This is a genomic window from Micromonospora sp. CPCC 205539, from assembly GCF_036906815.1.
GTDB lineage: Bacteria > Actinomycetota > Actinomycetes > Mycobacteriales > Micromonosporaceae > Micromonospora.
Window position 1 is genome coordinate 1 of the sequence record NZ_JBAKHW010000045.1, and the last position, 44278, is coordinate 44278.

36 protein-coding genes are annotated in these 44278 nt (G+C 70.4%); 16 read left to right on the forward strand and 20 right to left on the reverse strand.

Translation table 11 applies throughout. From position 1 onward, the window contains the following. Positions 1 to 218: 218 nt before the first annotated feature. Together V6V47_RS28025 and V6V47_RS28030 are read left to right on the forward strand one after the other, a co-directional pair. A complete protein-coding gene (locus tag V6V47_RS28025; protein ID WP_334631374.1) occupies positions 219 to 1001 on the forward strand; it encodes a 3-hydroxybutyrate dehydrogenase in 783 nt (260 codons plus the stop codon). A gap of 14 nt (positions 1002 to 1015) precedes the next feature. Further along, complete coding sequence (locus V6V47_RS28030) at positions 1016 to 2938, forward strand: helix-turn-helix domain-containing protein (protein WP_334631375.1); 1923 nt, start codon at positions 1016 to 1018, stop codon at positions 2936 to 2938. A 138-nt stretch (positions 2939 to 3076) separates the two neighbouring features. Here V6V47_RS28030 and V6V47_RS28035 read toward each other — a convergent pair whose 3' ends face one another. From V6V47_RS28035 to V6V47_RS28070, 8 genes are all read right to left on the reverse strand, one after another. Beyond that, positions 3077 to 3685 carry a TetR/AcrR family transcriptional regulator gene (locus V6V47_RS28035; RefSeq protein ID WP_334631376.1) on the reverse strand — a complete coding sequence of 203 codons (609 nt, stop codon included), beginning with the start codon at positions 3683 to 3685 and terminating at the stop codon, positions 3077 to 3079. A gap of 11 nt (positions 3686 to 3696) precedes the next feature. After that, complete coding sequence (locus V6V47_RS28040) at positions 3697 to 5265, reverse strand: MFS transporter (RefSeq protein ID WP_334631377.1); 1569 nt, start codon at positions 5263 to 5265, stop codon at positions 3697 to 3699. Positions 5266 to 5628: 363 nt separating this feature from the next. After that, a complete protein-coding gene (locus tag V6V47_RS28045) occupies positions 5629 to 6261 on the reverse strand; it encodes a transcriptional regulator (protein WP_334631378.1) in 633 nt (210 codons plus the stop codon). Positions 6262 to 6338: 77 nt separating this feature from the next. Next, positions 6339 to 7352, reverse strand: coding sequence for a branched-chain amino acid ABC transporter permease (locus tag V6V47_RS28050; RefSeq protein WP_334631379.1), 1014 nt, complete (start codon positions 7350 to 7352; stop codon positions 6339 to 6341). Further along, the gene (locus tag V6V47_RS28055) at positions 7349 to 8230 is read right to left on the reverse strand and encodes a branched-chain amino acid ABC transporter permease (RefSeq protein WP_334631380.1); all 882 of its coding nucleotides are present in this window, start codon (positions 8228 to 8230) and stop codon (positions 7349 to 7351) included. The genes V6V47_RS28050 and V6V47_RS28055 overlap by 4 nt, the downstream gene beginning before the upstream one ends. Further along, positions 8227 to 9477, reverse strand: a complete 1251-nt coding sequence (locus V6V47_RS28060) for an ABC transporter substrate-binding protein (protein ID WP_334631381.1) — start codon at positions 9475 to 9477, stop codon at positions 8227 to 8229. Before V6V47_RS28060 ends, V6V47_RS28055 begins: the two co-directional genes overlap by 4 nt. A gap of 51 nt (positions 9478 to 9528) precedes the next feature. Beyond that, positions 9529 to 10221, reverse strand: coding sequence for an ABC transporter ATP-binding protein (locus V6V47_RS28065; RefSeq protein ID WP_334631382.1), 693 nt, complete (start codon positions 10219 to 10221; stop codon positions 9529 to 9531). Further along, positions 10208 to 10969, reverse strand: coding sequence for an ABC transporter ATP-binding protein (locus tag V6V47_RS28070; protein WP_334631383.1), 762 nt, complete (start codon positions 10967 to 10969; stop codon positions 10208 to 10210). Before V6V47_RS28070 ends, V6V47_RS28065 begins: the two co-directional genes overlap by 14 nt. Positions 10970 to 11192: 223 nt before the next feature. Here V6V47_RS28070 and V6V47_RS28075 point away from each other — a divergent pair, with 223 nt between their 5' ends. After that, positions 11193 to 12050: an SPFH domain-containing protein gene (locus V6V47_RS28075; RefSeq protein WP_334631384.1), complete on the forward strand. Its 858-nt coding sequence runs from the start codon at positions 11193 to 11195 to the stop codon at positions 12048 to 12050. Between the two features lie 42 nt (positions 12051 to 12092). On the opposite strand, the gene V6V47_RS28080 is transcribed toward V6V47_RS28075, so the two are convergent. The 3 genes from V6V47_RS28080 to V6V47_RS28090 are packed head-to-tail and all read right to left on the reverse strand — an operon-like array spanning position 12093 to position 15362. Continuing rightward, the gene (locus V6V47_RS28080) at positions 12093 to 13187 is read right to left on the reverse strand and encodes an alcohol dehydrogenase catalytic domain-containing protein (RefSeq protein ID WP_334631385.1); all 1095 of its coding nucleotides are present in this window, start codon (positions 13185 to 13187) and stop codon (positions 12093 to 12095) included. Continuing rightward, positions 13184 to 14644, reverse strand: a complete 1461-nt coding sequence (locus V6V47_RS28085) for an aldehyde dehydrogenase family protein (RefSeq protein ID WP_334631386.1) — start codon at positions 14642 to 14644, stop codon at positions 13184 to 13186. Before V6V47_RS28085 ends, V6V47_RS28080 begins: the two co-directional genes overlap by 4 nt. 52 nt (positions 14645 to 14696) lie before the next feature. Further along, a complete protein-coding gene (locus tag V6V47_RS28090; protein ID WP_334631387.1) occupies positions 14697 to 15362 on the reverse strand; it encodes a TetR/AcrR family transcriptional regulator C-terminal domain-containing protein in 666 nt (221 codons plus the stop codon). A gap of 97 nt (positions 15363 to 15459) precedes the next feature. Here V6V47_RS28090 and V6V47_RS28095 point away from each other — a divergent pair, with 97 nt between their 5' ends. From V6V47_RS28095 to V6V47_RS28105, 3 genes are all read left to right on the forward strand, one after another. Beyond that, positions 15460 to 16632 carry an acyl-CoA dehydrogenase family protein gene (locus V6V47_RS28095; RefSeq protein WP_334631388.1) on the forward strand — a complete coding sequence of 391 codons (1173 nt, stop codon included), beginning with the start codon at positions 15460 to 15462 and terminating at the stop codon, positions 16630 to 16632. Between the two features lie 87 nt (positions 16633 to 16719). Continuing rightward, the gene (locus V6V47_RS28100; protein WP_334631389.1) at positions 16720 to 17235 is read left to right on the forward strand and encodes a peptidoglycan-binding domain-containing protein; all 516 of its coding nucleotides are present in this window, start codon (positions 16720 to 16722) and stop codon (positions 17233 to 17235) included. A 315-nt stretch (positions 17236 to 17550) separates the two neighbouring features. Continuing rightward, positions 17551 to 18948: an FAD-dependent oxidoreductase gene (locus tag V6V47_RS28105; RefSeq protein WP_334631390.1), complete on the forward strand. Its 1398-nt coding sequence runs from the start codon at positions 17551 to 17553 to the stop codon at positions 18946 to 18948. Positions 18949 to 18954: 6 nt separating this feature from the next. Here V6V47_RS28105 and V6V47_RS28110 read toward each other — a convergent pair whose 3' ends face one another. Further along, a complete protein-coding gene (locus V6V47_RS28110) occupies positions 18955 to 19992 on the reverse strand; it encodes an aminotransferase class V-fold PLP-dependent enzyme (RefSeq protein WP_334631391.1) in 1038 nt (345 codons plus the stop codon). Positions 19993 to 20193: 201 nt separating this feature from the next. On the opposite strand from V6V47_RS28110, the gene V6V47_RS28115 reads away from it, so the two are divergent. From V6V47_RS28115 to V6V47_RS28125, 3 genes are read left to right on the forward strand one after another with little or no spacing between them, the layout of a single operon-like run. Further along, positions 20194 to 24012: a COR domain-containing protein gene (locus V6V47_RS28115; RefSeq protein ID WP_334631392.1), complete on the forward strand. Its 3819-nt coding sequence runs from the start codon at positions 20194 to 20196 to the stop codon at positions 24010 to 24012. Positions 24013 to 24066: 54 nt separating this feature from the next. Next, complete coding sequence (locus tag V6V47_RS28120) at positions 24067 to 26727, forward strand: P-loop NTPase fold protein (protein ID WP_334631393.1); 2661 nt, start codon at positions 24067 to 24069, stop codon at positions 26725 to 26727. A gap of 20 nt (positions 26728 to 26747) precedes the next feature. Beyond that, entirely contained in the window at positions 26748 to 27053 is a 306-nt protein-coding gene (locus tag V6V47_RS28125; RefSeq protein ID WP_334631394.1) for a cold-shock protein, read from the forward strand. Between the two features lie 57 nt (positions 27054 to 27110). Here the strand turns inward: V6V47_RS28125 and V6V47_RS28130 are convergent, their stop codons facing one another. Then, positions 27111 to 27662, reverse strand: coding sequence for a TetR/AcrR family transcriptional regulator (locus V6V47_RS28130; RefSeq protein WP_334631395.1), 552 nt, complete (start codon positions 27660 to 27662; stop codon positions 27111 to 27113). 103 nt (positions 27663 to 27765) lie between these two features. Here V6V47_RS28130 and V6V47_RS28135 point away from each other — a divergent pair, with 103 nt between their 5' ends. Further along, positions 27766 to 28503: an SDR family oxidoreductase gene (locus V6V47_RS28135; RefSeq protein ID WP_334631396.1), complete on the forward strand. Its 738-nt coding sequence runs from the start codon at positions 27766 to 27768 to the stop codon at positions 28501 to 28503. Between the two features lie 20 nt (positions 28504 to 28523). Here V6V47_RS28135 and V6V47_RS28140 read toward each other — a convergent pair whose 3' ends face one another. Continuing rightward, a complete protein-coding gene (locus V6V47_RS28140) occupies positions 28524 to 30695 on the reverse strand; it encodes an FUSC family protein (RefSeq protein ID WP_334631397.1) in 2172 nt (723 codons plus the stop codon). Between the two features lie 304 nt (positions 30696 to 30999). Between V6V47_RS28140 and V6V47_RS28150 the strand changes: the two genes are divergently transcribed. From V6V47_RS28150 to V6V47_RS28160, 3 genes are all read left to right on the forward strand, one after another. Beyond that, entirely contained in the window at positions 31000 to 31353 is a 354-nt protein-coding gene (locus tag V6V47_RS28150) for a hypothetical protein (RefSeq protein ID WP_334631409.1), read from the forward strand. Positions 31354 to 31424: 71 nt separating this feature from the next. Beyond that, entirely contained in the window at positions 31425 to 35051 is a 3627-nt protein-coding gene (locus V6V47_RS28155; RefSeq protein ID WP_334631398.1) for a tetratricopeptide repeat protein, read from the forward strand. Positions 35052 to 35124: 73 nt separating this feature from the next. Further along, complete coding sequence (locus tag V6V47_RS28160) at positions 35125 to 36135, forward strand: helix-turn-helix domain-containing protein (protein WP_334631399.1); 1011 nt, start codon at positions 35125 to 35127, stop codon at positions 36133 to 36135. On the opposite strand, the gene V6V47_RS28165 is transcribed toward V6V47_RS28160, so the two are convergent. Together V6V47_RS28165 and V6V47_RS28170 are read right to left on the reverse strand one after the other, a co-directional pair. Further along, on the reverse strand, positions 36119 to 36577 hold the full coding sequence (locus V6V47_RS28165) for a hypothetical protein (protein WP_334631400.1): 459 nt from the start codon (positions 36575 to 36577) through the stop codon (positions 36119 to 36121). The genes V6V47_RS28160 and V6V47_RS28165 overlap by 17 nt on opposite strands. A 297-nt stretch (positions 36578 to 36874) precedes the next feature. Further along, positions 36875 to 37675, reverse strand: coding sequence for an SDR family NAD(P)-dependent oxidoreductase (locus tag V6V47_RS28170; RefSeq protein ID WP_334631401.1), 801 nt, complete (start codon positions 37673 to 37675; stop codon positions 36875 to 36877). Between the two features lie 83 nt (positions 37676 to 37758). On the opposite strand from V6V47_RS28170, the gene V6V47_RS28175 reads away from it, so the two are divergent. Then, positions 37759 to 38397, forward strand: a complete 639-nt coding sequence (locus tag V6V47_RS28175; protein ID WP_334631402.1) for a TetR/AcrR family transcriptional regulator — start codon at positions 37759 to 37761, stop codon at positions 38395 to 38397. On the opposite strand, the gene V6V47_RS28180 is transcribed toward V6V47_RS28175, so the two are convergent. The 4 genes from V6V47_RS28180 to V6V47_RS28195 form a co-directional block, all read right to left on the reverse strand. Next, positions 38374 to 39231, reverse strand: coding sequence for an SDR family NAD(P)-dependent oxidoreductase (locus V6V47_RS28180; protein WP_334631403.1), 858 nt, complete (start codon positions 39229 to 39231; stop codon positions 38374 to 38376). The two genes, V6V47_RS28175 and V6V47_RS28180, sit on opposite strands and share 24 nt — an antisense overlap. Before the next feature lie 43 nt (positions 39232 to 39274). Then, complete coding sequence (locus V6V47_RS28185; RefSeq protein ID WP_334631404.1) at positions 39275 to 39469, reverse strand: hypothetical protein; 195 nt, start codon at positions 39467 to 39469, stop codon at positions 39275 to 39277. A 96-nt stretch (positions 39470 to 39565) separates the two neighbouring features. After that, the gene (locus V6V47_RS28190) at positions 39566 to 40033 is read right to left on the reverse strand and encodes an NUDIX hydrolase (RefSeq protein ID WP_334631405.1); all 468 of its coding nucleotides are present in this window, start codon (positions 40031 to 40033) and stop codon (positions 39566 to 39568) included. Positions 40034 to 40273: 240 nt separating this feature from the next. Beyond that, complete coding sequence (locus tag V6V47_RS28195) at positions 40274 to 41656, reverse strand: cation:dicarboxylate symporter family transporter (protein WP_334631406.1); 1383 nt, start codon at positions 41654 to 41656, stop codon at positions 40274 to 40276. Between the two features lie 99 nt (positions 41657 to 41755). On the opposite strand from V6V47_RS28195, the gene V6V47_RS28200 reads away from it, so the two are divergent. Together V6V47_RS28200 and V6V47_RS28205 are read left to right on the forward strand one after the other, a co-directional pair. Beyond that, positions 41756 to 43342 (forward strand): sensor histidine kinase, encoded by a 1587-nt coding sequence (locus V6V47_RS28200; RefSeq protein ID WP_334631407.1) that lies wholly within the window; start codon positions 41756 to 41758, stop codon positions 43340 to 43342. Beyond that, entirely contained in the window at positions 43339 to 44034 is a 696-nt protein-coding gene (locus V6V47_RS28205) for a response regulator (protein ID WP_334631408.1), read from the forward strand. Before V6V47_RS28200 ends, V6V47_RS28205 begins: the two co-directional genes overlap by 4 nt. Positions 44035 to 44278 lie beyond the last annotated feature (244 nt).

Here is a 44278-nt window from a genome sequence, read left to right on the forward strand (position 1 = left end):
GGCGCGCGGCGCGACGCGGAGGCGCGCGACGCGGAGGCGCGCGACGCGGAGGCGCGCGACGCGGAGGCGCGCGGCGCGGCGCGGCGCGGCGCGGGGTGGGGTGGGGTGGAAGGGCGCGGAAGCGGCCGGCAGGGGCGGGTGGGCCACACAGCTTTGGTACGGAGTATGTGTCGCTGGCCCATGTGCCGGGGAGCACACAGCTCGTAACTTCTTGCGCCATGACGGCAGAACCCGTGGCGGTCCCCCACGTCGTACAGGTCGACCTCGCCGGTCGGACCGCCCTGGTCACCGGGGGCGGCAGCGGCATCGGCCGGGCCTGCGCCCTGCGGCTGGGTGCGGCCGGCGCCAAGGTGCTCGTGGTGGACCGCAACCTGGAGGCGGCCACGGAGGTGGCCGCCGAGGCCGGGGGTCAGGCCGAGGGGGTGGACCTGGCCGACCCGGCGGCGGTCGACCGGCTCGACGTGGACGTCGACATCGTGGTGAACAACGCCGGGCTCCAGCACGTGGCGCCGCTACAGGACTTCCCCGTCGAGCGCTTCGAGTACATCCAGCGGGTGATGGTCGAGGCGCCGTTTTTGATCATCCGCCGCGCGCTGCCGCACATGTACGCACGGGGCTGGGGCCGGATCGTCAACATCTCCTCGGTGCACGGGCTACGCGCCTCGCCGTACAAGGCGGCCTACGTCTCGGCGAAGCACGCCCTCGAGGGGCTGTCGAAGGTGGTGGCGCTGGAGGGCGCCGCGCACGGGGTGACCGCCAACTGCATCAATCCGGCGTACGTGCGCACCGCGTTGGTGGAGAGCCAGATTGCCGACCAGGCGGCCAGTCACGGCATCGGTGAGACCGAGGTGGTCGAGAAGATCATGCTGGCCCGGGCCGCGATCAAGCGGCTCATCGAGCCGGAGGAGGTGGCCGAGCTTCTGGCGTACCTCTGCTCGCCGCCGGCGGCGTTCATCACCGGCGCGTCGATCGCGCTCGACGGGGGCTGGACGGCCAACTAGTGGGCCCGCGCACAATGTCGACCATGTCGTCGCCGGTGGAGTTCCTGGAGCTGCTCGCCCGCGAGGCCGCCACGGTGGAGTTCGAGGGCCCGTTGGTGGCCGCGCGCGCCGCCGGGCTGCCCGCCGACCGGCTGGCCGAGCTGGAACAGGCCAAGACGGTGGCGCTGCGGGTACGCGCGCTGCTGGAGCGTCGGCGCCGTCGGGAGACCGAGCTGTCCGGCCTGTACGACACGGTCAGTGACCTGGCCGGGTTGCGCGACCTGGACGACGTGCTGCGGGCGATCGTGCACCGGGCCCGCAACCTGCTCGGCGCCGACGTGGCCTACATGACGCTCAACGACGACGAGCGCGGCGACACCTACATGCGGGTGACCGACGGGTCGGTGTCGGCCCGCTTCCAGCGGCTGCGGCTGCCGATGGGTGCCGGCCTCGGTGGCCTGGTCGCCCAGTCCGGCGCACCGTACGTGACCGCCAACTACGACGAGGACGAGCGCTTCCACCACACCGGGGAGATCGACGCCGGCGTTGGCGAGGAGGGCCTGGTGGCGATCCTCGGGGTGCCGCTGCGGCTCGGCTCCACCTCGATCGGCGTGCTCTACGCGGCCAACCGCTCGGCCCGGCCGTTCGCCCGCGAGGAGGTGGCGCTGCTGGTCTCCCTCGCCGCGCACGCCGCGGTGGCGATCGACACCGCCCGGCTGCTGGCCGAGACCCGCTCGGCGCTGGCGGAGCTCTCGGCGGCGAACACCACCATCCGGGCCCACAGCAGCTCGGTGGAGCGTGCCGCGGCGGCACACGACCGGATGACCGCGCTGGTGCTGCGCGGCGGCGGGGTGGAGGACGTGGCCGCCGCCGTGACCGAGGTGCTGGGCGGGGCGCTGTTGGCCCTGGACGCGCAGGGGCGGCTGCTGGCCCGGGTCGGCGAGATCGACGAGCCGGAGCGGACCGACATCGTCGAGGCGGTGGCCGCGTCCCGGACCGAGGGACGCAGCGTGCGCCGAGGCCCGCTCTGGTACGCGGCGGTCGTGGCGGGCGCGGAGAACCTGGGCGCCCTGGTACTGCGCCCGGACGACGAGCTGGTCGACGCCGACCAGCGGATTCTGGAGCGGGCCGCCCTGGTCACGGCGCTGCTGCTGCTGTTCCGGCGAACCGTCGCCGAGGCCGAGGGGCGCGTCCGCGGCGAACTGCTGGACGACCTGATCGCCCGGCCGCTGCGCGACACCGACGCGTTGCGCAGTCGGGCCCGTCGGCTCGGGGTGGACCTGGACGCGCCACACGTGCTGGTGGCGGTGGGCGACGACGCGATCGCCGCCACCGGCTCGGCCCGGCAGCGCGTGCTCTCCTGGGCTACCACGTACGCCTCGAGCCGGGGCGGGCTGGCTGCGGCGCGCGACGGCCGGGTGGTGCTGATGCTGCCGGGGCGGGACGCCGGTGGCAGTGCCCGCGCGGTGGCCCGGGACCTGTCCCGGGTGACCGGTCGGCCGGTGACCGCGGGGGCGAGCGGCCCGGCGGACGGGCCATCGGCGTTGGCCGGCACGTTCCTGGAGGCGGACCGCTGCCTCACCGCGCTCGGCGCGCTGGGCCGCGCCGGTCAGGGGGCGAGCACGGCCGAGCTGGGCTTCGTCGGGCTGCTGCTGGGCACGGTCGGCGACCGGGGCGACAAGGACGTGGCCCAGTTCCTCACCGCCACGGTCGGGCCGGTGGTCGACTACGACGCCCGTCGGGGTACGGCGTTGGTGCGGACGTTGGAGGCGTACTTCGGGGTGGGCGGCAGCCTGGCCCGGGCCGCCGAGCAGCTGCACGTGCACGTCAACACGGTGACTCAGCGGCTGGAGCGGGTCGGGCAGTTGCTCGGCGCCGACTGGCAGAAGCCCGAGCGCGCCCTGGAGGTGCAGCTCGCGCTGCGGCTGCACCGGCTGCGTACCCCCGCCGCCGGCTGACCACCGCGCCCTCGCGCGTCGATCTAGGGCAAATGGCTGCTTGTCGATCTCAATCAGCGACGATATGCCCTAGATCGACGCGGCGACGCGTCGACGCGGCGACGCGGCCACGCGGCCACGCGGCCGCGCGGCCGCGGGTCAGTGGACGCTGATGCCGGCCAGCACGGTGTCGACGACCTGCGCGGGCAGGGTCTGCTCGTCCAGGTCGGGGTTCCACTGCAGCACCCGCTGGATCAGCATGGGCCCGGTGAGGAGGGCCATGGTGACCTCCAGGTCGATGTCGGGCCGCAGCAGACCCTCGTCGATGCCCCGCCGCAGCACCTCACGCATGAGCTGCCGGCGGGGGGCGATGATGTTCTGGTAGAGCTGGAACTGATCCGGGCTGCGGTTCACCTCGGGCACCAGGCAGGGCATGATCTTCTTGGCACGAGGGTCGGGGTTGTGCCCGATCGCGCCGACCAGCAGCAGCAGGTCGTCCCGGACGGAGCGACCCTCCAGTTGCGGCATGACGCCCTTGAGCCGGCGCAGCGCGTCCAGCAGCAATGCGTCCTTGCCGGCCCAGCGGCGGTAGATGGTGGCCTTGCCGACGCCGGCGCGAGCGGCGATCGCCTCGATCGAGAGCGCCTCGATGGTGCTGCCGTCGGCGAGCAGATCGAGGGTGGCCTCGATGATCGCCTCATCGGCGCGGATGCTCCGCGGTCGCCCGGGCGACCGCGGAGCATCGGCAGTGGACGTCATGTCGGACATTGTCCCCGAACCTATGCCGTCCCGGCCAACTCGGGCTCGGCCACCGGCGCCGCCGGGGCGGTGGGCGTGGCCTCCCGGCCCGGCATCCAGCGCAGCACCACCAGGATGCCGAGCGCGGCGATCACCGCGGAGAGCGCGGCCGCCCAGTGCATGGCGGTGACGAAGGCGTCGTTGGCCGCCGAGATGAGCGCCGGCCCCGCCGGACCGAGCTGGCCGGCAGCCGCGTACGCCCCGGAGATCGACTCGTTGGCCGCGTCGTGGGCCTGCGCGGGCAGGCCGGTGAGCGCGCCGCCGACGTCGCTGCGGTAGACCGCGGAGAGCACCGAGCCGATGACCGCCACGCCGAGCGCGCCGGCCACCTGGCGGATCGTGTTGCTGACCGCGGAGCCCACGCCGGCCTTCTCCCGGGGCAGCGCCGACATGATCGATTCGGTGGCCGGCGCCATGATGTTGGCCATTCCGGCGCCCTGGATGAAGAAGACGACCAGCACGACCCAGATCGGGGTGGTCGCGCCGATGAAGATGAACGCGCCCAGCGACACCGTGGTCAGCAGCAGCCCGGTGGCGGCGACGGCCTTGCCGCCGAAGCGACGGACCATCGCGGCGCTACGTGGCGCGAAGATCAGCTGAGCGCCGGCGAAGGGCAGGAAGAGCAGGCCGGTCTGCAGCGGGCTGAAGTCGCGCACCAGTTGCAGGTAGAACGAGCCGAAGAACATCGAGCCCATCGCGGCGAAGAAGACTAGGCCGACGATGGCCACCGGCGCGGCGAAGTGCGGCAGGCGGAACAGCCGGACGTCGAGCGACGGGTGGTCGCTGCGCCGTTCGTGCTGCACGAACCAGGTCAGCACCGCCAGGCCGACCAGGATCGAGCCCCAGGCCAGCGGCTGGTCGAAGCCGTGCTCGCCACCGTCGATGATGCCGTAGGAGAGAGCGACCAGGCCGACCACGGAGAGCAGGACGCCGAGCACGTCGACGCGGCCCGGGCGCGGGTCACGCGACTCGGGGACCAGCAGGGCGACCAGGACCACGCCGGCGACCACCACCGGCACGTTGATCAGGAAGACCGAACCCCACCAGAAGTGCTCGAGCAGCGCGCCGCCGAGGATCGGGCCGATCGCCACCGCGAGGCCGACCGCACCGGCCCAGACGCCGATCGCCCGACCGCGCTCGCGCGGGTCGAAGACGTTGGAGATGATCGACAGCGTCACCGGCATGATGGCCGCACCGCCGACACCCATCAGGGCGCGGGCCGCGATCAGCTGGCCGGGGTCCTGCGAGTACGCCGACAGCAGCGACGCCAGCCCGAACAGCGCGAGCCCGACCATCAGGAAGCGCTTGCGGCCGACGCGGTCGCCGAGCACCCCGAAGGTGAACAGCAGGCCGGCGAAGACCAGCGTGTAGGAGTTGATGGCCCACTCCAACTGGCCCTGGCTCGCGCCGAGGCCGTGCACCGGGTCGGCCAGGGTGCGCAGTGCCACGTTGAGGATGGTGTTGTCGAGGACGACCACCAGGAGGCTGATCACCAGCACCCCCAGGATCGCCCACCTCCTCGGGTGGCCTGTGTTGTCGTGCAGCTCCATGCCCGGTTCTCCCCCCGGTTGCACCCGCCACGCAATACGAGACGGGCCAGACTCGTAACGGGGACAGCCTACGGGCGGCATTAACGATACGACACCGATCCGTATCGTATGTGGCAGGCGTCACGCCCGTTCGAGTGCCCGCTCCCGGGGACGCAGCAGTGCACTCTCCGCCGCCTTTGCTCTGCTTCAACCCGCGCAACGGTTTCGGGCCGTGGCTGTTGCGTCGGTTGAAGCAGAGCAAAGGACGCCCCGGCATCGGCCGGCCCGGCGGCGGTGACCGCCGCACCCGACTGGCCGCCGCACCCCGCCGACCGTCACACCCGGCTCCCCCGCACCGCGCGACCGCGACACCGGTCGCCGAGATCAGCGTGCTCGCGTGGCTGTCAGGCAGGCGGTGAGGGCGGCCGGCAACGTGCCCAGCTGGCTCGCCGGGGCGGTGAGCGGCTCGATCCAGCCCGGCCCGGCGCCGTACACCCGCACCGCCGGGACGTCCCGGGCCAGGCGCACCAGGCGGTACGCGCGGCCGGTGACCGGCGTCTGCGCCCAGAGCACCACGACGCGCGGCCGGGCCCGGGACACCGCGGCGGCCAGCGCGGACCAGGGCAGCGCGGGGCCGAGATGCACGCAACCCCGACCCTGCTCACGCAGTGCGGCGGAGAGCGCGTGCAGGCCGAGGCAGTGCGTCTCCTGCTCGGCGCCGGCCAGCAGCACCCCGGCGGTGGGCAGGGACCGGCCGGGGTTTCGGCGGTACGCGTCCAAGCCGACCCGGATGCCCTCGCAGAGGGCGTGCTCGGTCGCCATCTCCGCGGGGGTACGCCCCGGCAACCGGGCGAGCAGCGGCCGGCAGACCTGCTCCCAGAACGCCGGCAGCCCCCACGCACCGGCCATGTCGAGCAGCACCCTGGCGACACGGTTGCCGTCCAGGTCCTCGGCCGCCAGCGAGAACCGCTTGTGCGCGCTCTCCACGGCCTCTGCCGGCATCAGATCGGTCAACACCAGACGTACCCCCAGGTAGGCGTTCGCTACCCGGGGGTTCGCTGCGACGGCGCGTGGTGGATGCGCCGGCGGGAAACTTACCGGCGGCGGGCCGCCAGCCGGCGGGCCAGCGCGGCGACGCTGCCCCACACGCCGCGGCGGAACAACACCACGACGAGGACGAAGATGCCGCCGGTGACCAGGCCGATCGCCTCGAAGCCGGAGAACGACAGCCAGTCCTCCAGCCGGACCACGATGCCGGCGCCGAGCACCCCGCCCCAGAGCGTGCCGATCCCGCCGAGCACCACCACGATGACGGCCTTGCCGGAGGTGGTCCAGTGCAGCACGTCCAGCGAGACGAACCGGTGGCCGACCGCGAACAGCCCCCCGCCCAGGCCGGCGATGAACCCGGACAGCACGAACGCGGTCAGCTTGTAGCGGTGCACCGGGTAGCCCAGCGCCCGGGCCCGCGCCGGGTTGTCGCGGATGCCGACCAGCACCCGCCCGAACGGGGAGTGCACGATCCGCCAGGCGGCGGCCAGCCCGAGCAGCACGATCGGCAGGATCGCGTAATAGAAGTAGTAGTCGTCGGTGAGATCCCAGCCGAACAGCTCCCGGGGCACCCCCTGCAGGCCGTTCTCGCCCTGGGTCACCGACCGCCAGTCGTTCGCGATGTAGTAGATCATCTGCGCGAAGGCCAGGGTCACCATGGCGAAGTAGATGCCGGTCCGCTTGACCGCCAGGTAACCGATCGGCACCGCCAGCACGGCCGCGGCGACCGCCCCGGTCAGCACGGCGAGCGGGAACGGCAGGCCGGCGTGGATGGCCACCAACCCGGTGACGTACGCCGACGTGCCCCAGAACGCGGCGTGCCCGAAGGACATCAGCCCGGTGAAGCCGAGCAGCAGGTCCACCGCGACGGCGAACAACGCCCAGCAGAGGATGTCCACCGCGACCGCCGGGTACAGCCCGTTGGGCAGCCAGGCGGCGACGACCAGCCCGACGGCGAGCAGCGCGTACCGGACCCAGCCGGGGGCGCGGGCCACGGTGAGCAGGCCGGACGGCGGCGTCGGCCGGGCCGCTTCGGCCGGGGTGTCCACGGTGCTGGTCATGCCGGTGCCTCCTCACGACCGAACAGGCCGGCCGGGCGCCAGAGCAGCACGACGGCCATCACCACGAAGACGATCGTCTGCGACACGATCGGGAAGTTGGACAGGTACGCCTCGCCCCAGGCCTGGATCAGGCCGATGCCGAAGCCGGCGGCGACCGAGCCGAAGATCGAGCCCAGCCCACCGATCACCACCACCGCGAAGACCACGATGATCAGGTCGGCGCCCATCAGCGGGTTGACCGCCCGCATCGGCGCAGCCAGCACACCGGCCAGGCCGGCCAGCCCGATCCCGAAGCCGAAGACCGGGGTCACCCACCGCCCGACGTCGATCCCGAACGCCCGGGTCAGCTCGGGCCGCTCGGTGGCCGCCCGGACCACCATGCCGATCCGGGTCCGGCTGAGCACCCACCAGACCACGACGCAGAGCAGCACCGCGAAGCCGAGGATGAACACGCGGTACGTCGGGAAGTCGAAGAGCCCGAAGTCCACCGTCCCGCTCAGCAGCGACGGGGTGGCGTACGGGCTGGACTGCACCCCGTAGCGCAGCTTCACCAGGTCCTGCAGGATCAGCGTCAGCCCGAAGGTGAGCAGGAAGTTGTAGAGCGGGTCGAGCTTGGTCAGCCGGTGGATCACGGCCCGCTCCAACGCCATGCCGAGCAGCCCCAGCCCCACCGGCATGATCACCAGAGCCGCCCAGAACGGCACGCCCGCCTCGGTGAGCAGCACGTACGCGCCGAACGCGCCGAGCATGTAGAACGCGCCGTGGGCGAAGTTGACCACCCGCAGCATGCCGAAGATGACCGCGAGCCCGAGGGCGAGCAGGGCGTAGAACGCCCCGCTCACCAACCCGTTGAACGTGTTCTGCGCGAATGCGCTCATAGCTTGCAGTCCGCGGACGGCGTGCGGAACGCCTCCGCGGCCGGGATCGTCTTGAGCACCTTGACGTAGTCCCACGGCTCGGCCACCTCGGACTGCGGCTTCACCTGGGCCAGGTACGCGTCGTGCACTACCCGGTGGTCCTCGGCGCGGATCTTGCCGTTGCGCAGGAAGACATCCTCGACCGTCTTGCCCTCCAGGCCCTTGACCACGGTGTCCGCGTCGTCGGTGCCGGCGGCCTGCACCGCCTCCAGGTACTGGGTCGCGGCGGAGTAGTTGGCCGCGTGCGCGAAGGTGGGCCGGGTGCCGGTCTTCTGCTGGAACCGGTCGGCGAACTCCCGGTTCTTCGCGTCGAAGTTCCAGTACCAGGCGTCGGTGTAGGTGGTGCCGGCCAGCGCCGCCGGGGTGAGCGAGTGGATGTCGGTGAGGAACATCAGCCCCACCGCGAGGCCGACGCCCTTCTCCCGCAACTTGAACTCGTTGTACTGCTTGACCACGTTGACCAGCTCCGCACCGGCCTGCATGGTGCCCAGCACGTCCGGCTTCGGGGTCAGGTTCGGCGCCTTGAGCAGGAAGGTGGAGAAGTCACCGCTGGTGTTCGGGAACGGCGCACCGTCCTTGCCGACCACCTTTCCGCCGGCCGCCGTGATCGCCGTGGAGAAGCTCTTCTCCATGTCCTGACCGAAGGCGTAGTTCGGGTACAGGATGTACCAGTTCTTGCCGATCTGCTCGGTGGTGGTCTTGCCGGTGCCGTTGGCCAGCATGTACGTGTCGTACGCGTAGTGGAAGGTGTACTTGTTGCAGCTCTTGCCGGTCAGGTCGGTGGTCGCCGCGCCGATGTTGAAATAGAGCTTCTTCTTCTCCTTGGCCACGTCGGCGACCTTCAACGCCGCCGACGAGGTGGGCACGTCCAGGATCAGGTCGACGCCCTTGCGGTCGTACATCTCCTGGGCCTTGGAGTTGGCCACGTCCGGCTTGTTCTGGTGGTCGGCGGTCTCCACGGTGATGTCCTTGGTCACCGCCTTGTCTCCGTGTTTCGCGGTGAAGTCGGCGATGGCCAGCTCCACTGCGGCGACCGAGTTCTTGCCGGACAGCTCCGAGTACGCCCCGGACTGGTCGTTGAGCACGCCCAGCACGATCTTGCCGCCGCTCAGCTTCTGGTCGCCGCCCGACTGGGGTCCACCGCCACCACAGCCGGCGATCAGCACCACCGCGGCCGACGCCGCGGCCACACCCACCGTCCTGCGCATGCCCACTCCATCCATTCCGCGCGTCGTCGCACGGGTCATCGTCGGAAAAATTCAGATCCCCAGGTACGCCAGCAGCTCGCGTTCCCGTGAGCGCACCTCGGAGTTGTCCATCGCCTCCGCGACGCGTCCCTCGGCCAGCAGGTAGTGCCGGTCGGCGACGCCGGTGGCGAAGTGCAGGTTCTGCTCGACCAGCAGCACGGTCACGCCGTGCTGCTTGGCCTCCCGCAGCAGGTCACCGACCTGCTGCACCAGCAGCGGGGAGAGCCCTTCGGTGGGCTCGTCGCAGAGCAGCAGCCGGGCGCCCATCCGCAGCACCCGGGCCAGGGCGAGCATCTGCTGCTCGCCGCCGGAGAGCATCGTGGCGGCCGAGTCGCGCCGGGTGTAGAGAGCCGGGAACGCCTCGTACACCCGCTCCAGCGACCACGGGTCGGGGCCGACCGTGGGCGGCAGGGTGAGGTTCTCGGTGACGGTCAGGGTGGCGTAGCTGCCCCGGTCGTCGGGCACCCAGCCCAGCCCGAGTCGGGCCCGGCGGTGCGCCGGCAGCCGGCCGATGTCCCGCCCGTTCAGCTCCACCGTGCCGCGCTGGCCGGGGTGCAGCCCCATGACGCAGCGCAGCAGGGTGGACTTGCCGGCGCCGTTGCGCCCGACCAGGGTCACCACCTCGCCAGCGGCCACCTCCAGGCTGACGTCGCGCAGCACCTGCGCCTCGCCGTACCAGGCGGACAGGTTCTCAATGCGCAGCATCAGCGGCTCCCAGGTAGGCGGTGATCACGCGCTCGTCCGCGCGGACCTGCTCGTACGGGCCCTCGACGAGGACCTTGCCGGCCTGGAGCACGGTGACGGTGTCGGCGAGCCGGCCGACCACGCTCATGTTGTGCTCGACCATGACCACGGTCCGGCCCTGGCGGACCTGGCCGATCAGCTCGACGGTGCGGTCGACGTCCTCCAGCCCCATGCCGGCGGTCGGCTCGTCGAGCAGCAGCACCTTCGGATCCAGGGCCAGGGCGATGGCCAACTCCAGGGCCCGCTTGCGGCCGTACGCCAACGCCTCGGAGGGGGCGTCCGCCAGCTCGGCCAGCCCCACCATGGCCAACAGCTCGTCGGCCCGGTCGGTGTAGCGGCCCATCAGCTTCGCCGAGCGCCAGAACCGCCAGCCCAACCCGCTCGACGACTGCAGGGCGAGCGCGACGTGCTCCCGGGCGGACAGCTGCGGAAAGAGGCTGGTGATCTGGAAGGAGCGGGCCACGCCGAGTCGGGCGACCCGCTCCGGGGGCAGCCCCGTGACGTCCCGCCCGGCCAGCTCGATCCGACCGCCGCTGGGCCGCAGAAAGCCGGTGAGCAGGTTGAACAGGGTGGTCTTACCGGCGCCGTTCGGGCCGACCAGCGCGTGCACACTCTCCGGCGCGACGTCGAGGTCGACCTGGTCGACCGCTCGGAAGCCTCGGAAGTCGCGGGTCAGCCCGCGGGCCGACAAAAGCGCTTGCCCGGCCATCGCTCATCCTCCGCAGGGTCGCGGCGACGGTCGATGAGGTGACCGTGGTCACAGGCCCGTCGCGTGGAGGAAACCTACGGCGGGGCGCACGAGTCGAGCCATGTCGATGCTCTCCATATTCAGGCATGCAGGAACGTGCGCTGCCTCCACATGCCGGCACCGTCGACTTGACCCGGCCACCTAGATTGATGATCCACACAGCCCAGCGAAAGGCCCGGAACCCATGCCCGTCGGCTTCACCATGGCGATCGTCCTCGCCGTCGCCCTGGCGGTCTGCGCCGTCGTGGCGCTCGTCGCCCCCAGCAGGCCGGTGAAGCGGACGGCCGCCCTCGCGGCACTCGGCTGCCTCGCCGGCACACTCGTGGTCGGGATCGCCTCCAGCGCCCACTCCGTGCCGATCCGCTCGGTCGGCATCGTCACCAGCTTCGGCAAGCCCACCGGCGAGGTGACCGGCTCGGGCCTGAAGTGGGTGGCCCCCTGGCAGAAGGTCGGCGAATGGGACGCGGGCCGACAGAAGTACGACCACATCGGCGGCAACAACTGCGTCCGGGTGCGCACCGGAACGCTCGCCGACGCGTGCGTGGAGGTGCTCGTCGAGTGGCAGGTCAAGCCGGAGAACGCCCCGAAGCAGTTCATGGACTACAAGGGTGACTTCGTCAGCTTCCGGGGCCAGCGGGTGGGCGTGCAGCTCGACAGCGCGGTCAACGACGCCTTCGCCTCGTACAACCCATTGGAGAAGATCGACGCCCAGACCGGTGACCTCAACGTCGACCTGAAGCCGTTCGCGGCGAACATCAAGGCCAGCGCCGACACCCGCCTCGCCGCCGACGTCGACATCTTGTCGGTGACGATCACCCGGGTCAACCACGACGACAAGACCGAGGCCAACATCCGGGCCTTCCAGGACAAGCTGGCGCAGACGCGCAACCTGGAGCAGGACCGCAAGAACGCCGAGATCTCCAAGCAGATCACCGAGACCAACGCGAAGGTCGACAAGGTGACCCGCTGCCTGGAGATCGCCGAGAAGAACGGCGCCAACCCGGGGCTCTGCATCAACCCGGGCATCGTCACCGGCAAGTGACCCGGACCGGCCCCACCCGTACGCCGGGTGGGGCCGGATCGGTCAGTCCTCGAAGGTGACCACCCAGCGGGCGCCCTCGCCCCGGGCCAGCCGGTCGAACGCGGCCGGGGCCTCGTCCAGGCTGACCACGCCGCTGACCAGCGGAGCCAGGTCCAATGTGCCGTCGAGCACGGCCCGGGCCAGCTCCGGCACCTCACGGTTTGGGTCGGACGAGCCGTACACCGAGGAGCGCAGGGTACGCGCGGAGTGGAAGATGTCGAGCGCCGCGAGGCTGACCATGTCCTCCCTGCCCCCCATGCCGACCACGGTCACCGCTCCCCCGCGCCGGGTGAGCCGCCACGCCGCCCGGATGGTGGCGGCGCGGCCGACGCACTCGAAGGCGTGGTCGAAGCCCCGGCCCTCGGTGCGCGTCCGCGCCTCCTTGGAGAGCCGATCGTCGGAGAGCAGGAAGTCGGTTGCCCCGGCGGCGAGCGCGAGGTCCCGCTTGGCCTCGGCGACGTCGATCGCGAGGATCGGCGTGGCGCCGGCCCGCCGGGCAGCGGTGAGCAGGGCGAGCCCGACCCCGCCGAGCCCGATCACCGCGACCGACTCGCCGGGCGCCACCCGGGCCGTGTTGTGGACCGCGCCGACTCCGGTGAGCACCGCGCAGCCGAGCAGGGCGGCCCGCTCCGGGGGCAGCCCCTCGGGGATCGGGATGACGGCGCTCTCGGGCACCACCACGGCCTCGGCGAGCGCGCCGAGCCCGAGCGTGAGGTGCAGCGGGGTGCCGTCGTCGGTCTCGCCCCGGGGCACGGTCGGGGCGGTGGTGTCGGCGCAGAGCCACGGCTCGCCGCGCTGGCACCACCAGCAGGCCCGGCATGCCGGCGCCCAGTTGAGCACCACCGGGGTGCCGACCGCCAGCCGGCTACCCGGCCCGGCCTCGGCCACCACCCCGGTCGCCTCGTGCCCGAGCGCCAGCGGGAACTTCGCCGCGAGGGTGCCGTTCATCATGGACAGGTCGGAGTGGCAGACGCCGGCGGCCCGGATCGTCACCCGCAGCTCGCCGGGGCCGGGCGCGGGCAGGCGAATCTGCTCGACCCGCGGGGCCGCGCCGGGCTCACGCGCGACCAGCGCGCGCACGACGACCGGCCCGCTCATCGCTGGATCGCCTTCAGCTCGCTGAACTCGGCGAGCCCGTGCACGCCCAGCTCCCGGCCGAGGCCGGACTGCTTGTACCCGCCGAACGGGGCGAGCGGGTTGAACGGTGCGCCGTTGATGTCGACCGCGCCCGTACGCAGCCGCCGGGCCACCGCGAGCGCGGCGTCCGGATCGGCGGACCACACCGCCCCGGCCAGCCCGTACGACGAGTTGTTGGCGATGGTCACCGCCTCGTCGGTGTCGGCGAACGGGATGACGGCGAGCACCGGACCGAAGACCTCCTCCTGGGCGAGCGCGCTGTCCGGGTGCACGTCGGCGAAGACGGTCGGGGCGACGAAGTGCCCCTGCGCCGGCACCGGGGCGTCCGGGCCGCCGACGACCAGCCGGGCGCCGTCGGCGAGGGCCCGGTCGACGTAGCCGCGGACCCGCTCGGCCTGCGCGGCGGAGACCAGCGGGCCGAGCCGGGTGGCCGGGTCGAACGGGTCGCCGAGCCGGTAACCGGCCACCGCCGTGGCGATCAGGTCGAGGGCCTCGTCGTACCGGTCGCGGTGCACCAGCATCCGGGTCCACGCCGTGCAGGTCTGCCCGGAGTTGAGCAGGGCGTTGCCGACCCCGACCTTGACCGCGGTGGCCAGGTCGGCGTCGGGGAGGATCACGTTGGCGGACTTGCCGCCCAGCTCCAGCGCGACGCGGGCGATCCGCTCGGCGGCGGCCTTCGCGATCTGCCGGCCGGTGGCGGTGGAGCCGGTGAACGAGACCAGGTCGACGTCGGGGTGCCCGGCCAACGCCGCGCCGACCACCGGGCCGGTGCCGGGGACGAGGTTGAGCACTCCCGGCGGCAACCCGGCCTCGGTGACCGCGTCGAAGAGCAGGTACGCCGTCAGCGAGGTCAGCTCGCTGGGCTTGAGCACCACCGTGCAGCCGGCGGCGAGCGCGGGCGCCAGCTTGGCCATCACCTGGTGCAGGGGGTAGTTCCACGGGGTGATCGCGCCGACCACGCCGACCGGCTCGCGGACCACCAGCGAGTTGCCGATGGTCTCCTCGACCGGCGGACGGGCCGCGAGGGCGACGTGGTCGCGCAGCACCGTCAGCGGCAGCCCGACCTGCACCCGGGTGGCGAGCTTGAGCGGGGCGCCCAGCTCGACCGCGATGGTGCGGGCGAGGTCGTCGGCGCGTGCGGCGAGCGCGGTGTGCAGCCGGTCGAGGTGGCCGGCCCGCTCAGCCGGGGCGGTGGACGCCCAGCCGGGGAAGGCGGCGCGGGCCGCGGCCACGGCCCGGTCCACGTCGGCCGGCGTGCCGGCCGGCACCTGCCCGATCAGCTCGGCGGTGCTCGGATTCTCCACGTCGATCACGTCGGCGCCGGTGGGCTCGGTCCACTCGCCGGCGATGTGCAGGTGACGGCGGAGGCGCAGGGCGTCGGGCAGCACCTGCGACGGCGGGGCGGCAGCGAGGTCCATATCGTCCCTTCGGGGGTGGTGGGCGATGAAACTAGCGCTGGGAGTTTCGAAGCTACCCGCTGGGCCGGGCGGACTCCACCGGGTCGAGCGGGCCAACCGTGCGGGCGTACTCGGCGGCCAGGCCGTGCAGCAGGGCGTCCAGGCCGAGGGCGAAGGCGCCCTCGTCCACGCTCTGCTGGTGTTCGGCGAGCCGGTGCGCCTGACGGAGGTGCGGGTAGTGCGCCGCGTACAGCTCAGGGTCCTCGACGAAGCCGCGGGCGAACGAGCCGAGGGCCGACCCGGCCACGAAGTACCGCAGGGCCGCACCGATGTGGGTGGCGCGGGCCGGTGGCCAGCCAGCGCGCACCAACCCGCCGTAGACCGCGTCCGCCATGGCCAGCGCGGCCGGACGACGCCCGGGCCCCTGGGCCAGGTACGGCACGATGTTCGGGTGCGCGGTGAGCGCCCGCCGGTACGACCAGGCCCAGTCGCGCAGCGCGACCACCCAGTCCCGGCCGGCGAAGCCGCTGATGTCGACGGCGGCGGTGACGGTGTCGGCGACCGCGTCCAGGATCTCGTCCTTGGTGGCGAAGTGGTTGTAGAGCGAGGGGCCCTGCACGCCCAGCTCGGCGGCGAGTCGGCGCGTGGACAGCGCTGGCAGGCCCTCGGCGTCGATCACCGCGGTGGCGGTCTCGACGATGAGCTGCCGGGTGAGCCGGGGCTGACGTGGTCGGGGCACTCGCGCTCCTCACGGGTCGGCCGCCGGGTCTGGACGCGGCAAAACTTACACCGCTAGTTTAAGGGTGACCGGCTGCACCGACGCCAGGAGGACCACCGTGGACTTTTCGCTGACCGACGAGGAGCGGGCGGTGCGGGACACCGTCCGGTCGTTCATCAGCCGCGAGGTGATGCCGCTGGAGCAGGAGGTGCTGCGCCGGGAACGGGCGCACCAGCCGGGTCTGGACCTCTCCGAGCTGCGCGAGCTGCAGACCAAGGCACGCAAGTTCGGCTTCTGGGGTCTGGCCACCCCGGAGGAGTACGGCGGGATGGACCTCCCGGCGGTGCTCCAGTCGCTGATCTGGACCGAGCTGGGCCGCACGTTCGTGCCGTTCCGCTTCGGCGGCGAGGCGGACAACATCCTGTTCCACGCCACCGAGGAGCAGAAGCGGGAGTTCCTGATCCCGACCATCGAAGGCGAGCGGCGCTCCTGTTTCGCGATCACCGAGCCGGGTGCCGGCTCGGACGCGGCCAACATCCGGCTGACCGCCCGCCGCGACGGCGACGACTGGGTCCTCGACGGGGAAAAGACCTTCATCACCGGCGGCCACGACGCCGACTTCGCCATCGTCGTCGCGGTGACCGACCGGGAGAAGGGCGCCCGCAACGGCGGGGCAACCGCGTTCCTGGTCGACCGGTCGATGGGCTGGCGCTCGGAGTTCATCCAGACGATGGGCGAGGGCGGCCCGGCGTCGCTGATCTTCGACGGGGTCCGCGTGCCGCACCGCAACATCCTCGGCGAGATCGGGCAGGGCTTCACGCTGGGCATGCAGTGGATCGGCAAGGGCCGCTACACGATCCCGTCACACGCCATCGGCATCGCCGAGCGGGTCCTGCAGATGGCGATCGACTACGCCAACACCCGGGAGACCTTCGGCACCACGATCGGCACCAACCAGGCCATCCAGTGGATGATCGCCGACTCGGAGACCGAGCTGGAGGCGGCCCGCTGGCTGGTGTTGAAGTCGGCGTGGACCGTCGACCAGGGCCTGGACCCACGGCACGCCTCCTCGATGGGCAAGCTGTACGGCGCCGGCATGGTCAACCGGGTGGTCGACCGGGTGCTGCAGATCCACGGCGGCATGGGCTACACCCGGGAGCTGCCGATCGAGCGCTGGTACCGGCAGGTCCGGCTGTACCGGATCTTCGAGGGCACCGACGAGATGCAGCGGCTGATCATCTCCCGCGACCTGCTGCGCGGGTACACGAAGATCGGCGGCCACCTGGCCTGAGACCGAATGTCCGGCCCGCGTGAACAAAGCGGTGCTGCCGACCATCTACCTCATGACACCTGCTTCAGGAGCCAGAGGGAGATGCTCATGCACCTACGAATCAAGGCCGTCGCGATGGCGATGGCGGTTGCCACGGTCGGCGCCGTCGCCATCCCGGCGGCATCCGCGTCGGCCAACGTCAGCCAGGGGTACGTGACGGGCTCGGGCACCTGGACGGACGACTGGGGCGACGAGGGCCCGATCTCCGCGTCGACCCGTTCGTACAACAACGTCGTCGCCATGTGGCAGAAGATCCTGCTGGCCGACGGCTACCTTGCCGCCTCCGGCGTCGACTGCAGGTTCGGGCCGGCGACGACGGCCGCCACCAAGCGGTGGCAGAGCGATCGCGGTCTCGTCAGCGACGGCGTCGTCGGCCCGAAGACCCTCGCCAAGGCGGCAACCCGTCTCAGCACGTACGAAAGCTGGTTCTACTACGACGGGCTGGGCAGCAACTTCGTCTACTTCGGTCGCCTCGCGGACGGCAAGTGGGACATGAGCCTCGGGCCCGACCTGGAGTGGAAGCCGCTCGCGTACACGTACGCGAGCTTCAGCATTTGCTCCTGACCACCCGGCGGCCGGCCGCGACCCCCTGCGGGCGCGGCCGGCCCGTCACGACTCGTCAATTTCCTGATAGGTCGAGGGCTGACGAATGGTGACCGGTACACGACTGAGATATCGGTCACCACACCAACCAATTGATCACGAGGGTAGGGCTTGAGCAGGGGCTTCACGGGCCGAAAGCGGGCCGGTCGTCGCTCTTGAATAGACCGACCGCGGGCGGGACAAGCGCTGTCAGCTACCCGTCCGCTAATTCGCTTTCGCCACGACGAGGCCATGCCGCTAACTGTTGACATCCAATTGATTGAAACGGAGTCAACCGTGTCCACGACCAATGAGACCGGACAGGCGATCGTCCTCGGTGGCAGCATCGGCGGCCTACTCGCCGCGCGTGTATTGAGTGAGTCGTACGCGAAGGTGACCGTCTTCGACCGCGACGACCTGCCGACGGAGGCCGCCGACCGCAAGGGTGTGCCGCAGAGCGGGCATTCACACGGCCTGCTCGCCCGGGGCCGGCAGGTCCTGGAGGAACTCTTCCCCGGCCTCACCGCCGACCTGATCGCTCAGGGGGCCGTCGCCATCGACATCCAACGGGACTGCCTGTGGGTCAACGACGGTCACCGCATTCCCCGGGCCTTCTCGGGGCTGGAAGGCCTCTGCGTCAGTCGACGCGCCCTGGAGGCGTACGTCCGGGACCGCGTCCGCGCACTGCCCACGGTGGAGATCCGGGACCGGTGCGAGGCGCTGGGGCTGCTCGCCGACGCCGATCGCGGCACGGTGACCGGCGCACGGGTCCTGCCACGAGGTGGCCGGGAGGAGCACCACGACGCCGATCTTGTCGTGGATGCGACCGGCCGCGGCAACCGCGGCCCCACCTGGCTCGCCGAGCTCGGCTATCAGCCGCCCGTCGAGGACCGCGTGGACCCCCAGACGGTGTACGTCTCCCGCGACTACCGCCGCACCTCGGGTGACACCGCCTTCGCCGCATTCATCAGCAGCCCGTCGCCGGCCGCCCCGCACGGCGGGGTCGCCATCGCGGCCGAGGGCGACCGGTGGATGGTGACGCTGCTCGGTGTCGGCGTCGACCAGGCCCCTCCGACCGACCCCGAGGGATACCTCGCCTTCGCCGGGCGGCTACCCGCCCCGGAGCTGCACTCGCTGCTGAGCCGGGCGGAGCCGCTCGGCCCGCCCAAGCGGATGCGGCTGCCCACCAGCGTGCGTCGCCGCTACGAACACCTCACCCGCCTGCCCGAGGGCTTCATCGCGGTCGCTGACGCGATGTGCAGCTTCAATCCGGCGTACGGGCAGGGCATGACGGTGGCCGCGGTGGAGGCGATGGTGCTGCGCGACTGCCTCCGGCAGGGCCGGCGGCACCTACCCCGCCGATTCTTCACCGGGGCGGCGAAGGTGGTGGACGTGCCGTGGGACATGGCCGTCGGTGCCGACCTGCGCCACCCGACCATCGTCGGGGAGCGCAGCCGTCGCACCCGTTTCCTCAACGGGTACGTTGCTCGGCTGCACGCCGCCGCCGCTCGGCACCCCGCCGTCGGGCGACGTTTCCTGAGCGTCGCCAACCTGATGACGCCGCCGCCGGGGCTCTTCGCGCCGGGCATCGCCGCTCGGGTCCTCTGGTCCGGCCGGCCTGGCACGCCTCAGGTGGTCCCTCCGCAGCTGGTGCCGCAGAACGAGGCGCGGGCGCTCAGTCAGGTCGGTGCCTGAACGGGCTCAGTTGGTCAGCGCCGCCAGTGCGGCGTCCACGTCGGCCTCGGTCGAGTAGACGTGGAAGGAGGCGCGGACCCGTCCGGCGCGCACCGCAGCGCGCACGCCGGCGCGGGCCAGCCGCTGCTCCGCGTCGGGCACGTCGACGGTGACGATGGCGCTCTCCCCCGGTGGCCGGCCCAGCCCGGTCAGGAAACGGTTGGCGAGCGCCACGTCATGCTCCCGGATCGCCGGCACGCCGATCTCGGCGACCAACTCCAGGGCGGGCGCCGCACCGACCCAACTGAACCAGGCCGGTGAGATGTCGAACCGGCGGGCGTCATCGGCCAGCCGCAGCGGCGGGCCGTAATAGGAGGCCTGCGGATCGGCGCCCGCGTACCAGCCGGCGGCGTCCGGGCGTAGCCGCTCGCGCAACTCCGGGGCCAGATAGGCGTACGCGCAGCCCCGCGGGCCCATCAGCCACTTGTAGCCGCCCACCGCCACCACGTCGGCCCGGCTCCCGTCGAACGGCAGCCACCCACACGCCTGGGTCGCGTCGACCGCGACCAGAGCGCCGTGCGCCCGGGCCGCGGCGACGATCTCGTCGTACGCGGCGACGCTGCCGTCGGAGGACTGCACGACACTGAACGCCACCAGATCGGTGTCGGCGTCGATCGCGTCGGCCAGCTCACTCGCTGGCACCGTCCGCACCCGCACACCCCGCTCGGTCTGCGCCAGCCACGGAAAGAGGTTCGACGTGAACTCGATCTCCGGGACCAGCACCGTCGCACCGGCCGGCAGGGCCGCCGCGACCGGCGCGAGTAGCTGCGACACGGCCGCGCCGACCGTCACGTCGACGGCCGGCACCCCGATCAGACCGGCGAACGCGGTCCGGGCCCGCTGCGTCGACTCGTCCCAGCCCTCTGCCGACCTCCGACCGACCCGCCAGTCCGCCAGGGCCTCCTGCAGAGCTGCCCACGCCGGGTCGGGGGGCAACCCGTAGGAGGCGGTGTTCAGCCAGCCGGGCTCCGGCTGCCACAGCTTCTGTGCCTGCTCGATCTCCATGCCGTCGACGCTAGGCGGAGCGGTCGGCATTGGGCACGGCCAATCAGCGACCGGCGGCCTGCGCTGATTTCTTTTCTTGAGCAGGCAGCATGGACCGATGTAGGCGCACCAGGCAGTCCTGCGGACTGATGTCACACCGTTACGCCAGCGCGCCTCGTCCTGCCGGCACTGACCGTGTCCGCCGGACTACGCTACTTCGGCATGGGTGATGACGGCGCACTGGTCGAAGCCAAGGACCGCATACATGCTGCTGAACATGGCCGTGTCGACCTGAGTGGTCTTCGTCTCACCAGCGACGAGCTCGCTCAACTTCTGCGAGAGACGCCCGCGCTCGGGAGGGTGACCAGCCTCAACCTGGCCGACAACGAGCTGGATGCCCTGCCTGACGGCGTCGCCGCCTGGACGTCCCTCACAGAGCTGTACCTGGACAGCAACCACCTCAGCGAACTACCCGACGTGGTCAACGCCTGGACCTCCCTCAAAGAGCTGCACCTGGACTACAACCAACTCGTGGCTCTGCCCGACGCCGTCGCCGCCTGGACCTGCCTCACGACCCTGTACCTGACCGACAACCAGCTCACCGCCCTACCCGACGCCGTCGCCGCCTGGACGTCCCTCACAGAGCTGTACCTGGAAAGTAATCACCTCACCGCCCTACCCGACGTGGTCGCCGCCTGGACCTGCCTCAGGACCCTGTACCTGACCGACAACCAGCTCACCGCCCTACCCGACGCCGTCGCCGCCTGGACCTCCCTCACCAACCTGTACCTGGAAAGTAATCACCTCACCGCCCTACCCGACGCCGTCACCGGGTGGATCTCCCTCACCGACCTTTATCTGGGAGAAAATCGGCTCACCGCCCTACCCGACGCTGTTGGCGCCTGGACTTCACTCACCAGCCTCTACCTGACCTACAACAGGCTCACGGCCCTGCCCCTTGCCGTCGCCGCCTGGACTTCCTTGACCCGGCTCGACGCGCAGCGCAACCAACTCACCGCCCTGCCCGAGACGGTTGGTGCGTGGACTGCTCTGACCCGGCTCGACGCGGACCACAATCAGCTCACCGCCCTGCCCGAGACGGTCGGTGCGTGGACTGCTCTGACCCGGCTCGACGCGGACCACAATCAGCTCGCCGCCCTGCCCGACGCGGTCGCCGCATGGACCTCCCTCACCGTTCTGTACCTCCAGGACAATCGGATCGACGCACTGCCCGACGCCATCTCCGGGTGGAGATCCCTCACGGACCTGTACCTGACCGGCAACCAACTCAGCGCATTACCCGACACCGTCAGCGGGTGGACCTCCCTTACCAGCCTGCACCTGCACCGAAATCTCCTCGACGCTCTACCCGACGCGGTATCCGCCTGGAGGTCCCTCACCACGTTGGACCTGTCCAATAACCGCCTCGGCACCTTGCCCGACGCCGCGGCCGCATGGACCTCCCTCCGCATGCTGGATTTGGAGACCAATCAGCTCAACGCCCTACCCAACGCGGCTGCATGGACTTCGTTGACCACTCTGGACCTGACCAACAACCGTCTCCGCGCCCTACCCGACGCCGTCGCCGCATGGACTCACCTCGACGAGCTGCACCTGGATGGCAACGAGCTGCGGTTCCTTCCCGAGGCACTCGGTCGCCTCCCGGAGCTCCGTGTGCTCGTCGTCGACCACAACCCACTGCCACCGGAGGTCCTCGCCGCCGAAGCGGAAGGCACACAACCACTGCTGGCGTTCCTCCGCGAGGTCGCCGCTGATGGCGTCGCGGTCTCCGAGGCGAAACTGCTGTTTGTCGGCGCCGGCGAAGCAGGGAAGAGCTCATTGCTCGGGGCGCTTCGAGATGAGCCCTGGAGGGACCGTCGGCAGACCCAGGGCATGGAGATCAAGTCACTCGTGGTCAGCCATGCTGGCCGTGCGATAACTCTGAACGGGTGGGACTTCGGGGGCCAGCAGGCGTACCAACCCGCACACCAGTTGTTCTTCAGCACACCAGCCGTGTACGTCGTGGTCTGGAAGCCACGTCCGGGTGTCGCGGCGGGAATGGTGGAGTCCTGGATCGCCATGATCGCCCACCGAGCCCCCGATGCGCGGGTTCTCGTGGTCGCCTCTCACGGCGGGCCGTCGTCACGGGCCGATGCCATCGACGAAGCCCACCTGAGGCAGCGCTTCGGCAGCCTGATCGTGGGTTTCTACGAGGTCGACAGCGCGATTTCGGATGACCGGCTGAAGGCACTACGGGAGGCGATCGCGGCTACGGCCGACGCGCTCCCGCACGTGCGCCGGACCTATCCCGCCAGCTGGCAGCGGACGATCGATGCGCTTGCCGACAGCCATCAGCAGGTGATTGATTACCGGGATTACGAGTCTGTGGCCGCAGCGCAGGGGCTTACCGCCTTCCAGGCGAGGACGCTGGCCAGTAACGCTCACCACCTGGGCAAGTGGATCTACTACGCGGACGACGACGCGTTGGCCTCCTTCGTGATCCTGCAACCGGACTGGCTCAACGTCGCGATCGCCGCCGTACTCGACAGTCGCGACGCGGTCGACGCCCTCGGGCTTGTTCCGCACCGCATGCTCGGCAGCTTGTGGGGTACCCCGCAGTCCGCTGGCGGCACGCCGTACACGAGAGAACAGCAGCGCCTGTTCCTCGCACTCATGGGTCGCTTCGAGCTGACCTACCAGGTCTCGTTCGACGCATCCCCGGAACCGGTGAGCCTCATCGCGCAACTCGTCCCCGCCGCCCAGCCGGACCTGCAGCAGGCATGGGTCGAGTTTCGCCCCGGCGACCGCGAGTCCCTGGAGGTGTGCCGAATTTCCGAAGGCCCCGCAGGTCGTGTGGTCATTCCCGACGCCCTGATGTACCGGCTCATCGTTCGACTGCACCATCAGCGCTACACGGAGCCCGACTCCTTGCAGGGCGTGCACTGGCAGCAGGGCATGGTGATCCAGAGCCGGTACGGCGCCCGAGCGCTGCTCACCGTCCGCACCGGGGTCGGTGTCCAGGTCCAGGTTCGCGGGCCGGACGCCGTCACCTATCTTCGACAGGTCACCGACGAGATCCGCTACTGCATCGAGAGGTTCTGGCCCGGCCTGACCACCGTCGCCCTGGTCGCCTGCCGCGAGGAGTGCGGCCTGTCCACGCCGGGCGCCGGATTGTTCGATGTCGACAAGCTCATCAAGCTGCGCGACGCGCACGGCCAGAGCATCGCGCAATGCCCGATATCGGGGTGCGACGCGTTCCCGGCAATCGACTCGCTGCTGGGCGGCTCACGAGCCGCCGACGACGCCCTCGTCGCACTGCAGGACGGGGTAGCCCTGGTGGGCAGGAATGTCCGCGGACTGAGTCAGCGGGTCACCGAGCTCAGTGACAGCCTCAAGGCCAATCTCGCAGGCGTGAACGCAAAGCTCAACGCGTTGATGTGGCAGCTCAACGACGAGGCCGCCGACGGGCCGCGGTTGTTCACCCTCATCCCCGTCGAGCCATCATTCCTCGCACCACAGTGGACAACCACGGTGATGAGGTTGACGCTCTACTGCGAGCACTCTCTTCAACCCGTTCATGTTCTTGAGCCCGGCCGGCCGGACGCCGGTGTCTACTCCGTTGACGTACCGCGCGAGTGGTGGACCAAAGCGGTTCCGCTCTTGCAGGCCACCACCATGCTCCTCAAGCCCCTCCTGGGCTTGGGCTTGGCCGAACTCAAACTCGACTTCAACGAAGAGCAGTGGAAGGCCATCGAAGAGCAGGTTTCGCTGGCGAGCGAGACACTGAACGTCGCCGCGGAGGCGGCAACCCACCTCTCCGCTCGCGACGAGAGCGCCGGCTTGGTCGAACGGACCACCAACCCGCCGACGTCCCTGGTCGTCGCGCAGGGCGCCGCCCTCCGGACACTGCACGTGATGCTGCGCGCCCAGGACGTCACCCTCGCCGACCTCCGGAAGGTTGTGCGCCCCGACGGCCGAATCCTCTGGATCCACCGTCAATTCGAACATCTCTACCACGGCGGGCTGCCCATCATCCCCTGACCCGGATCGAGGAACCGAGCACCCCCTCGTCCACGACCGAGCCTGCTGAGCCCCATGGCCAGCCCTGCGATCATCACATTGACGGGATCGGAGACTCTTGTGACATCGCCGGAACTGGCCCGGGCAGCAGAAGCGGTGGTCGTCGTCGCAGACGACGAAGGCCGGCCCTACGGGAGCGGCGTCTTCGTCGGGTCCGGTCTCGTGCTCACCTGTGCACACGTCGTGGTCCCAAACCGAGCCGGGTCGGCCCTCGTGACCTGGCGTGGCACGCCGCTGCCGGCCACCGTGCTGGCCTCGGAGCCAATGGGCGGCGGGAGCGGCCAATCAAGTCGTAACCTACCGGATCTGGCCCTGCTCCAGCTCAGGGACGCTACCGGGATCGATCACGCCATCCTGACGGTCAGCCAGGTCGAGCCGCCCGCGGGTTCTCAGCTCAACGTGTACGGCTACGTGCAAGGCATCTCCGTCGCCAGTCCGGAGTTGTGGGTCGGACGGCTCGAGCTGGAGGGGTCGACCGGCGACCTTCTTCGACTCCGCGGCGGCGAGCTCGGGCCCGGCATGTCCGGAGGCCCGGTCGTTGAACTCGAGACGGGTCACCTGGTCGGCGTGGTGAAGGCAGCCAATTCGAGATTCGGAGGCTTCGCGGTTCCGGGCCACCTGATCCGCGCCTTCCTCAGGCGATTCGGCGTGCAATCCGATCCGATCGAGGATCATGGCGAGACCGAAGATCCAGGCGATACGGCGCGGGAAGCAGCCCTTGGTCCTGCCGAGGAGCCGCCATCGTCGGTCCGCGCCGACATCGGCACCCGAGGCTTCACCGACGCTCCCGCCTCGGTGGACCAGCTCGGGCGCGGCGCCCTCGTCGACGTGCTCGTCGACCTCCTCTCGCCGAACGGCAGCAGGGCGGACTGGGCCAATGCGGCTGGCTGGCCCATCGAAGACACCGAGGAGGAACGGCCCGGGAAGTGGCCGGAGGACCACGAGGGTCCCCGCGTCATCGCCATCGACGGCCCCTGGGGCAGTGGCAAGACCACGATCATGCGGCTGATCCATGACCGGCTGAGGATGAACGCGAGCAACTGGAAGAGCAGTGACCGTGCGACCTGGTCGCGGCGACGCGGCTGGACCGAGTGGCAGCGCTCCCGGCGGTTGACAGCTCTCGGGGCCCACCGACTGCTGTCGGTGTGGCGGCGGTCGCAGCCCGGGTGGGACGAGAAGCCGCACGCCGAGCCAAAGCCGACTCGGCAGCGGCCGCCGATGGTGGCCCGTTTCGAACCATGGGCCCATCAGTCCAGCGAACAGTTATGGGCCGGCCTGACCAAGGTCATCACCCGAGCCGCAGTTTCCGCCATCTGCGGGAGTCCCGGAGCCGCACGCCGCTTCTGGTTCGCGCGGAACGCGGAACGCCTCGACGTAAGCCGCTTACGACGTCAGCTGTGGAAGGGCGTGGCATCTCCCCTGCTGCGGCTCTCCGCGATAGTCGCCACGGTGCCGGTTGTGGTTCAACTCCTTCGACCGGAGACCACAGCACGCGTCCTCGGAATGACACCGCTCGCCCTTGCCTGGCTTCTACCAGCCCTTGTCCTTACGCTGGGCCTGCTCCACACGGCCTGCCGATATCTGTTCGGTCGAGCTGCCGCGTTCCTGCCCGAGGAACTGTTCGAGGGCCCGGTCCTCAGCGGCGGTCTCGCCGTCGCCAGCCCTGATCCGAGCTTGCGGGACCCGCTCTACCACGCTCAGTCCGGCAGCCTCTACCTCGTTCAGCACGACGTCGCCTTGGTCCTCCATCACCTGCGGGAGTCCGGGCGCGAACTCGTCGTGTTCGTCGACGACCTCGATCGCTGCAATCCGCAGGCGGTGACTGAGGTGCTGCAGGCGATCAATCTGTTTCTGTCCGGCAATCTCGCGGGCTGTCGATTTGTGATCGGGCTGGACCTGGTGGCAGTCGCGGCGCAGGTCAACGAGGCATACGTGCACGTCAGCAGTGAGGCCCTGTGCCACGGGGACGACCCGACTCCCGGTTGGAGTTTCCTACGAAAGTTGATCCAACTCCCGGTAACCCTGCCTCGTCCGTCTGAGGAACGCGTCGAGGGATACCTGAACGACCTTCTCCGAACGGAACGCTTGTCCCCCGCCTCGGTCGCCGAGGTGCCTGAGAAGATTGGTACGTCGACGCCCCCCGCCCCCGCGGTAGAGGGCGGTACGTCGGCACCGGCCGAGCCCGCGCCGGGGCACGTCCAACGGGCCGCAATCCGGCGCGGCTATGTCGAGCGTGACGAGAAGGTCCGGCGCATACTGCTCGAACGGATACTCGCCGCCCCCGAGCCGTCCGGGCGGGAAAGCAAGCGCTTGGTGACGATCTGGCAGTTCTACGTGCGCCGAATGCTGCTCCAGAACCCTGACATGTCGTTAGCCGACATGGTCGCACTGTCGCAGCACCTGGTCCTCGTCGCCGAGGTGGTCGCGCGCTGGCCGGCCCTCGCGCGCCAACTGCGGACGATGCGCGACAACCACTGCGGCCTCCACCAGTTGGCTACGACGGCCGACAACTACCTGAAGTGGTCCCGGGTGGTCCGTGACCTTCGGCTCGATGAATCCGTGCATGCCAAGGCCCTCGAACAACTCCGACAGCTTCTCCTCAGCTACGACGGCATAGCGGTCGCGGACCTTTTCGAGCAGATTGAGACGGGGCAGCCCGTGCAGGCAGTGCTATGAGTTGGCCGCAGAATAGGGCGGTGACGAGCGTCGGGTCGGTCCGTACCTTCAGCGCGGACGAGGGTTGGGGTGTCATCGACGGGCCGGACGTGCCCGGCGGCTGCTGGGTGCACTTCTCCGCCATCGCCACCGACGGCTACCGGCAGTTGACGCCGGGGCAGCCTGTCTCCTTCCGCGCCGAGGCGGTGGGCCAGGACGGCTTCGCCTTTCGCGCGGCGAAGGTCTGGACGGGGGACGTCGAGCCGCCCGAGGCCCCCAAGCAGCACGGCACCTCGGTGGCCTACCACAGCACCTTGACTCTGACGTTCGACGACGACCCGACCTGACCCTCCGGCCGGAGTGACCGGATCCCACGGATCGCCGCACCGGATCCGGCCGAGCGCTCAACGAGCCCGTAGCCCGGCGATGGTCAGGTCCAGGACGCGTTCGCGTTGGGCCTCGTCGACGTACGAGACGGTGCTGACGCCCGAGATCATTCGCAGGATGTCGTCGATCGACGGCTCCGGGCGGGCGACGCCGGCTCGTTGCGCGCGTTCGAGCAGCGGGGTGCCGGCGTCGCGCATCGCCCGACGGCACGCCTGGAAGCTGTCGCTGGTGCGGTTGAGCGCGTCGGCGAAGGCGAGCTTGGTGCCGATGTAGTCGACGAAGCGGCGCAGCCAGGTGACGAGCGCTTCCCAGGGGTCGAGGTCGTCGAGCTCGGTGGCCACGCGGCACAGGGCTTCCACCTCTTCGCGGTGGACCTCTTCGACGAGGTCCTCGCGGGTGGGGAAGTTGCGGTACAAGGTCGCGATGCTCACCCCGGACCGCCGGGCGATCTCCTCGAGCGAGGCCTGCGCACCGTCCTCGGCGAACGCGTCCCGGGCCGTGGCGAGCAGCGCGTCGAAGTTGCGGCGGGCGTCCGCGCGTTTCGGTCGCCGCGACGTGGGGACGGTCACATGTCACCTTCCGTGTTGTTAAACGTAGGCAGCCTACGCTAAAAGTGTAGGGGCACTATCAGTTCTCATCCTACGTGCCCCGCACCCGAGGGAGTGAAGACCAATGTCCACCGACAAGATCGCCCTGGTCACAGGCGCCAACAAGGGCGTCGGCCTGGCCACCGCACGCCAGCTCGCCGAACGCGGTCACACCGTTCTCCTGGGCAGCCGTGACGCCGAGCGCGGCGCCGCAGCCGCCAAGGAACTCGCCGACGCCGGGTTGGCGGTCCGCCCGGTGCAGATCGATGTCACCGACGACGCGTCCGTCACGCGGGCGGCCGAGCTCGTCGAACGCGAGTACGGCCACCTCGACGCCCTGGTCAACAATGCCGGGATGCTCATCCGCAAGCCGGCCATCGAGGTCTCGGCCGACGACCTGCGCCCGGAGTTCGAGACGAACGTGTTCGGCACCGTACGGGTCATCCACGCCATGCTGCCCCTGCTGCGGAAGTCGCGAGCGCCGCGGATCGTCAACCTGGCCAGCGACTCCGCCATCTTCGCCAAGGCCACCGAGAAGGGCTCGATGTTCGCCCGCTCGCACGAGTCCTTCGCCTACTCCGCCTCGAAGACGGCGGTGAACATGCTGACCGTCAAGTACGCCAACGCCTTCCTCGACGACCCGGAGCTGGCACACATCAAGATCAATTCAGTGACACCGGGGTACGTCGCCACCGACCTGAACAACTTCCGCGGCGTGAAGAGCACGGACGAGGGTGCACGCGCATCGGTGTACTGGGCGACCGTCGACGACGACGGCGAGACCGGCGGTTTCTTCGACGACAACGGCCCGGTTCCCTGGTGACCCCGCGTCGACCCTGAACCTCAGGTCTTCCCGTTCCGCCCAACCGCCGCATCGCCCGACGGCGGGCGGATCCGGGCGAGGCCGTCGGCGAGACTGGCGAGCCACCGGTCGACCTCCACGACGTGCCGCACCGGGGCGCCGGGGCCCGCCCCACCGAGCAACGGGCCGATCCGGTCGAGTTCGTCGGAGCAACCGGTCGCAGGGGGCGTCGAGCCCGTCGGCCGGCCATGCCCGATCCGGTCGGCGAGATCGTCGTACGCCGAACGCAGTTGCCCGGCGGAGTCCCGCAGCAACGCCCCCGCCGCAGGCCAACCGGCGAGGCAGCCGGGTGGGTTGCGCCGCAGCAGCGACTCGGCGCCGGGCACCACACGGTGCCCGGCGCTCACAATGTCGTCCCAGTCCACCCGCTCGCCCGGCGGATCGTGCCGCTCCGAGTGGTACTGACAGTAGGACGAGTCGACGAGGATCATCCTCCGGTGGGCGCGGTCGAGGACCCGGTCGGGCGGAGCGCCGCCGAGCACCGCCTGAACGGCCTGCTCGATCGCGTCCCCGCTGGTCGCCAGATAGCGGGCGGCGTTCTGCCGCAGGTCGCGGCTCGCGCCGCGCGGCCAGATCGCCACCCCGACGAGCACACCGATCGACCCGCCGAGCAGGACGTCGACCAGGCGGGCCTCGGCGAGCCGCCATCCTTCGGGACTGAGCTGGACGAAGACGACCGTCAGCAGCAGGGTGAACAGCGCCTGCTGCCAGACCGGCCCCAACAGGGCCCCGACCCCGAAGGCCGACATCAGGGCGAAGGGCAGCGCGACGGCGTACACGATGGGGTCGTCGATGACCAGCACGAGCCCGCCGCTGACGACGGCGCCGGCGATCGTGCCCAGCACGGCGGGCCGCAGCGCCATGCGGGTGTCCGCGGCCGACGTGCGCAGAACGGTGAGGGTGGCCAGGAGTACCCAGAAGCCGTGGGTGAGCTCCAACGTCCCGGCGGCCACCCGGGCGAGGGCCAGCGCCACGGCCAGCCGCAGCGCACTGTGCAGGTGGGCCGAGCGGGGCACCAGGTGCGAGCGGAACTGCTGCCAGTACAGCGTCCACGAACCGTGCCGCGCGTACTCGAACAGCCCCGAGTCGGCGTCCGCACCGCCGAGCCGCGAGCCGGCGGCCACCCTGGCCCCGACGCCGAGGATCCGCACCTGGCCAGCCAGGGCCAACGCGGTGGCGTCCCGGCACAGTCGGGGTACGTCGTCCTGCACAGCCGGGTACGCCACCTCGGCCTGCCGGATCGCGCCGTCCAGGTCGTGAAGGTCGACCGGCGGTGCACCCGTTGACAGGCTTCGGCCAAAGGCACGGGTCGTGTCGGCGCGCTGTCGCAGCAGCCGCGCCGCGGCGAGGTCCGGGATCGGCTTCGGTGGGGTGTCCGCCGCCAGACGGTCCGCGTCGGCGAGCACCCCACGCAGCGCCGCCGCACAGATCCGTAGTGCCCGGTCACGGGCATCGGCCGCGGTCGGTGCCCAGGTCGGCGGGACCCGACGCAGTGCGAGCTCACCCACCGCGGCGTACGCCCGCTCACGCGTCGTGTCCCGACCACCGTGACCGCCGTGCGGGTCGGTCAGCGCGCTGGCCGTGGCATCGAGGAACGCCGCGACCCGGTCCGCCGCCTCGGCGAGGCGATGCCGATAGGAGACCGGCACCGGATCGGGCCAGAGGACCACCTCGGCCGCCGCGAGCAACCCGACGCCGAGCGTCACGCCAGCGAGCCGCACCGGCACGGCGCCCGGGAGGTACGGCGGGAACGACGCCAGGATGTAGAAGAGCTGGAACGCGCCGGCCAGCCCGACCAGGCGCGGATTACCCACCCCGGCGAACGCCACGACGAACCCGATGACCAGCATTCCGCCGGCCGCCGCCCAGGTGCTCCCCGCCAGCAACGAACCCGCGGTGACCAGGGCCCAGACCACCGGCAGTGCGGTGAGCAGGATCCGCGCCCGCTGGCGCGCCGGGCCGGGCAGTTGCGCGAAGACGCCGGCGGCCACCGTGCCGAACAGCGCGTACGTGGCGAGCACTGGGCTGCCGAGGCCGTAACGGCAGGTGTAGAAGACGACGCAGACGACGAGGGTCAGCCGTGCCGCGCGGCGCAGGACGGCGTACCCCGGGTCACGGCGACGAAGCCGGCCCAGGAGGCTGGTTCCGAGCACGCCTGGTCCCCCGGTTCGTCGCAGCGCCCTCCTCCCCGGCCCACCATTCTTCCCCGAGCCGGCGGGTTTCGCGGCCAATCGTGGGCCGCCGCCGGTTGGTGGAGGATGACGGGCATGCTTCGTTCGCCTCGCGCGCTCCTGCTGGACTTCGGTGGCGTCCTGGTCGACGCCCCACCGCAGCCTCCGGCCCCGCCCGAGGTGGTCCGTCGGTTCTCCCCGCTCGTGGCCGGATCGGTGTCCGACGAGCAGATCGCCGCCGATCTCCGCGAGGGCGGCCGAGACGTAGGGCGGCTACCGTCGCCCGATGGAGCGCGAGGAGCTGGTTCTTCTACTTGGTGATGACAGCCCGGTGCACACTGCGTGCCGTCAGGCCCTTGAACAGGGGGGCGCCTTCTCCGTCGACGACGATTTGATCCCCGCGAACATACTTGCGAGCACCCACCGGAGGCGGGAGGTTCACACGCGGGAACGGGCCATCCCGACTCTCGGGTTCGCGGCGGCCGTCGACACGCTCCTGGCCCTTGGGGAGCAGCCGCTACGGCTCGCCAGCGTGACCCAGCCGGACCCTCCGTACCATTTCCAACTGTTCCTGGCGGCGACCGGGACCTCGGTCCTCGCGTGCCTCGGTGTGGACCAACAGCATCAGACTCGCCGTTAGCGCTCCTGGGGCGGGACCACACAAGAGATCATTCTCGTGTTTGTTTGATGACCCTCGGTACGGTGTCGGGCATGGCATCGGGCCGGTGGGGCGCCTGGCGGCGGCGCGTGTGGTGGGTCGTCGTGCCGGCTGCGGTCGCGGGCTTCGCAGCCTGGGCGGCGCTGGTGGACGACAAGAAGGGCTGGACGGTGGTGTCCGCCGCTGTCGCGGGAGTGGTGGGGGCGTTCGGGCCGACGGTGGCTGATCGCGTTGCTGTGGCACGGGAGGCGCGGCAGCGGCGGGATGAGTCCATCCGGAGTGTCGTGTCGGCGGAGCTGCCCACATCGGTGGCGTGGCTGCTGCATCCCGGTCAGGCGGTCGTGGCCTTCTTCGGCCGGGGCTCGCTGCTTCAGGAGTTGGCAGCCTGGGCGGCTGACCGGGACGCGGTGGTGGTGAAGCTGCTGGTCGGCGCGGGTGGGGTGGGTAAGACGCGGTTGGCGCGGGAGTTCGCCGGCCGGTTGTCGGGCTGGCAGTGTCGGTGGATCCTGCCGGGTGCCGAGGCGGAGACGGCCAAGCTGATCGCGTCCGGGAGCCTGCCGGCGCGCTCACTGCTCGTGGTGGATTACGCGGAGACCCGGGACCGCGCTGGCGTGGCGGGGCTGCTGTGCGCGGCGCAGCAGGCGACCGGCGTGCGGGTGCTGTTGCTGGCGCGGGGCGCGGGCTTGTGGTGGGAGACGTTGTCAGCGGCGTACCCCCAGCAGGCGCATCTGGTGGATGCGCTGGCCGGGGCCGCGCAGGTGGTCGAGGTGTCGGCGCGGATCGAGGAACGCGACCCTGAGGAGATCGTCGCCGATGCCGTACGGGCGTTCGCCGAGCATCTGGGACGCCCGGTGCCGCCCTTGAGCAGCCCCCAGGGGTGGCCGACAGATACGCCGGTGCTGCGGTTGCACGCCGAAGCGCTGGTGACGGTTCTGCGCGGTGCCCACCGACATGGCCGGTACGACGTTCTGGGCGAGGTGCTGGGGCACGAGGCACGGTACTGGCGGTTCGCCGCCCGTCGGGCAGGTCTGGTCTCGGTTGACGATCCGGCGACAGATCTGGTGCTGCGGCAGGTGGTCGGGATCGCCGCGCTGGTCGGCGCGGACAATCCGGACGAGGTCGCGGGGATCGTGCGACGCACTCCGCTGGTGGCAGACGCCGATCAGGCTCGGGTGGCCGCGTACGTCAGATGGCTTGTCAGCCTGTACCCCTTGGACAGCTCCGGTGGGGCGGGGCTGGGCGTCGTGCAGCCGGATCTGCTGGCGGAGACGTTGGCGGTGCGGGTCCTGCGGGACTGCGTCCCTGCCGAGCAGGCCCGGGTGTTCGTCGGGCTGAGCGTCGGGCAGGCGGTACGGGTGCTGACGGTGCTGGGTCGGGCTCGGGCACACCAGGCTGACGCGGACGTGTTGATCGATACGGCGTTGGCGGCGGATGTGCCGCGGATGGTGGAGGCGGTCGTACAGATGGGGGTGCAGTTCCCGGGGGTGTTCACGGCCCGGGCGGTGCGGGTGCTCGCCGGCGTCGATGTCGATCTCGACTGGGCGCGACAGGTCGCCGAGACGATCCCGTATCCGTCGATGGAGTTGAGTCGGCTCGCGGTGGCCATGACCACCCGGATCGTGGCCGGGTTCGCGGCGGGCACCCCCGCGGCTGACCGAGCACGATGGAGCGCGACGCACTCGGTTCGACTGAGCGAGGTGGGGCGTCGGGCCGAGGCGTTGACCGCCAGCCAGGAGGCCGTCGACCTGAACAGGGATCTGGTCGCCGGTGACCGAGGCGCCCACCTGCCCAACCTGGCCATGTCCGTCAGCAACCACGCCCTGCGTCTGGGCGAGGTGGGCCGGCGAACCGAGGCGCTCGCCACCAGCCAACAGGCGGTCGACCTGTACGAGAACCTGGCCGCCGCCAACCGGGACAGCTATCTCCCCAGCTTCGCCACGGCGGTCAGCAACCACGCGATACGACTGAGCGAGGTGGGCCGGCGAACCGAGGCGCTCACCGCCAGCCAACAAGCCGTCGACCTGTACGGCGAGCTGACCGGCGCCGACCAGAACGCCTACCTCCCCAACCTGGCCATGTCCGTCAGCAACCACGCCCTGCGTCTGAGCGAGGTGGGCCGGCGAACCGAGGCGCTCGCCACCAGCCAACAAGCCGTCGGCCTGTACGAGAACCTGGCCGCCGCCAACCGGGACGCCTACCTCCCCAACCTGGCCATGTCCGTCAGCAACCACGCCCTGCGTCTGGGCGAGGTGGGCCGGCGAACCGAGGCGCTCGCCACCAGCCAACAAGCCGTCGATCTGTACGGGGAACTGAGCGCGGACAACCGGGACGCCTACCTCCCCAACCTCGCCACGGCGGTCAGCAACCACGCCATCCGGCTGAGCGAGGTGGGCCGACGAACCGACGCGCTCACGAGCAGCCAACAAGCCATCGACCTGTACGGGGAGCTGACCACCGACAACCGCGACGCCCACCTCCCCGACTTCGCCACCGCGGTCAGCAATCACGCCATCCGGCTGGCCGAGGTGGGGCGACGGACCGAAGCGCTCGCCACGAGCCAGGAAGCAGTCGACCTGTATGGGGAGCTGACCACCGACAACCGGGACGCGTACCTTCCCAACCTCGCCACCGCCGTCACCAACCACGCGTTCCGGCTGGCCGAGGTCGGGCAGCGGACCGACGCGCTCACCACCAGCCAGCAAGCCGTCGACCTGTGCGAGGACCTGGTCGCCGTCAACCGCAGCGCCTACCTCTCCAGCCTGGCGATGGCGGTCAACAGCCACGCGATCCGGCTGGCCGAGGTCGGGCAGCGGACCGACGCGCTCACCACCAGCCAGAGAGCGGTCGACCTGTTCGGCGAACTGACCGCCGCCAATCGAGACGCCCACCTCCCCGACCTGGCTGCGACGGTCAGCAACCACGCCGTCCGGCTCGCCGAGACCGGACGCTGGGCCGACGCACTGACGGCCAGCCAGGAGGCCGTCGACCTGTACCGAAACCTGGCTACCGCCAACCGGGACGCGTACCTGGCGAACCTCGCCACGGCGGTCAGCAACCACGCGCTCCGCCTGAGCGACGTGGGCCGGCACGCCGACGCGTTCGCCACCAGTCAGGAAGCCGTCGAGCTGTACGAGATCCTGGTCGCCACCAACCGGGACGCCTACCTCCCCGACTTCGCCACGGCGGTCAGCAACCACGCGCTCCGCCTGAGCGACGTGGGCCGGCACGCCGACGCGCTCACCACCAGCCAGGAAGCCGTCGACCTGTACGAAACTCTGGTTGCCGGCAACCGGGACGCCTACCTCCCCAACCTCGCCACGGCGATCGACAACCACGCGAATCGGCTGGCGGAGGCAGGGCAGGCGCCCGAGGCGGTGGCAGCCGTCCAGAAGGCCGTCGACCTGCGTCGGGAGTTGGCGGCCGCCAACCGCGGCGCGTACCTTCCCGATCTGGCGAGGTCGCTGCGCAACGTCGGCTCCGTCGCGCTCAGCGTCGGCAGCATCACCGCGCAGGTCATCGACCTGACCGCCGAGGGCGTCCGATACTTCGAGCAGCTGGCCGCCGTCGAACCGCAGGCCTTCGACCAACAGCGCCAAGCGGCACAAGAGACCTTGGTACGCCTACGCGACGCTGCCACCGGCAGCGCGGAGCCGGACGTCCTCGGCGCGGCCGGGAGCTGAAACCGACCTATACCATCGTGCGACAGCGCTGACGTCGGCCATGTCGGCACGGTGGATGAGGATCGAGGGACCAGTGCTCACCGTAGGATCGGCGGACACCGTCGCGGTGCCCGAGGGTGAGCGATTCGGGTTCTGGCACGACCTGGTGGCACGTGAGTCGGTCCCGATGCGGATCCACAGTGCGCACGCAGGAGACTTCCGCGCTCGGGCGGAGGTCATAAGCCTGGGCGAGGTGGTGCTGTCGTTGTGGCAGTACCCATCCCTGGACATGCAGCGGACCGGCAAGTTCATCCGCCGGAGCGACCCGGAGATGTATCAGTTCGCGCTGCCATTGTCCGGGCACGGTGGGTTGGAGCAGGAGCGGCGGGAGAACTGGTTCGGGCCGGGGCACTTCGCCGTCGTCGACACGTCCCGCCCGCACCAGTCGACGCATCGAGGGCGGACGCAGCACGAAAGCCTGCTGACCACCCTGACGATCCTGATCCCGCACCACCTCGTACCGCTGCATCCCAACAAGATCGCGCAGGTCCTCGGCACCAACATTCCCGCCACCGAGGGCATGGGCGTGCTGCTCAGCCAGTTCGCGCACCAGATCATGACCCACCCCGAGCAGTACGAGGACAGCGACGCCCCACTCCTGGGCACCGTCGCGCGAAACCTGATATCCGCGACGCTTGCCCAGCGTCTGGACGTCACCGACGCTCTACCGATTGAGGTACGCGGTCACAGCCTGCGCGTACGGGTCAAGGCGTTCATCGAGGAGCACCTCGGCGACCCGGACCTCTCGCCGAGTGTTGTCGCAGCCGCACACCACGTCTCGCTCCGCAGCCTGCATCGAGCGTTCGAGGCCGAACACCAGACAGTCGCGGAGCTCATCCGGACGAAGCGCTTGGAACGCTGCGCACACGACCTGCGCGATCCCCTGCAACGAACACTGCCCATCTACCGCATCGCCGCCCGCTGGGGTTTCCCCGCCCAGGCCCACTTCAGCAGGGTCTTCGCGGCCACGTTCGGAGTGTCACCGCAAGCCTTCCGCGACGATCCCCACGCTCGGCCGGGGCTTCGACCTAGGCGAAAGCCATGAAGAGACCCACCAACGCGGCGACGGCACTGAGCCCACCGACCAGGTAGAGCCACCCGGCGTTGAGCCCGACCCCCTTGCCCTCAAGCTTGTCCAACCGGCTGGCCAGAGAGGCGACATGCCCGGCATGACTGTCCCGCACCACCTCGAACTCGACCCTGGCGATGAACGTCTTGGTCTGGTCAGAGAGCGTCTGCCGGAACTCGTTGACGCTCTCGAATCGTTTCTCGGTGGCGATCTCCGCCTTCGTCACCGCCCTGTCGGCCGCCGAGAGGGCCAGCCCAACCTGCGCAGCCTGTGCGTCGATCTTGGTGTTGACGTTCGCCAACTTGGCCTCGGTCAGCCGCTCGAGCTCGTTGAGCCGCTGCTCCATCCACCGCTCCAACGCCTGACGCGGATCATCGGCCGGGCCGGCGTTCCTCGGCCTTGCCTGTCTTCGGTCCATTGGCCACATCTCCTCCCCCTTCCGGCGCCGCCACGGCCTCACCCGTCGAGCATCACCACCACCGACGGGTGAGCAGCAGTGGCAGACTCATCGATGCGGTGCCACCCGGAAGGTGCACTCGCGCTTAGGTCAGCAATGGAACGAAAACGTCCACGCCACGACGCTGAGGCAAGCCCACCATAAGCCGGGCAGGGAACATAAGACCAGGTCAGAGCCCATATGCGACACCAGCGGCCCGAGCGCCGGCACCACGCTGAGGTGGTGCCGGCGTCCCGCGCGGCGATATCGATCCACCGATCAGGTGACGTTGCGGATGTGGCCGCCGTCGACGCGGATGTTGGCACCGCTGATGTAGCCGGTCAGCGGACTGGCGAGGAAGGCGACCGCGGTCGCGATCTCGTCCGGCCGACCGAGGCGCTCGATGTCGTTGGGCACCAGCTCGTTCGTCGCGTCCTTCTCGATCTGCTCCCAGGTCTCGCCCCAGCCCCGGGCGGGGGCGATCTCGGTCAGCAGGTCCTTGACGGCCTCGACGAGGATCGCGCCCGGCGCGACGATGTTGGAGGTCACGCCCGTGCCCCTGAGTTCACGGGCGAGCGAGACCGCCAGGTTGTGTCGGGCGGCGAGCGTGGCGTTGTACTGCGGGTGCTGGAACAACGGCTGGGTCGCGAGGCCACCACCGATGGTGATGACGCGCCCCCAGCCACGCTCACGCATGGCCGGCACGAGCCGCTGGATCATCCGTACACCGGAAATGACGTTGCCCTCGTAGGTCTCGCGCCAGGTGTCCGGCGTGGCGTCGGTCCACGAGAGGTGCTTGTAGGCACCGGCGTTGTTGACCAGAATGTCGACGGGACCGCCGGCCAGCGCCGCCGTGACCACCGCCTCCGCACCCTCGTCGGTCGTCAGGTCACCAAGCGCGATGTCCGCTTTCTCACCGTCTGCACGGATCGCCTCGGCCACCGCCGTGGCACGCTTCTCATCCCGGCCGTGCACGACCACCTGGGCGCCTTCGGCGGCGAGCAGTCGCACCATCGCCTCGCCGAGGCCGGAGCTCGAGCCGGTCACCAGGGCACGCTTGCCGGTCAGTTGCAGGTCCATGGGATTCCCCAATCCTCTTGCCATCAGGCTGCTATGTCTACGACTGTAGACACGCTGGAACGAAGTAGTCTACACTCGTAGACGTGACGGCAGACACAGACGAATCCGGTACGGCCCCACGACGGCGCGACGCCAGCGCCACCCGCGAGGCGATCCTCAACTCAGCGGTGGAGGCGTTCACCCGCCTGGGCTATGACGGCGCCGGGGTGCGCGAGGTCGCCGGAGGCGCCGGGGTGACCGCGATGCTGGTAAACCGCTACTTCGGTTCCAAGGAGCAACTGTTCGCCGAGGCGGTCGACCGATCGTTCGCACCCCGCACCGTCGTCAGCGACGACCCGAGCGAGTTGAGCGCACAGACGGCAACCACCCTGGCTGCCCGGACCGCGCCGGACGCCAACGACCTGGACCCGTTTCTGTTGATGTTGCGATCCGCAGCCAATCCGCGAGCTGCCGAGATCATTCGTGCGGGCATCGAGAAGCACGTGGGACGGCGCCTGGCCGACACCCTGCCCGGGCCGCACGCCGCACCACGCGGGGAGTTGCTGCTGGCCCTGATCGCCGGGGTGTGGCTGATGCGCAAGGTCGTCGCGACCCCGGCGCTCAGCGGCATGAGCCAGGCCGATTTGACGCGACAACTGCAAGATCTGATCGAGGTCCTCGTCGACACGCCTCCGGCCAGCAGTGGCGACGACGATGCCTCAGACGGGATCAAATCCCTTTGACGGCACGTCGGGCAGGCCGACCATCGTCGCGCTCCGCTCCCACAACAAGCGGGCCAGTCGGTCGTCCTCCGCCTGCGGATTGAGACGCCGCGCGGGCTTCCGCCCCTCGTAGTACCGGCCGGAGACCCAATCAGCGCCCGCTGTTCCCTCGGCGAGCCACACCATCGGGTCGGCGCCCTTCGTCGCTGACGTGAGGAAGAGTCTTCCCAACGGATTGCCGTACACGAATCGCATGGCGCTTGTGGTGTCCGACGCGAAGCTGGTCGCGACCGCGCCCGGGTGGAACGCGGCCGACGAGAGACCCCGCTCGCGGAAACGTGCGTGCAGCTCGCGGGTGAACAGGATGTTCATGAGTTTGGTGTCGCCGTAAGCCTTGTTGGGCGACACCTTGCGGCCGTTGTCCAGGTCGTCGATGTCGAGGTTGCCGAAGAGGCGCGCACCGACACTCGAGGTCTGGATCACGGACGCCTGGCTGCGGATCAGCGTGCCGAGGAGCAGATTGGTGAGCAGGAACGGCGCCAAATGATTGACCTGCAAGGTCTGCTCGAAGCCGTCGACGGTGCGCTCCGGCTGGCCGAACACCCCGCCGGCGTTGTTCACCAGCACATCGATACGCGGATGGGCCGCGGCGAGGGTGTCAGCGAGGCTCCGCACCTCGTGGAGGCGGCTGAAGTCCGCGACGTGGTGGGAGCTGCCGATCTCCGCCGCCACCGACCGGGTCTTCTCCGGTGAACGGCCGACGACGACAACGGTGTGACCGTCCGCGTGCAGGCGTCGGGCCGCGGCCGCGCCGATGCCGTCGCTGGCACCGGTGATGACGATCGTCTTGGGCATGGTTGTACTCCAGGGCAGTTGCTCGCGGATGTACCCGGTGCGGTCAGCGCCGGATCGGCGTGGTGTCGTCGGCTGCGCGCGTCGTCCAACTCGCGAGCAATCGCAGGGCGTCCGCCGAAGCGGAGCCGGGGTCGGCGGTCATGATTCCCAGCATCTGTTCGGGATCATCGGCCAGCACGAGGGCCTCGTCATTGAGCGCCAAGCCGTGGGCGCTGAGATCGACCGGAACGTCGTCCATGTCCGCAACGGTAGCCGAGCCGGTGGACGCCCAGGAGTCATGAGAGGGGTATTGCCAGGCCCCCTCGGGCTCAAAGGACGATACCCACAACTCCGGTCAGAGGGATTCGCCGTGCTCGGCATAGGCAGCAATTCGGCTGTGGCGAGCTGCTAGGGCGACACGGATTCTGCGAACAAGCCGGGACACCGTGTATTGCTCCAACGCGTCCGCCGCCACGTAACGCCACTCGTCGAGTTCTCCGTCGGCGAATCGGACAGCACGTTCCTGCTCGGCAGTGAGAGATCCGGCGTCGAAGATGAACAGGAGCTTGTCGCCCTCGCCCTCTGCCGGCGCCCAGTCGACGACCAGCATGGGGCCGACCGAGATCTCGAGCCCCAGCTCTTCCTCGATCTCGCGAATGCAGGCTGCACGGGGAGACTCGCCAGGCTCGACGTAGCCGCCGGGGATTTCCCAGTGGTCCTTGTAGCTCGGGCGTACGAGAAGCACGTGACCCTCGTCGTTGAAGAACAGGGCCCCCGCGGCGACGCGTGGGGTCGCCACGGGTGGCATCTCGGTGGGCGTCACGTTGGAAGCCTAGATGCAGCACTGGACCGGGGATGGCCACCTCAGTTTGGCTCTTTAGGACGGCCACCTTCGCGTGATCGACTCGGTGTCGGCGATATCGCGGTATCCCACGAGGGCCGATGCCCCGATTTCGGCGACCTCGAGTCGATCACGCCCGATATATGGCTGGCCGGCTCAGGGTGAAGCCGGGATCTCGCTGATTTTCCGCAGGATCCCGGCTCATTGTCCTGACTCGCGGGGTCAGGCCGGAGTGGCTGCCTTCTCGTCCTCGGACCGTCGCGGCTCGTCCTCGCTCGAGTCGTCGTGCTCGTCCACCATCGTCGCCTCGTCGAACGGGTCGTCGCCGCGCAGCACTCCCGCGGCCCGCTCCCGGTCGAACTCCCCGGTCCACGTCCCCACCAGCACGGTGGCCACGGCATTACCCGCGAAGTTCGTCAACGCGCGAGCCTCCGACATAAAGCGGTCGATACCGACGATCAGGCCAACCCCGTCCGCCAGCTCCGGTCGGTGCGACTGCAACCCGCCAGCGAGCGTGGCCAGCCCGGCACCGGTGACCCCGGCAGCACCCTTCGACGCGATGATCATGAAGAGCAGCAGCGACACCTGCTCACCGATGGACAGCGGGTTGCCCAGCGCGTCCGCGATGAACAGCGACGCCATCGTCAGGTAGATGGCCGTGCCGTCCAGGTTGAACGAGTAACCGGTCGGCACCGTGATGCCCACGACCGGCTTGCTCACTCCGAAGTGTTCCATCTTCGCGATGAGGCGCGGCAGCGCCGACTCGGACGACGAGGTGGACAGGATCAGCAGGAACTCGCGGCCCAGGTAGCGCAGCAGGCTGAAGATCGAGATCCGGGCCACGAGCCAGAGCAGCGCGCCCAGGATCACCAGTACGAAGATCAGACAGGTGAGGTAGAAGCCGAGCATGATCTGGGCGAGGCTCTTGAGTGCGTCCACGCCGGTCGCGCCGACCAGGGCTGCCATCGCGCCGAACGCGCCGATCGGCGCCAGCCACATGATCATGGCGAGCACCTTGAACACCACCCGCTGGATCAGCGCGACGGCGTTCAGCACCGGCTCACCGCGCCGGCCCAGGGACTGCACGGCGAAGCCGACCAGCACCGCCACCAGCAGCGTCTGGAGCACCTGCCCCTGGGTGAGCGCCGAGACCAGGGTGGTCGGGATGATCCCGAGCAGGAACTCGGTGGTGTCGCCGCTCGCGGTGCCGGCAGCCTCCTTGCCCGCGCCGGCGAGGTCCTGACCCAGGTCGAGGCCCGAGCCGGGGTGGATGATGTTGCCGACGACCAGGCCGATGGCGAGCGCGACGGTCGACATGATGAGGAAGTAGCCGAGGGCGAGGCCGCCGACCTTGCCGACCTTCGCGGCCTGCCGCACGGAGCCGACGCCCAGCACGATCGTGCAGAAGATGACCGGGCTGATCATCATCTTGATCAGGTTGACGAAGCCCGTGCCGATCGGCTTGAGCTCCTTGCCGAACTCGGGGGCGGCGAGGCCGACCGCGATGCCGGCCAGCACGGCCACGATGACGGCCAGGTAGAGGTAACGGGTACGGTCCCGTCGGACCGGCGGCGCCGGTGCGGTGGCGGAAGCGGTGGTGTCCATGCCGACAATGTGAATCGCCTCTCACCGGTTGACAGCCTTGCGGTCATTCTGTTCACCGCGGAGGCAGCAACGGCAGCGGCGCAAGAGGAGGTGGTGGAGGTGGCCCGACGACAGTGGAGCATCGCGGGGCAACTGTTCGCCCTCCAGGCGGTGGTGGTGACGCTGCTGGTGCTGGCCGGCGCGGCGGGCGCCTTCTGGCTGGCCCGCAGCGACACCCGGCAGGCCGCCCAGGAGGAGGTGCTCGCGGTCGCGCAGACCGTGGCCGGCTCCCCCGACGTCCGCGCCGCCCTCGCGACCGCCGACCCGGCCAGCGCCCTTCAGCCGTACGCCGAATCGACCCGGCATGCGACGGGCACCGACTTCGTGGTGGTGATGGCCCCCGACCGGACCCGCTTCTCGCACCCGACCCAGGACCAGATCGGCCAGCCGTTCGTCGGGGAGATCGGGCCGGCGCTGGCCGGCCATCCGTTCACCACCACCAACGTCGGCACGCTCGGCGAGTCGGTGCGCGCGGTTGTTCCGGTGTACGACGACCAGCGGCGCATCATCGGCCTGGTCTCGGTGGGCATCACCACCCGGAACATCAACCGCAAACTCCTCGGCCAGTTGCCGGTGCTGCTGGGCGTGGCCGCACCGGCGCTCGCCCTCGCCGCGACCGGCTCGTGGCTGCTCAGCCGCCGGCTGCGTCGGCAGACGCACGGTCTCGGGCCAGCCCAGATGACCCGCATGTACGAGTACTACGACGCGGTCCTGCACTCGGTGCGCGAGGGTCTGGTGGTGCTGACCACCGACCGGCGGGTGGCGCTGATCAATGACGAGGGCCGCCGGCTGTTGGGGCTCGACGCGGACACGCCGGTGACCGACCAGCCGGTGGCCGGCATCGACCTGCCGCCCGCGGTGGCCGAGTTGCTCGGCGACGGGCGGGACGCGCTCGACGAGCCGGTCCTCACCGGCGACCGGGTGCTGGTGGCCAACCAACGGACGACCCGCTTCGAGGGTGCGGTCCTCGGCACGGTGTTGACCCTGCGCGACCAGACCGAGCTGCGCGCCCTGGCCAGCGAACTGGACTCGGTACGCGCGCTCACCGAAGCGTTGCAGGCGCAGACCCACGAGTCGGCCAACCGGCTGCACACCGTGCTGACCCTCGTGGAGTTGGGCCGCCCCGACGAGGCCGTCCAACTCGGCACCCGGGACCTGGTCGTCGCCCAGCAGTTGACCGACCGGGTGGTCGGCGCGGTGACCGAGCCGGCGTTGGCCGCGCTGCTGCTGGGCAAGTCGGCGCAGGCCGGCGGACGTGGGGTGGACCTGGTGATCGAGCCCGACTGCCGGTTCGACGACAGCCCGCTGCCGACCAACGACCTGCTCACCGTGGTCGGCAACCTGATCGACAACGCCCTCGAAGCGGTGGCCGGCACGCCGGCGCCCCGCCGGGTACGGGTCTTCGTGGGCACAGTCGACGACGAGTTGGTGGTACGGGTCGGCGACAGTGGCCCCGGCCTGGCCCCAGATCGGGTGGCGGACGCGTTCCGGCGTGGCTGGTCCACGAAGAGCACCGGCCGAGGGCTCGGCCTCGCGCTGATCGGGCAGGTGGTCCGCCGGCACGGGGGCCGCTCCGAGGTGGGCCGCTCCGACGACGGCGGGAGCCTGTTCACCGTGCACCTGCCCGTCGGCGGAGCACGGGCATGACCGACATCCGCGTGCTGGTCGTCGAGGACGAGCCGCTGCTGGCGGAGGCGCACACGGCGTACACCGAACGGGTTCCCGGCTTTGTGGTGGTCGGGGTGGCGCACACGGCGCGGGCGGCCATGGCGGCGCTGCGCGCGAACGACGGCGGCGACGTGGACCTCGTACTCCTCGATTTTCGACTGCCCGACCTGCACGGCCTGGACGTCTGCCGGGCGCTGCGCGCGGCGGGCAGCAGCGTCGACGTGCTCGCGGTGACCTCCGCCCGGGACCTGGCGGTGGTCCGCACCGCGGTCTCCCTCGGGGTGACCCACTACCTGCTCAAGCCGTTCACGTTCGCCGCGTTCCGCGACAAGTTGGAGCGGTACGCCGACTACCGCCGGCAGGCCCTCGCCGACGGTCAGGTGGCCGCCCAGCACGAGGTGGACCAGATGTTCGCCACCCTGCGCGGCGCGGCCGGGCACAGCCTGCCCAAGGGGCTCGACGCGCAGACCCTCAACCGGGTACGCGACGCGCTCACCGACGGGTCCCGCGAGGGTGCAGGGCTGTCCGCGACCGAGGTGAGCGCGCGTACCGGCATCTCCCGCGTAACCGCTCGTCGCTACCTCGAATACCTGGTGACCATCGACCGGGCAGCGCGCCGACCCCGCTACGGCACCCCCGGCCGCCCCGAGGTCGAATACCGACCACGGTGACCCGCCGCCCGACCGATCGGCCGGGTCGCGAGGGCCGGACATGGCGCCCGCCGCGCCCCGCGACTCATGATCAACACGCGATTAGCGTTATCGGGCTGTCCCGCTCGACGAGACACCCCGATTTCACCGACGTCGTGTCGATCACGCTGCGCGCCCCGCCCGGACGTCCCCCGCACCCCGCGCCGCACGCGCCCGCGCCCCGCGCCGCACGCGCCCGCGCCCCGCGCCGCACGCGCCCGCGCCC

Bases quoted from the DNA above. Each gene is read 5' to 3' on its own strand.
- V6V47_RS28185 (WP_334631404.1), bottom strand. From the start codon at position 39,469: ATGGACGACGTTCCGGTCGATCTCAGCGCCCACGGCTTGGCGCTCAAT.
- V6V47_RS28025 (WP_334631374.1), top strand. From the start codon at position 219: ATGACGGCAGAACCCGTGGCGGTCCCCCACGTCGTACAGGTCGACCTC.
- V6V47_RS28135 (WP_334631396.1), top strand. From the start codon at position 27,766: ATGTCCACCGACAAGATCGCCCTGGTCACAGGCGCCAACAAGGGCGTC.
- V6V47_RS28030 (WP_334631375.1), top strand. From the start codon at position 1,016: ATGTCGACCATGTCGTCGCCGGTGGAGTTCCTGGAGCTGCTCGCCCGC.
- V6V47_RS28080 (WP_334631385.1), bottom strand. From the start codon at position 13,187: ATGAGCGGGCCGGTCGTCGTGCGCGCGCTGGTCGCGCGTGAGCCCGGC.
- V6V47_RS28165 (WP_334631400.1), bottom strand. From the start codon at position 36,577: ATGGACCGAAGACAGGCAAGGCCGAGGAACGCCGGCCCGGCCGATGAT.
- V6V47_RS28075 (WP_334631384.1), top strand. From the start codon at position 11,193: ATGCCCGTCGGCTTCACCATGGCGATCGTCCTCGCCGTCGCCCTGGCG.
- V6V47_RS28050 (WP_334631379.1), bottom strand. From the start codon at position 7,352: ATGACCAGCACCGTGGACACCCCGGCCGAAGCGGCCCGGCCGACGCCG.
- V6V47_RS28055 (WP_334631380.1), bottom strand. From the start codon at position 8,230: ATGAGCGCATTCGCGCAGAACACGTTCAACGGGTTGGTGAGCGGGGCG.
- V6V47_RS28170 (WP_334631401.1), bottom strand. From the start codon at position 37,675: ATGGACCTGCAACTGACCGGCAAGCGTGCCCTGGTGACCGGCTCGAGC.
- V6V47_RS28115 (WP_334631392.1), top strand. From the start codon at position 20,194: ATGGGTGATGACGGCGCACTGGTCGAAGCCAAGGACCGCATACATGCT.
- V6V47_RS28195 (WP_334631406.1), bottom strand. From the start codon at position 41,656: ATGGACACCACCGCTTCCGCCACCGCACCGGCGCCGCCGGTCCGACGG.
- V6V47_RS28110 (WP_334631391.1), bottom strand. From the start codon at position 19,992: ATGGAGATCGAGCAGGCACAGAAGCTGTGGCAGCCGGAGCCCGGCTGG.
- V6V47_RS28065 (WP_334631382.1), bottom strand. From the start codon at position 10,221: ATGCTGCGCATTGAGAACCTGTCCGCCTGGTACGGCGAGGCGCAGGTG.
- V6V47_RS28180 (WP_334631403.1), bottom strand. From the start codon at position 39,231: ATGCCCAAGACGATCGTCATCACCGGTGCCAGCGACGGCATCGGCGCG.
- V6V47_RS28205 (WP_334631408.1), top strand. From the start codon at position 43,339: ATGACCGACATCCGCGTGCTGGTCGTCGAGGACGAGCCGCTGCTGGCG.
- V6V47_RS28100 (WP_334631389.1), top strand. From the start codon at position 16,720: ATGCACCTACGAATCAAGGCCGTCGCGATGGCGATGGCGGTTGCCACG.
- V6V47_RS28070 (WP_334631383.1), bottom strand. From the start codon at position 10,969: ATGGCCGGGCAAGCGCTTTTGTCGGCCCGCGGGCTGACCCGCGACTTC.
- V6V47_RS28150 (WP_334631409.1), top strand. From the start codon at position 31,000: ATGGAGCGCGAGGAGCTGGTTCTTCTACTTGGTGATGACAGCCCGGTG.
- V6V47_RS28155 (WP_334631398.1), top strand. From the start codon at position 31,425: ATGGCATCGGGCCGGTGGGGCGCCTGGCGGCGGCGCGTGTGGTGGGTC.
- V6V47_RS28040 (WP_334631377.1), bottom strand. From the start codon at position 5,265: ATGGAGCTGCACGACAACACAGGCCACCCGAGGAGGTGGGCGATCCTG.
- V6V47_RS28060 (WP_334631381.1), bottom strand. From the start codon at position 9,477: ATGCGCAGGACGGTGGGTGTGGCCGCGGCGTCGGCCGCGGTGGTGCTG.
- V6V47_RS28035 (WP_334631376.1), bottom strand. From the start codon at position 3,685: ATGTCCGACATGACGTCCACTGCCGATGCTCCGCGGTCGCCCGGGCGA.
- V6V47_RS28085 (WP_334631386.1), bottom strand. From the start codon at position 14,644: ATGGACCTCGCTGCCGCCCCGCCGTCGCAGGTGCTGCCCGACGCCCTG.
- V6V47_RS28120 (WP_334631393.1), top strand. From the start codon at position 24,067: ATGGCCAGCCCTGCGATCATCACATTGACGGGATCGGAGACTCTTGTG.